This is a genomic window from Streptomyces caatingaensis (genome assembly GCF_001187435.1).
Taxonomy (GTDB): Bacteria; Actinomycetota; Actinomycetes; order Streptomycetales; family Streptomycetaceae; genus Streptomyces; species Streptomyces caatingaensis.
In genome coordinates this window covers 284154-341824 of record NZ_LFXA01000011.1, presented here as the reverse complement: position 1 = coordinate 341824, position 57671 = coordinate 284154, and the positions used below count along the sequence as shown (strand labels likewise).

47 protein-coding genes (2 of these 47 cut by a window edge) are annotated in these 57671 nt (G+C 73.3%); 9 read left to right on the top strand and 38 right to left on the bottom strand.

Annotated features, from left to right (window positions below; translation table 11 throughout):
- The 3 genes from AC230_RS19000 to eccD form a co-directional block, all read right to left on the bottom strand.
- On the bottom strand, positions 1-667 hold the beginning of the coding sequence (locus tag AC230_RS19000) for a polyribonucleotide nucleotidyltransferase (protein WP_049717460.1). 1553 nt of this gene lie to the left of the window's left edge; only the first 667 of its 2220 coding nucleotides appear in the window; its start codon is at positions 665-667; its stop codon lies beyond the left edge, outside the window.
- 290 nt (positions 668-957) lie between these two features.
- Positions 958-1245 carry a 30S ribosomal protein S15 gene (rpsO, locus tag AC230_RS18995; RefSeq protein ID WP_049717459.1) on the bottom strand — a complete coding sequence of 96 codons (288 nt, stop codon included), beginning with the start codon at positions 1243-1245 and terminating at the stop codon, positions 958-960.
- A gap of 178 nt (positions 1246-1423) precedes the next feature.
- Complete coding sequence (gene eccD / locus AC230_RS18990; protein WP_049717458.1) at positions 1424-2890, bottom strand: type VII secretion integral membrane protein EccD; 1467 nt, start codon at positions 2888-2890, stop codon at positions 1424-1426.
- Between the two features lie 205 nt (positions 2891-3095).
- Here eccD and eccCa point away from each other — a divergent pair, with 205 nt between their 5' ends.
- Positions 3096-7055: a type VII secretion protein EccCa gene (gene eccCa / locus AC230_RS18985; RefSeq protein ID WP_049717457.1), complete on the top strand. Its 3960-nt coding sequence runs from the start codon at positions 3096-3098 to the stop codon at positions 7053-7055.
- Here eccCa and AC230_RS18980 read toward each other — a convergent pair.
- The 7 genes from AC230_RS18980 to AC230_RS30380 all read right to left on the bottom strand — a co-directional run bounded on the left by AC230_RS18980 (position 6961) and on the right by AC230_RS30380 (position 12789).
- The gene (locus AC230_RS18980) at positions 6961-7569 is read right to left on the bottom strand and encodes an SUKH-3 domain-containing protein (protein WP_049717456.1); all 609 of its coding nucleotides are present in this window, start codon (positions 7567-7569) and stop codon (positions 6961-6963) included. The genes eccCa and AC230_RS18980 overlap by 95 nt on opposite strands.
- 5 nt (positions 7570-7574) lie before the next feature.
- The gene (locus AC230_RS18975) at positions 7575-8096 is read right to left on the bottom strand and encodes an SUKH-3 domain-containing protein (RefSeq protein WP_049717455.1); all 522 of its coding nucleotides are present in this window, start codon (positions 8094-8096) and stop codon (positions 7575-7577) included.
- A gap of 322 nt (positions 8097-8418) precedes the next feature.
- Positions 8419-8955: an SUKH-3 domain-containing protein gene (locus tag AC230_RS18970; RefSeq protein ID WP_049717454.1), complete on the bottom strand. Its 537-nt coding sequence runs from the start codon at positions 8953-8955 to the stop codon at positions 8419-8421.
- 228 nt (positions 8956-9183) lie between these two features.
- A complete protein-coding gene (locus tag AC230_RS18965) occupies positions 9184-10134 on the bottom strand; it encodes an SUKH-3 domain-containing protein (RefSeq protein WP_053161253.1) in 951 nt (316 codons plus the stop codon).
- Positions 10131-10520 (bottom strand): YwqJ-related putative deaminase, encoded by a 390-nt coding sequence (locus tag AC230_RS18960; RefSeq protein ID WP_049717453.1) that lies wholly within the window; start codon positions 10518-10520, stop codon positions 10131-10133. Before AC230_RS18960 ends, AC230_RS18965 begins: the two co-directional genes overlap by 4 nt.
- Entirely contained in the window at positions 10513-10992 is a 480-nt protein-coding gene (locus AC230_RS18955; protein ID WP_078871369.1) for an SUKH-3 domain-containing protein, read from the bottom strand. The genes AC230_RS18960 and AC230_RS18955 overlap by 8 nt, the downstream gene beginning before the upstream one ends.
- Positions 10993-11025: 33 nt before the next feature.
- The gene (locus AC230_RS30380) at positions 11026-12789 is read right to left on the bottom strand and encodes a WXG100-like domain-containing protein (protein WP_053161251.1); all 1764 of its coding nucleotides are present in this window, start codon (positions 12787-12789) and stop codon (positions 11026-11028) included.
- Positions 12790-13056: 267 nt separating this feature from the next.
- Here AC230_RS30380 and AC230_RS18945 point away from each other — a divergent pair, with 267 nt between their 5' ends.
- Positions 13057-13332, top strand: a complete 276-nt coding sequence (locus AC230_RS18945; protein ID WP_049717451.1) for a DUF397 domain-containing protein — start codon at positions 13057-13059, stop codon at positions 13330-13332.
- A 59-nt stretch (positions 13333-13391) separates the two neighbouring features.
- Here AC230_RS18945 and mycP (AC230_RS18940) read toward each other — a convergent pair whose 3' ends face one another.
- From mycP (AC230_RS18940) to eccB, 7 genes are all read right to left on the bottom strand, one after another.
- Positions 13392-14693: a type VII secretion-associated serine protease mycosin gene (gene mycP / locus AC230_RS18940; RefSeq protein WP_241833276.1), complete on the bottom strand. Its 1302-nt coding sequence runs from the start codon at positions 14691-14693 to the stop codon at positions 13392-13394.
- A gap of 493 nt (positions 14694-15186) precedes the next feature.
- Positions 15187-16251, bottom strand: a complete 1065-nt coding sequence (locus AC230_RS32640; protein WP_157868602.1) for a hypothetical protein — start codon at positions 16249-16251, stop codon at positions 15187-15189.
- An 18-nt stretch (positions 16252-16269) separates the two neighbouring features.
- Positions 16270-16713: a hypothetical protein gene (locus AC230_RS18930; RefSeq protein WP_053161250.1), complete on the bottom strand. Its 444-nt coding sequence runs from the start codon at positions 16711-16713 to the stop codon at positions 16270-16272.
- A gap of 86 nt (positions 16714-16799) precedes the next feature.
- Entirely contained in the window at positions 16800-17081 is a 282-nt protein-coding gene (locus tag AC230_RS18925; protein ID WP_049717449.1) for a WXG100 family type VII secretion target, read from the bottom strand.
- Between the two features lie 45 nt (positions 17082-17126).
- The gene (locus AC230_RS18920) at positions 17127-17468 is read right to left on the bottom strand and encodes a WXG100 family type VII secretion target (protein ID WP_049717448.1); all 342 of its coding nucleotides are present in this window, start codon (positions 17466-17468) and stop codon (positions 17127-17129) included.
- Positions 17469-17654: 186 nt separating this feature from the next.
- Positions 17655-18959, bottom strand: coding sequence for a type VII secretion-associated serine protease mycosin (gene mycP, locus AC230_RS18915; protein WP_049717447.1), 1305 nt, complete (start codon positions 18957-18959; stop codon positions 17655-17657).
- A gap of 10 nt (positions 18960-18969) precedes the next feature.
- The gene (eccB, locus tag AC230_RS18910; RefSeq protein WP_049717446.1) at positions 18970-20511 is read right to left on the bottom strand and encodes a type VII secretion protein EccB; all 1542 of its coding nucleotides are present in this window, start codon (positions 20509-20511) and stop codon (positions 18970-18972) included.
- A gap of 286 nt (positions 20512-20797) precedes the next feature.
- On the opposite strand from eccB, the gene eccE reads away from it, so the two are divergent.
- The 3 genes from eccE to AC230_RS18895 all read left to right on the top strand — a co-directional run bounded on the left by eccE (position 20798) and on the right by AC230_RS18895 (position 25856).
- A complete protein-coding gene (gene eccE / locus AC230_RS18905; protein WP_049717445.1) occupies positions 20798-22051 on the top strand; it encodes a type VII secretion protein EccE in 1254 nt (417 codons plus the stop codon).
- Positions 22051-22803: a hypothetical protein gene (locus tag AC230_RS18900; protein WP_049717444.1), complete on the top strand. Its 753-nt coding sequence runs from the start codon at positions 22051-22053 to the stop codon at positions 22801-22803. Before eccE ends, AC230_RS18900 begins: the two co-directional genes overlap by 1 nt.
- Positions 22804-23150: 347 nt before the next feature.
- A complete protein-coding gene (locus tag AC230_RS18895) occupies positions 23151-25856 on the top strand; it encodes an SCO5717 family growth-regulating ATPase (protein WP_053161248.1) in 2706 nt (901 codons plus the stop codon).
- Between the two features lie 137 nt (positions 25857-25993).
- Here AC230_RS18895 and AC230_RS18890 read toward each other — a convergent pair whose 3' ends face one another.
- The 9 genes from AC230_RS18890 to rimP form a co-directional block, all read right to left on the bottom strand.
- The gene (locus tag AC230_RS18890; protein WP_078871368.1) at positions 25994-26956 is read right to left on the bottom strand and encodes a bifunctional riboflavin kinase/FAD synthetase; all 963 of its coding nucleotides are present in this window, start codon (positions 26954-26956) and stop codon (positions 25994-25996) included.
- Positions 26957-27007: 51 nt separating this feature from the next.
- Entirely contained in the window at positions 27008-30841 is a 3834-nt protein-coding gene (locus AC230_RS18885; RefSeq protein ID WP_241833275.1) for a S1C family serine protease, read from the bottom strand.
- A 361-nt stretch (positions 30842-31202) separates the two neighbouring features.
- Positions 31203-32105, bottom strand: coding sequence for a tRNA pseudouridine(55) synthase TruB (truB, locus tag AC230_RS18880; protein WP_049717442.1), 903 nt, complete (start codon positions 32103-32105; stop codon positions 31203-31205).
- Entirely contained in the window at positions 32105-32545 is a 441-nt protein-coding gene (rbfA, locus tag AC230_RS18875; protein WP_049717441.1) for a 30S ribosome-binding factor RbfA, read from the bottom strand. Before rbfA ends, truB begins: the two co-directional genes overlap by 1 nt.
- A gap of 22 nt (positions 32546-32567) precedes the next feature.
- Complete coding sequence (locus tag AC230_RS18870; protein ID WP_049717440.1) at positions 32568-32864, bottom strand: DUF503 domain-containing protein; 297 nt, start codon at positions 32862-32864, stop codon at positions 32568-32570.
- Between the two features lie 138 nt (positions 32865-33002).
- Complete coding sequence (gene infB, locus AC230_RS18865) at positions 33003-35999, bottom strand: translation initiation factor IF-2 (protein WP_049717439.1); 2997 nt, start codon at positions 35997-35999, stop codon at positions 33003-33005.
- Positions 36000-36171: 172 nt separating this feature from the next.
- The gene (locus AC230_RS18860; protein WP_078871367.1) at positions 36172-36477 is read right to left on the bottom strand and encodes a YlxR family protein; all 306 of its coding nucleotides are present in this window, start codon (positions 36475-36477) and stop codon (positions 36172-36174) included.
- Positions 36478-36634: 157 nt separating this feature from the next.
- Positions 36635-37627: a transcription termination factor NusA gene (gene nusA / locus AC230_RS18855; protein WP_049717437.1), complete on the bottom strand. Its 993-nt coding sequence runs from the start codon at positions 37625-37627 to the stop codon at positions 36635-36637.
- A gap of 2 nt (positions 37628-37629) precedes the next feature.
- Positions 37630-38154, bottom strand: coding sequence for a ribosome maturation factor RimP (gene rimP / locus AC230_RS18850; RefSeq protein WP_049717436.1), 525 nt, complete (start codon positions 38152-38154; stop codon positions 37630-37632).
- 180 nt (positions 38155-38334) lie between these two features.
- Here rimP and AC230_RS18845 point away from each other — a divergent pair, with 180 nt between their 5' ends.
- Genes AC230_RS18845 through AC230_RS18835 form a run of 3 tightly spaced genes read left to right on the top strand, consistent with a single transcriptional unit; the run spans position 38335 to position 40197 of the window.
- Entirely contained in the window at positions 38335-38835 is a 501-nt protein-coding gene (locus AC230_RS18845) for a hypothetical protein (protein ID WP_049717435.1), read from the top strand.
- Positions 38832-39278: a DUF4439 domain-containing protein gene (locus AC230_RS18840; protein ID WP_049717434.1), complete on the top strand. Its 447-nt coding sequence runs from the start codon at positions 38832-38834 to the stop codon at positions 39276-39278. Before AC230_RS18845 ends, AC230_RS18840 begins: the two co-directional genes overlap by 4 nt.
- Positions 39279-39306: 28 nt before the next feature.
- Positions 39307-40197, top strand: a complete 891-nt coding sequence (locus tag AC230_RS18835) for an aminoglycoside phosphotransferase family protein (RefSeq protein ID WP_049717433.1) — start codon at positions 39307-39309, stop codon at positions 40195-40197.
- A 92-nt stretch (positions 40198-40289) separates the two neighbouring features.
- Here the strand turns inward: AC230_RS18835 and AC230_RS18830 are convergent, their stop codons facing one another.
- The 12 genes from AC230_RS18830 to AC230_RS18775 form a co-directional block, all read right to left on the bottom strand.
- Complete coding sequence (locus AC230_RS18830; protein WP_049717432.1) at positions 40290-41987, bottom strand: proline--tRNA ligase; 1698 nt, start codon at positions 41985-41987, stop codon at positions 40290-40292.
- A 42-nt stretch (positions 41988-42029) separates the two neighbouring features.
- Positions 42030-42563 carry a GNAT family N-acetyltransferase gene (locus tag AC230_RS18825; protein WP_049717431.1) on the bottom strand — a complete coding sequence of 178 codons (534 nt, stop codon included), beginning with the start codon at positions 42561-42563 and terminating at the stop codon, positions 42030-42032.
- Positions 42564-42604: 41 nt separating this feature from the next.
- Positions 42605-43450, bottom strand: coding sequence for a GNAT family N-acetyltransferase (locus AC230_RS18820; RefSeq protein WP_049717430.1), 846 nt, complete (start codon positions 43448-43450; stop codon positions 42605-42607).
- A gap of 194 nt (positions 43451-43644) precedes the next feature.
- Positions 43645-44808, bottom strand: a complete 1164-nt coding sequence (gene ispG / locus AC230_RS18815) for a flavodoxin-dependent (E)-4-hydroxy-3-methylbut-2-enyl-diphosphate synthase (RefSeq protein WP_049717429.1) — start codon at positions 44806-44808, stop codon at positions 43645-43647.
- Positions 44809-44982: 174 nt separating this feature from the next.
- Positions 44983-46284, bottom strand: coding sequence for a M50 family metallopeptidase (locus tag AC230_RS18810; protein ID WP_049717428.1), 1302 nt, complete (start codon positions 46282-46284; stop codon positions 44983-44985).
- The gene (gene dxr / locus AC230_RS18805) at positions 46281-47540 is read right to left on the bottom strand and encodes a 1-deoxy-D-xylulose-5-phosphate reductoisomerase (protein ID WP_049717427.1); all 1260 of its coding nucleotides are present in this window, start codon (positions 47538-47540) and stop codon (positions 46281-46283) included. Before dxr ends, AC230_RS18810 begins: the two co-directional genes overlap by 4 nt.
- A gap of 219 nt (positions 47541-47759) precedes the next feature.
- Entirely contained in the window at positions 47760-49694 is a 1935-nt protein-coding gene (locus AC230_RS18800; protein WP_049717426.1) for an acyl-CoA dehydrogenase family protein, read from the bottom strand.
- A 158-nt stretch (positions 49695-49852) separates the two neighbouring features.
- Positions 49853-50644, bottom strand: coding sequence for a response regulator (locus AC230_RS18795; protein WP_241833274.1), 792 nt, complete (start codon positions 50642-50644; stop codon positions 49853-49855).
- 57 nt (positions 50645-50701) lie between these two features.
- Complete coding sequence (locus AC230_RS18790; RefSeq protein ID WP_049717425.1) at positions 50702-51073, bottom strand: sensor histidine kinase; 372 nt, start codon at positions 51071-51073, stop codon at positions 50702-50704.
- 95 nt (positions 51074-51168) lie between these two features.
- Entirely contained in the window at positions 51169-52623 is a 1455-nt protein-coding gene (locus AC230_RS18785; protein ID WP_049717424.1) for an aldehyde dehydrogenase family protein, read from the bottom strand.
- Positions 52624-52759: 136 nt separating this feature from the next.
- Complete coding sequence (locus AC230_RS18780) at positions 52760-54325, bottom strand: PucR family transcriptional regulator (protein ID WP_049717423.1); 1566 nt, start codon at positions 54323-54325, stop codon at positions 52760-52762.
- Positions 54326-54465: 140 nt separating this feature from the next.
- A complete protein-coding gene (locus AC230_RS18775; protein WP_078871380.1) occupies positions 54466-56748 on the bottom strand; it encodes an ATP-binding protein in 2283 nt (760 codons plus the stop codon).
- Positions 56749-57026: 278 nt separating this feature from the next.
- Between AC230_RS18775 and gabT the strand changes: the two genes are divergently transcribed.
- Positions 57027-57671, top strand: partial view of a 4-aminobutyrate--2-oxoglutarate transaminase gene (gabT, locus tag AC230_RS18770; protein WP_049717422.1) — the beginning only. The gene runs 708 nt beyond the window's last position; only the first 645 of its 1353 coding nucleotides appear in the window; it begins with the start codon at positions 57027-57029; its stop codon lies beyond the right edge, outside the window.

The following is a 57671-nucleotide window of genomic DNA, read 5'->3' as shown; positions in this document are numbered from 1 at the left end:
CCTCGGTCGGCGCCTCGGCGCCGTCCTTGACGAGCTGGATGGTCTTCTCGGTGGCCTCGGCCTCGACCATCATGATCGCGACGTCGCCGTCCGGCAGGGCGCGGCCCGCGACGACCATGTCGAAGACGGCGTCCTCGAGCTCGGAGTGCGTCGGGAAGGCCACCCACTGGCCGTTGATCAGCGCGACGCGGACGCCGCCGATCGGGCCGGAGAAGGGCAGGCCGGCCAGCTGCGTGGACGCGGACGCGGCGTTGATCGCCACGACGTCGTACAGGTGGTCGGGGTTGAGCGCCATGACCGTGGCGACGACCTGGATCTCGTTGCGCAGGCCCTTCTTGAAGGACGGGCGCAGCGGGCGGTCGATCAGGCGGCAGGTGAGGATCGCGTCCTCGGAGGGCCGGCCCTCACGGCGGAAGAAGGAGCCGGGGATCTTCCCGGCGGAGTACATCCGCTCCTCGACGTCGACGGTCAGCGGGAAGAAGTCCAGCTGGTCCTTGGGCGTCTTGGAGGCGGTGGTGGCCGACAGCACCATGGTGTCGTCGTCCAGGTACGCGACGGCGGAGCCGGCGGCCTGCTTGGCCAGGCGGCCCGTCTCGAAGCGGATGGTGCGGGTGCCGAAGGCGCCGTTGTCGATGACGGCCTCGGCGTAGTGGGTCTCGTTCTCCACCAGCGTTTTCTCCTCGTCCTCGTCCTCCCCGCCCGTATGGCGGGGGGACGGTGGCGGAGGGCGCCCTGTGCTCTGTGCGGGCCGGTCTTCGATCGAAGCACCCGGAATTCCCCGTTCCGGGGGCCACTACCGAGGACCGGCGGAGAGGCCGGCGCTCCTCCTCGTTCGTGATTCTGTCGTTATGCCGTGCGTTGTGCCGTTGTGGGACCAGACTACAAAGGTTCGGCGTCCCACGAGATACGCGAAGGGAGCGGCTCCCCAAAGGTGGGAACCGCTCCCTTCACCGCGTCTTACTTGGCGCCCGCGGCACCACGGCGGATGCCGAGGCGGTCGACCAGGGCGCGGAAGCGCGTGATGTCCTTCTTGGCCAGGTACTGCAGCAGACGGCGGCGCTGACCGACGAGCAGCAGCAGACCACGGCGGGAGTGGTGGTCGTGCTTGTGCGTCTTGAGGTGCTCGGTCAGGTCCGAGATGCGGCGGGTCAGCAGCGCGACCTGGACCTCGGGGGAGCCGGTGTCGCCCTCCTTGGTGGCGAACTCGGACATGATCTGCTTCTTCGTAGCGGCGTCGAGCGACACGCGATACTCCTTCTGAGTCTCGTTTGGCCACCGAGTGCCCCTGGTCTTGGTCTCAGGGGAGCTTCCGTTACTCGGGAGGCGGGGTCCGCTGGGCGCTGTCCCCAGACGCCGCGGAGGGCGGTCCGGAGGCGCGTACACATACGGCCGTCACACAGAGTACCAGCCGCGCGGCGCGGCCTCACCCACTGGTCATGCTCCGGGCCGCGGAGTACACGTCGAGGACGGCCAGGCACAGCGGGACGAGGGCCAGCAGGAACGCGCTCTCCGCCAGGTCGGACAGCCGGCCCCAGAAGGGCGAGAGCCCCTTCTTCGGGACGATCAGCGCGACGGCGACGACCAGCGCGGCACCGGCGGCGACGGCCGCGGCGAGCCAGACGGTGTGGACGTCGAGCGGGCCGCGGTCGCCCTCCAGCATGGACCGCAGCGCCCCGGCCGGCGGGTTGAGGGACAGCCCGAGCACCAGCAGCGCCAGCGCCGCGAGGCCCGCCCCGAGGACCGCCGCCACCTGGGCGGTGTAGCGGAAGAGGCGGGCGCGCAGCAGCATCGCGACGCCGGCCGCCAGGGCCAGCAGCTGGGCCCACATGTCGTCGGAGAAGCCGAGCACGGCGGCCGCGCCCACCACGACGGCCGAGCTGCCGCCGACCAGGCCGAGCAGCATCTCGTGGCCGCGCCGGGCCTGGGCCGCGACGCGGTCCGCGTCCACCGGCTCGCCGGCCGGGCCGCCCGGCTCCCGCTCCGGGTCGTCCGCCGCGGCGGAGCGCGGGGCGGCGTAGCCGATGGGCAGCCGGGCGACACGGGCCGACAGGCCCGGCAGGAAGGCGATGGCGCCGATGGCGACGACCGCGCAGACGGCCGCGGTGTCGGTGGGACTCGCCCCGGTGAGGATCGCGACGAACGTGGCGACGGTGCCGACGGCCGAGGCGAAGACCGCGGCGACGAACGGCGCGTCCCCGCTCGGCACGACGGCCGCCAGGGCGACCGAGGCGACGAGGACGGTGACGCACCCGAGGAGGAACTGGAGCCGGCCCACGCCCTCGCCGGCCGGCAGGGCGAGCAGCCCGGAGCCCGCGATCATCAGGTGCGGCAGGGCGGCCAGGCCCATGGCGACGGCGGACGCCCGGTCGTCGTAGACCCGGGCGCGCACGCCCGCCAGCGCGGTCAGCAGGACGCCGACCGACGCCGCGATGATGCCCGGCAGGCCGTGCATGTCGTGCCGGACCGGGTCGGCGAACCAGAGGACGAAGCCCAGCAGCACCAGCAGCAGCGCGCCGCCGAAGAGGCCCGAGGCGCGCAGCAGCCGCTCGTTCCACAGGGTGCGGTCGCGGGCGACGGCCGACGCGACGGCGTCGGCCACGTCGTCGTACACGGCGGGCGGCAGCGACTCGGTGAACGGGCGCAGGCGCAGCAGCGCGCCGTCGAGCACGCGCTGGGCGGCGAGCGAACGCGCCGGCTCCAGGACGGTGCCGTCGGTGGCGACGAGGTGGTAGCCGGGCGGGGTGGTGCCCTGTGGGGCGTGGCCGCTCAGCCGCAGGACCTCGGGGAGGAGGTCGGCGACGGCGACGTCGTCGGGGAGGGCCACGTCAATGCGGCTGTCGGGCGCGACGACCGTCACTCGGCAGAAACCGGTCGTTGTGGTCGAACTCACCTAAGGGGCCCCCTCGTTGCCTGCTGTTCGCTCCGTCGCGTCCGGGCCGTCGCGGTCGCGCGGCCCGGTGGCGACGGGACGGCACGATACCCGCCGCCCCCGTTGTCAGTGGCACGTAGGATCATCGTTCGCGCGGAGAGCGGCCACCACTACGGGGGGCGCCGGTCCTCAGCTGCCCAGCCGTACCGAGGGATTGATTACGCCGGTGAGTCAGATCGTCGTCAAACGCCCGCCCCGGGTCGTGCCACCCGAGCCCGAGGCGGAGCAGCTGCAGCTCGAGTCCCCTCCCGAACTGCCCCGCGGGCAGCAGGAGGGCATGGCGATGCAGCTCCTGCCGATGCTCGGCATGGGCTCGTCCGTCGTCTTCTTCTTCATGCCGGGCACCCAGCCCTTCATGAAGATCATGGGCGTGATGATGCTGGCGTCGACGGTCGCGATGGCCGTCGCCCAGCTCGTCCGCTACCGCAAGGGCACGCAGGGCGCGGCCGCCGACGGCCGCCGCGACTACCTCAAGTACCTGGCCCAGACGCGGCGCAAGGTGCGGCGCACGGCCGCGGCCCAGCGTGACGCCCAGTTCTACCTGCACCCCGGTCCGGACCAGTTGTGGGCGCTGGTCGCCGAGCGCAGCCGCCTGTGGGAACGCCGCATATCGGACAAGGACTTCGGGCAGGTCCGCGTGGGCCTCGGTCCGCAGCAGCTGTGGACGCCGCTGGTGGCGCCGACCACGGCGCCGGTGGACGAGCTGGAGCCGCTGGCGGCGGGCGCCATGCAGCAGTTCCTGGCGACGCACGGCTCGCTGGACGGGCTGCCGGTCGCGGTGTCGCTGCGCGCCTTCTACCACGTGGTGATGTCCGGCGAGGCCGACTCCGTGCGCGGCGCGGCCCGTTCGATGGTGGCCGGCCTCGCCGCGCTGCACTCCCCCGACGACCTGGTGATCGCCGTCGTCGCGGCCAAGGACGTGACGCCCGAGTGGGACTGGACCAAGTGGCTGCCGCACACCCAGGCGCCGGGGACGGCCGACGGCGCCGGCACCAAGCGGCTGTTCGGCGACGACCTGCCCGAGGTGGAGGAGCTGCTGGGCAAGCGGCTGGAGGGCCGCCCCCGGTTCGGCCGCGACAGCCAGCCGCTGCTGGACCAGCCGCACGTCGTGGTCGTGCTCGACGGCGGCCTCGTCCCGCCGGATTCGCTGCTGGCCTCCGCCGAGGGGCTCCAGGGCGTGACCGTCCTGGAGATCGCCCCCGGTGAGGAGGACGAGCCGCGCGGCGGCCTGTCCGCCACGGTCCGCCCGGGACGGCTGCGCCTGGAGTCGGCGACCGCCACCTACCTCGGCGTCCCCGACCACCTCTCCGTCCCCGCCGCCGAGGCGCTCGGCCGGCAGCTCGCCCCGCTGTGCCTGGGCGCCGGCACGGACGACGAGGAACCCCTCCTCGCCAACCTGGACTTCACCGACCTGCTGGGGCTGGGCGACGCCGCCTCCGTGGAGACCGCCACCACCTGGCGGCCGCGCTCGCGGGCCGAGCGGCTGCGCGTGCCCATCGGCGTCGGCGAGGACGGCACCCCCGTCATGCTCGACCTCAAGGAGGCGGCGGAGGACGGCATGGGCCCGCACGGCCTGTGCGTCGGCGCGACCGGCTCCGGCAAGTCCGAGCTGCTGCGCACCCTGGTCCTGGGCCTGGCGGTCACGCACTCCTCCGAGAACCTCAACTTCGTCCTCGCGGACTTCAAGGGCGGTGCCACCTTCTCCGGCATGGCCGAACTGCCGCACGTCGCCGCGGTCATCACCAACCTCGCCGACGACCTCACCCTCGTGGACCGCATGCGCGACTCCATCACCGGTGAGCTCCAGCGGCGCCAGGAGCTGCTGCGCGCCGCGGGCAACTACGCCAACCTCAACGACTACGAGAAGGCGCGCGCCGCCGGGGCGCCGCTGGAGCCGCTGGCCTCGCTGGTCCTGGTCATCGACGAGTTCAGCGAACTCCTCACGGCCAAGCCGGACTTCATCGACATGTTCATCCAGATCGGCCGCATCGGCCGGTCGCTCGGCGTCCACCTGCTGCTGGCCTCGCAGCGCCTGGAGGAGGGCCGGCTGCGCGGCCTGGACACCTACCTCTCGTACCGCATCGGTCTGCGCACCTTCTCCGCCGCCGAGTCGCGCACGGCGCTGGGCGTGCCGGACGCGTACCACCTGCCGTCCGTCCCCGGCTCCGGCTACCTGAAGTTCGGCACCGACGAGATGGTGCGCTTCAAGGCCGCCTACGTCTCCGGCACGTACCGGGACGGCGCCGGCACGCTGACCCCCGGCGGTCCGCTGCCCACCGACCGCCGTCCCGTGCTCTTCACCGCGGCCCCGGTGCCGGTGCGGTACCAGGCGCCCGCCCCCGACTACCACTGGACGCCCGCGCGGTCCGACGACGACGCGCTCGCCGACACCGTCCTCGACGTCATCGTGCGGCGGCTGGAGGGCCAGGGGCCCGCCGCCCACCAGGTGTGGCTGCCCCCGCTGACCAAGGCCCCCGCCCTCGACCAGCTCGTCCCCCGGCTCACCGTCTCCCCCGACCGCGGGCTGCACTGCCCGGACCCGGCGGCGAGCGGCGGGCTGCGGGTGCCGCTGGGCCTGCTGGACAAGCCGTTCGAGCAGCGCCGCGACGTCCTCGTCCGCGACTTCTCCGGCGCCGCCGGGCACATGCTGATCGTCGGCGGCCCGCGGTCCGGCAAGTCCACGCTGCTGCGCACCCTCATCGGCGGCTTCGCCCTCACCCACACCCCGCACGAGGTGCAGTTCTACGGGCTGGACTTCGGCGGGGGCGGGCTGAGCGCCATGGAGGGGCTACCGCACGTCGGCGGCGTCGCCTCCCGTCTCGACCCGGAGAAGGTGCGCCGCACGGTCGCCGAGGTGACGGGCATCCTCAACCGGCGCGAGGAGTTCTTCCGCGACCACAACATCGACTCCATCGCCACCTACCGCCGGCTCCGCGCGGCCGGGCGGCTGCCCGACGAGCCCTGGGGCGACGTCTTCCTCGTCATCGACGGCTGGCAGACGTTCAAGACGGACTACGAGATGCTGGAGCCCTACATCGCGGACATCACGACCCGCGGTCTGGGCCTCGGCGTCCACCTGGTGGTGACGGTCTCCCGCTACATGGAGATGCGGGCCGCCCTCAAGGACCAGTTCCTCAGCCGGCTGGAGCTGCGGCTCGGCGACCCGCTCGACTCCGAGCTCGACCGCAAGATCGCGGTCAACGTGCCGGTGGGCGTGCCCGGGCGCGGCATCACCGCGGAGAAGCTGCACTTCCTCGCCGGCCTGCCGCGCGTCGACGGCGGTTCGGGCGGCGGGGACGACCTCTCCGACGCGACCGCCGACTTCGTCAAGGCGGCAAGCGACGCGTGGCCGGGCCCGCACGCCCCGCAGGTCCGCATGCTCCCGCGCCTGCTCTCCGTCCGCGAACTCCCCGACGGCCACGCCCACCCCGAGCGCGGTGTCGCCATCGGCCTCGACGAGATGAACCTCGCGCCGGTCTTCGTCAACTTCGACACCGATCCGTTCTTCGCCGTCTACGGCGAGAGCGAGTCCGGCAAGACGGCGCTGCTGCGTCTGCTCATCAAGCAGCTCACCGAGCGCTACACCCCCCAGGAGGCCCTCTTCTGCGTCGGCGACTACCGGCGCAGCCTGCTGGAGTGCGTCCCCGAGCCGTACCTGGTCGGCTACTCCACCACGCACAACGCGTTCGACCAGTACCTGACGGACATGAACACCCTCATCAGCAGCCGCATCCCCGGCACGGACGTAACGCCGCAGCAGCTCCGCGACCGCAGCTGGTGGAAGGGCCCGCGCGCCTTCATCGTCGTCGACGACTACGACCTCGTCGCCACCTCCTCCGGCAACCCCATGGCCCAGCTCGTGGACAACCTCCCCTACGCCCGCGACGCCGGCGTCAACATCATCATCGCCCGCAACAGCGCCGGCGCCGGCCGCTCCGCCTACGAGCAGTTCATCCAGCGCTTCAAGGAACTCGGCGCCCAGGGCGTCGTGTTGTCCGGCAACCCGAACGAGGGCGAGCTCCTCGGCAACGTCAAGGCCCGCCCGCTGCCGGCGGGGCGGGGCTTGTTCGTGTCCCGGAAGGGCGGGGCTTCACTGGTGCAGACGGGGTGGGTGCCGGCGGAGTAGGCGCCTTCCTGCGGGTCCATGTGGGGCGGCGGCCGACGCGGTAGTACTCCTCCGCGTCGGCCGGCACCTCACTGCCGCACAGCGAGGCGAACGCCTCGGCGACGTCGGCTCCCCGGAAGTACGCGCCGGTGTGGTGCAGCTCGAAAACCCGCCCGAGCGCGTCCATGACGAGGACGCTGCCCTCCTCCGTGATGTATCCCACGGGGAAGACGGCCACCCCGAGATTCTCCGCGAGCTCGCCGATCTCCTCCCCGTCGTGCGGGTAAGCGATCCGCGGGTCCAGGCAGAACAGGACTTCCGGCGCGCCGGGGTGGGGCAGTTCCAGGAGGCCGTAGCTGCGGAGGAAGGGCTCGATGGTGGCGGGCGGTTCGTAAGTGAACGGGTAGACCTGGCCCTCCAGTTGCCGTTTACGGTCTGCGATGGCGTCGGTCGCGGCGCGGCCGATATCGCGGGCGGGGTGCCAGCCGTGGGCGGTGAGCCAGGTGTGGACGTGGGGCGGGAGGGTGTGAGGCATGGGGTTCACGCGGCGTCGGGCCAGCCGATTCCTACGACGTCGGGGATGTCGTCCCGGAGGACGCAGTCGCATACCTTTTCATTCCTGAGAAGACAGGCGAATACCTCGTAGTAGTTCTCCCCCAGGTAGTAATCGCCGCTCCAGTGGGTCATGAAGAACCTTCCGCAAGCGTCCATCAACGCGATCTGGCCTTCGCCGCCCCGGGCAACGGGAAAGAGCGGCTGCTCCAGCCACTCGGACAGTTCGGCGAACGCCTCCGCATCGACTTCGTCGTAGTCGCGGACGTCGAACCAGATCCGACGCTTCTCGTCCGGGCCCTTGCTGAACATTCGCACACTGAGGAAAGCGAATTCACGCACGAAGTCCACGGCCCTCTGGAATGGTTTCACCTCGTAGCCGAAGGAAGCCAGGCGGGTGGCGACGTCGTCGGCGAAAGCGACGGCTTCGTCTCCCTGATCACGCCCCGGGGCCCAACCGGCCGCCCGCAGCCGGGCGTAGACGTCATCCGCGGACATCAGGAACTTCATGGGCTCAGGTCTCGCTTCCTCGGCCGGGCGTTGAGGCAGTGGTGTGCGTCTTCGTGGTCCAGCGTCGTGCACGTGCGATCGGCGGCTCAACCGGTTTACCGTCGGCGCTGCTCCGGGCGGTAGCGCGGGTGGGTGGGCGGTTCGCAGTCCCTGTCGGTACGGCCCATCGGCTCGTATGGGCAGAGAGCCTGTGGGCTCTCGGCAAGGGCGGTGCCGGTGGCAACCATGGGCCGTCACGAGACCCCGTTCTTTGGTCGCCATGCTCGCGCATCGTGACCGACCTCATCACGGAGGGGGCGAAGGGAGTCGCTTCGGCCTTCACTCAGACCAGAACGGCCCGAGGGGAAGGCCGACCCGGCGCGGTGGATACGTCAGGGCTCCAGTCAGACGTAGAAGTCCTCCGCATCCTGCAGGAGGGTGCCCCGTAGCCGCTGGCGAAAGCCGCGAGGTGGTCGTCCCCCAGGAAGTACCGCCCGCTCCAGTGCTGATAGAAACAGCGCCCCAGATCGTCCATCAGCACGACTCCTCCTTCGGACGTCTCGCCGTCAACCGGAAACAAGGGGTGCCCCAGATCTGTCGCGAATTCGGCGAACTCGGCCGCATCGCCCCCGTAACCAAAGGCCGGGTCGACGATCCATCGGATCTCGGGCGCATCAGGATACTGGAGTTCGAGGAGACCGAACGAGCGGACGAAGCGCGTGGCCGACGCCAATGGCCGCAGCGGCCACCCTTGCCGGGCGCGCACAGCCACTCGTTCCCCGATGAGCGCCTGTGCGCGCTTGCCGATGTCCCTACCGGGAACCCATCCCTGCTCTACGAGCCATGCCTCGATGGGCACCTTCGACACTTCCAGCCCCATGGCAAGCTCCACCTTCGGTCTGCTGCAAGGTAGTCCGCCTGAATATCACCCAAGGGCCGGGCCGTCGGACCCAGTCGGGAGACGGCTGCGCTCAGCCAGGTTCTGCAGATGCGGCGTTCTGCTCGCCGATGTCGGGCTTCGTTGCGTCCATCTCTTCACCCACGGCTCACCATCCCTGCCCGCGTGGGAGAGTCCGGTTCAGCTGACGGCTCGGGCATCGTCCTCTCGTCAGCGCAGGCCTTCAGCCAGCGGGCTCGGCAGAGCTGCGCGCCGACTCTCGTAGGACGAGAACTCTGCTGCTGCGGCGGCAAGTTTGTCCTCCGACTCCAGGACGATCCGAGTGTCTGCTGTCAGGCGAATGCCGATCCCTTGGTCGCCCTGACGGCCTGAGGAAATCGAGCAGGTAACGCCCGTAGCGACAGGGCACAGTTCGACAGACGCCTCAGCGGAAACCAAGGGAGTCGGACCCAAGGCCCGGCGGATGTCGTCGATCAGCCTCGCCGCGCCGGCGTCGAGCGAACCCGGGGCAAGGGGGAACTCGTCGTCCAGGCGGACGGAGCCGTGGCCGCGGAGGCCCACGACGCGGAAGCGGACGGAGCGGGCCGTGAGCAGGCCATGGTGGTGCAGGACATAGACGGGAACCATGGCTGTTTTGACCAGGTCCGTCACTGCGTCCTCGTCCGGGTGACGGGGCAGTTGCCAGTGTTGGGTGCGGGGTGCGATGCGCCGGGGTGCTCGGCCCTCCGCAAGCGCTGTCAGCCCTTCCTCGGCGGACGCTCCGAGCAGCCACCAGCCGCCGTGGTCCACGGCGAAGAGCCTGCCCTTTTCATCAATGAAGAGAAGGGCGTCGGCGTCGGTGCGGCCGAAAGGGAAGAGGCGTTGGCCGATGGCTTTCCCGAACGACGTCGCAATGCGTGGAGCGAAGCGGGCCTCTGCGGGATTGACGGTACTGCCTGTCGCGGCGACCTCCGCGCCCGCGGCAGCGGGAGGGACTGTCAGGCCGTGGAATTCGCGCAGGGCGCGTTCGGCGGCGGGGAACGGCTCCCACGGCCTGTCGCCGTTCGGAGCGGCCGTCCCGACGGCGACCAGCATGCCGCGCAGGGCGTCGTCCCCCGTATCCCTGCCGGGCCGCCAGCCCGCCGCACGCAGCGCGCCCCGGCCCGTCGTGCTCACGGTCACGAGTCCGCGATCTCCACTCCCAGCCGGTTGAGGAGGGCCGTGCAGGAACGGCACGGGAGCGTGCTCTCGCCGTGCTCGGGATCGCCCTGCTCACGGATCTTGACGGACATCATCACGGAGCGGGCGAAGTGGGGGGCCGCTTCGTCGAGCGTGGTCCAGCGGCCGTCGGTGCGGCCTTCGTCCAGACCCCACAACTGGTCGGAGACCAGGGCAGATTCGGCGCAATAGCCGAGGAAGGGCTCGCGCAGGTCCGTGGGGAGGGTGTCGAAGAATTCGCGAACTGCCGGGTGGAGGTCGGGAGTTCCCTCACCGGTCAGGTTGGTCATGCTGAAGATCTTGCCCTGGACGAGCAGGCTGGCGGCTACGCCGGGAACGGTGTCAGACATCGACTTCCTCGAGATCGTAATGGCGGCCGGTCATCAGGCAGGCGAGGGCTTCGTACCGCCCCTTACCCAGGTAGTAGTCGCCCGACCAATGAGTCAGGAAATATCTGTCCTGCGGATCCACGAGAGCCAGAGCCCGGTCGTTGTTGACGTAGGCCACGGGGAACAGGGGCTGCTCCACCCAGTCGGCCAGTTCGGAAATCGAGTCCGCGAATGATTCCTCGAAGTATCTGACCGTGAAGGTCACATACTCCTTGTCCGCGTCGTGGCCCGGGAACGGAACCCGCAGCCCGACGAACTCCGTCACGAAATCGACTGCCGCCGGGAAGGGAGTCACCGAACACCCCATCTCGGCAAGCGAGGAGACAGCCTGTTCCATGACTGCGGTCGCCTCATCACCCTTTTCACGCCCAGGTTCCCAACCTGCGGCCGTCAATCGGCGTTCGACTTCCTCACGAGTAAGATAAGGGGGCATATCCCCGACCTCCTTCCTTGATCTAGCGATGGGTCACGATACCCAACTTGGGAAGACGTGCCTGCACGATTTGCACGCCGGTTGATGCTGTCCGTGCTCAATGATCGCCCCCGTATCGGGATCGACCTGTGTGCCGATTGCCCGCGTATCGATCACCGCCCCTGACAAGACCTTCCTGGCGTCTTCGACCGTCCTGATCGACTGCCCTGTCGGATCGAGTTGGTGCAAGCGGTCCGACAGCAGTGCCACTTCGGAGCACTTCCCGTGGCCGGACCCCAATTCGACACCGGAATTCTTCACGTCCTCGTACATCTGCGCCACCACGGGGTGTGCACGCGGAGTCTGGGCCGCTTGGGCTTCGGCTCGTTTCTCGCCGGTGAGCTGCTTGGATATTTTCTTCTGTTGCATACTGGTATGCGAAGTAATCGTTCCGTTGTGCAGCAGTGCGCCCGCGCAGCCGCTCTGCATACGGGACTTGCCTGTTGGCACCTGGCCCTTGGGCCACTCGACCTTCTCCACCGCCTTGTCGGCGAGTCGCCGCGTTTCGCGGCCGAGTTCGTGGCGCTGCCGGTCGGCGCTCAAGTGCGAGACGTCCAAAGCGTCGCCCCGATGATGCCGGGTTTCATTGCCGGTGTAACCGTGCCAGTTCGGCTGGGGATCCAGTGGCTTGGCCTGACCGCCTCCGCCCGACGACCTTCCGCCATGGCCGGACCCTCCGGAACCACTGCCGCCCTTGCCTCCACTGCCACCACCCGACGCATCCGCCGGCCTCTGGTCGGAGCCGTGGTGCTTGACCCCCTTCATCCCGCCTTCGACGTGCTGGTCGTGCTTCTTCTGGCCCTTGCCCGCCTCGGCCAGGCCCTTGCCGACGTCGTCGAGGTGCTTCGTCAGTTCGGTCTGCGCCTTGTCGAGGGACTTCATCGCCTTCTCGGCGACTTCTTCGATCGCCTTGGCGAGGGAACCGCGGCCGCGGGTGCGGTTGAAGTGGTGGCGGGTGGTGTGGAGGTGCTGGCCGCCCTTCTCGTGCAGGTGCTTGCGGTGGTCGTGGACGGCGCCCGTGAAGGTGTTGTGCTCGTGCTCGTCGAAGACGAGGTCGCCGTTGCTGCCGTCTGGGCCGCCGGCGCTCGCCAGGATCAGGCCGCCGTCGCCGCCGGCGCTGGCGATCTTCAGGTTGTCCTTGCCCGCCTGGAGGGTCTGCTTCAGGTCGATGCCGTCCTGGGCGCCGAGCCCGTCGGAGACGACCTGGACGACGAGGTCGGTGGCCATCGAGTCGAGGGCGGCGAAGACCGGGCCCGTGACGACGGAGAGGACTTCCTGAGCGGCGGCCTCGGCGGCCTCCTTGAGGATGCGCTTGACGACGGTGCGGGTGACGGCGACGCCGCCGAGGGCGCCGAGTTCGGAGAGGCCGAGGGTGACGGGGGCGGCGGCCTGTGCCGCCGCCACCTCGCCGGCCAGGATGCCGAGTTGGACGATGGCCGCGCCCTTGGCGCCCGCGACGACGACCGCCGCCGCGTCCAGGCCGCCGGCCAGCAGGCGGCCGCCCTCCGCGAGGTTGTGGAGGTGCTTGCCGTTCAGCTTCTTGACGTGCGCTTCGATCGCGGACGTCATCTCACCGCGGTTGGTGGAGATGAGACGGTTGAGCGCGACGTTGGAGTCGCCGCGGCCGGCGTCGACGTCGTCCGCGAAGCCGCGGAGCGCCGTGGCCATGTCGCGGTAGTCGTCCTCGTCGACGTTCGGCCAGTTGACGCCGATCAGGTCCAGGACGAAGGCCAGTTTGTCCGGAAGGACGACTCCCATCTTCCCCGCTCCCCCTGCTGAGTACGCGTCAGTGTGACGCGAGGTACGACTCTAGGCAGGGGGAAGCCGGTCGCTCAATTCCGTAGCGAAGCGCGGCCGCCTCGTCACGTCCTGGGTCAACAGCTCTCCGAAATAGCCGACATAAGCGACTTGATGGTGGGCTGCGCTCTCGATCGGCTTCTTCTCCCAAGCCGGCCATGGGCGTTCGCGTTCATCGGTAGCCTGGCCGCGGCGATTCCTCATCCGTGCCGAAAGGACATCCCTCATATGGCCACCAAGGAAGAGACGGACGCTCTGTACGCCATGGACATCTCGGGTGTCGAGTGGCTGAGTGCTCCCGACAGCCCTACGAAGGAGCGGGTCGAGATCGCCTATCTGCCCGGCGGGGGCGTGGCGATGCGCAACTCCGAGGAACCGGATGTCGTGCTGCGGTACACGGCCAGTGAGTGGCATGCGTTTGTCTTGGGCGTGCGGGACGGGGAGTTCGACATCGAGGTCGAGCCGGAGGCGGAGTCCGAGTCCGGGTCCGAGGCGGCGCAGTAGGAACGCGTCGGCCCCCGCCGCTCCTCCGTGAGGAATCTGCGGCAGGGGCCGACGGTGGGTCACGGAGCGCCGGCAGGCGGCGGCCCGGGGCTGTACGGCGGGGGCGGCGGCGCGCCGTACGACGCGGCCTTTTTCGCCGCTCTCCTCCTGTTGCTCCGGCGGACGAGCAGGGCTCCCAGGACGGCGCCCGGGATCACGACGGCGGCCGCGCCGCCGATGAACCAGGGGAGGTTGTCGTCCCTGCCGCCGCCCTTCTTGGCGTGGGCGGCCTTCTTCGCCTCGGAGGACGGGTCCGGCTTCGCGGTCGCCGGCTTGCCGTCGGAGGCCTTGGCGCCCTCCGCCAGCGGGTTGACGTCGGGCGGGCCCGGGTCGCCCTTCTTCTCCAGGACGGGGATCCTGGGGCGGATCGTGCCGTAGCCGATGTACTGGCTGGGCACGGGGCTGCCGTCGGCCGGCTTGCCGGCGGTGTCCATCAGGACGCGCAGGACTTGGTTGTTGGTCCACTTGGGGTGCATGGACCAGATGAGGGCGGCGCTGGCGCTGGCGATGGCGGTGGCTTGGCTGGTGCCGCCGCCTCGGCAGTAGCCGGTGCTGCTCTTCCAGCAGGGGGTGGGGACGTTCTCGCCCGGAGCGGCGAGTACGACACGGGTGTTGTGAGTCGAGTACTTGGCCACTCTGTAGTCGGCATCCACCGAGGCAACGCTCACCACGCCCGGAGTGGCTGCCGGATAGGACGCGGAGTTGTCCTTGTCGCCCTCGTTTCCGGCGGCGGCGAAAATCAGCTTCCCCCGCTTCAGCGCGTAATCCACGGCCGTCTGGAGTTGACGCTTCTGCCGGTCATCCATCGCATAGTCCTGGATGCCCATGGAGATGTTGATGATCTGGGCCTTGGTGTCCGCCGCATACCGAATCGCAGCCACCATGATGGGCAGGTTGCCCGCGCCATTTCCTGCCTTCACAGGCAGGATTTCGGCTTCAGGAGCGAGCCCCTTGACGCCCTGCCCTCCCGCGCCGTTCCCTGCGATGAGAGTCGCCATCGCCGTGCCATGGGAGTCGGAGTCCTTCCGCTCCTCTCCAGGTTCCCCCCGGCCGACAAAGCTCTTTCCGGAGCGGACCTTGCCTTGCAACTCGGGCTGTGTTGACCGGACTCCACTGTCGATGACCGCGACGGTGACGCCCTTGCCCTCGGTTACCTGCCAGATGCGATCGGCCTGCATGGTGTCGAGGTACCACTGGCGCTCCCGCATGCTGTCGGCACTGGCGGGCGACGCCATAACGCCACCGGCGGTGAGCAGAGAACAGAGCACTGGCAGGATGGCCAGGAGGCGGCCACGACTGCTTCTGGTTGTCGACTTGTTCACGTGTTCTCTGCTCACCATCCGATGTCGTCTCCGAGGTTTTACTGGATGACCGGCGGTACGTTGTCCGGACCGCCCGCGCTCCAGGTTTCCTCATCCTCCGTCAGGTATCCAGGCCGGTCCGTACGCTTCTGGTTTTCGGACGCACTACGTTGGGTGCCCTGCAACGGGCCCGCCGCAGCATTACGTTCACGCACCAGGCCACTGCCCCCCGGGGTGAATTCACGCCGACTGCCCTGTGACCCCGAAGGCGCATTCACGATGCCGCCGGGTTCCGAAGCGAAACGCCTCGTGGCACCGCCGAAGCCCCGGACCGGAGTTGAGCCCATGGCCCCCGGTGCGCCACCCGGGCCCATCATTCCACGCCCCATCTGCTGGGGCTCACCACCGATGACGGTGCCCCTGGCGCCGGGCTTCCCGGATACGGGCCCCTGCTGACCCGTTGACGGCATGCCGCCGATGACGCCGGTGTCGGCCCGGGGAACCGGCGGAACCTTTACATTCCCTGCCCCACCAATACGTCCGATGCCGCTTTGGCTGCCGGTCCTCCCCCGGTTCCGGGCAGGCCCGGATGAGATTCCACGCCACTGCCCTGGCCGTGGCTGCCGGGAGTCGGCCCGGTCCGTCCGGTGCCGCGAGGTGCCGACGGAAACGACGGCGGCAGTACAGGAGGCAGAGGACTCGGCCCAGTGTGGTGCGAAGGTGCTGGAGACGGCGTCGTGCTGGGGCCCGACGGCGTGGTCGGGGAAGGCGGCTGGGGGTACGTGGTGGTGTGGTCGACCCTTGTACCCGTCGTGGTGTCGTGCGCAGGAGTCGGGTTGGTACCCGTGTTCTCCCCTGAACTGCTGGGGATCGGTACGTGTGCCTGACTCTGGGACATATTCGAATGGCGCACGCCCGAGGGCTGCTGGTCACTGCCGCTTCCGCCTCCGGCCCCCGAAGCGCCGGCGCCTCCCACGGATTGAGCGCCACCGGCCCCGTCCGAGGCGGAGCCGCTCGACGCCTCATCGGGCGTCAGCCAGCCGTCCCGTCCTCCTTGAGCGGCAGCCGCCGGCATAGGCCGGAACTCCGGCGCCTCCAACCCCCCAATGTCATTCGCAGCCACCCGACAAGCAGAAGCCGCCGACCGCAGCTGAGGGAGAACCTTCTCCTTCAACTCGTCCATCGCCTTGATGCGCGCCTTCTCCTTGTCCGCGTCCGCGAAGCACATTCCCAGGGAGCCGGCCGGGGCTTCCTTGCGCATCGTTTCGGCGGCGGCCTTGATCTTGTCGCCGGCCCGGGCCATGTGGTCGCCGGTGACGCCGGCCACATGCGCGAGCTTGATGACCTGCTTGGCGAAGGCGTCGCCCCATTCGCGGAAGGCGTCGCCGCCCTCGCCGACCCAGTGGGTCCGGCCGGCATGGGCCTTGAGAGCGTTACCGATCTTCTCGATTTCACCACTCGCCTTCGTCAGTGCCGCGCCCTTGGCCGCGATGTCGGCGCCGTTGGAGCCGATGATGCTGGCATACATGCTCTCGGCGGACATGCCGTCGAAACTCGTAGGTCCGCCCTCTGCGGACATCTCGCGCTACCCCCCGTCCTACTTCTGACCGACCGTGCCGACCGGCGGCGGGAACGGTCCGTACTTCTGCCCCTCCGGCCGCTTGCTCTTCGCCTCGGCGGCCCACTTCTGCTGCTGTTCCCAGTCCTTGGCGGACTGCTTCTGGATGGCCGCCAGGCGGGCGGCGTGTTCGTGGTCGACGCCCTTGTAGTCGCGGTCGGCCATGTCCACCGCGATGCCCATCGCCTCCAACTGGTCGCCGAGCATGCGCGAGAGCAGTTCCAGCTGCGCGTGCACCTTGTCGTAGGCCTTCGAGAGCTGCTGGGCCTCCTCGAAAGTTCCGTAGGCGGCCTGCGGCACCTTCTGGTCGCTGATGTGCTTGTGCGAGGCGGCGGATGCGTCGAGGTCGTGGAGCAGGCGGTCCACGCGCTTCTTGAAGCCCTGCAGTGAGTCGTCGGGAGCGTCCAGGTCCGCTGAGCCCATGAGTGAGGCACCTCCCCTAAACAAACAAAAAATGTGGGTGCGGCGCGGCCACGCCGCGTCCGCACCCACGGGACGAACGGCGCGGCTCAGCCGCCGAAGCGGCCCGCCTGGCGGCGGTCGTTGGCGCTGTAGCCGGACACGGCCTCGTGCAGCTTGGACGCGATGGTCAGCAGCGTCTGGTGCATGTCCTTGACGTTCGCGTCCCAGCCCTGGTGGCGGGCGTGGAAGGCCTCGCGGGTCTCACCGTCCCAGTGGCTGACGACGTCCTTGACGCGGGCGTCGAGCGACTCCAGCTGGGAGTGGATGGCGTCGGCCGAGGACTTCACCTGGTTGGCGGCCTCGGTCACGCCGGCGTACGTGATCTCCATGTGTGGTCTCTCCTGACGGGTCCTACGGCTGAGGAAAAGGGGCTGTTAGGAGACGTGGAAGGCTCCCAGGGCGCCCGTGACGCCGCCCTCGCCGATGCCCTTGAAGCTGTTGAGGCGGTCGGACTCCTCCTGGGTGAAGCCCTTCTTGCTCGCCTCCATCGCTTCCTTGGTGAAGTTCAGGAGCTGCTTCAGCTTGCGCACGTCCTGGTTCACGCGCTCCTGGAGGCCGTGGTAGGCCTGGGCGGCGTCGCCCTTCCAGACGCCCTGCACCGAGTGCACGACATTGGCAAGGCTGTTGATCTTGGCCTCGAGCGTGTCGTGCATGTGCCCGAGGTCCCGGATCAGGGAATCGAGTTTTTCGTCTTCAAGCCGCAGCTTGCCGCTCATTGTGCACCTACCCCCCATGAATCGGATGCCCTGGGGAAGCCCATTGTCGGGGGCCTCCCCCGGGGTCTTCCCTTTGCATCGGACCGAAGTTGTCGGCTGCCACTCTAGCCACTCGCGGGTTTACGTCCAACCTGTATGCGACCGGGCCGAGTTCGTCTGCGATTGGTCCGGCCATTGGTCTGGACATCAACCGGACGTCCGGCCCGCGAGTCCGCGCCGCCGGCGGTGGTCCCGCAGCGCGACCGCCGTTCCGGCGATCGCCGCGATCAGCACGCCGGCCGTGATCAGGGCGTACGTGCCGAGTCGCGCGTCGCGTTCCTGCGGGGTCTCGCCCAGGGTGAGCGCGGCCGGGCGCGGCACGTCGCGGCCCGCCCAGACGGCGCGGTCGGGGGTGGGACGGTCGATGGGACGCTCGTCCTCGGTGAGGGCCCGCACCGGGTCGGCGACGCCCCAGCCCACGAAGTCGTCGCGGCCCTTGACGGCTCTTTCCGCGGTCTGCTCGATCTGGGCGACGACCTGGTTCTGTTTCCAGTCGGGATGTTTGGCGCGCAACAGGGCCGCGATACCGGCCACATACGGGGCCGAGAAACTCGTACCGCTGTCGACGCACTGCCCGCCTTTCGGCACGGTCGACACCATTTCGACACCGGGGGCGGCGACGCCCACGAAATCGCCTGCCTGGGAAAAAGGCGCGCGTTCGTTGTTGCGGTCGGAGGCGGCCACGGCGAGGACGCCCGGATAGGCGGCCGGATAGGTCTTCTTGACCTTTCCGTCGAGCCCGTCGTTGCCCGCGGAGGCGACCACGACGACGTCCGCCCGCAGGGCCTCCTGGATGGCCAGGCCGAGGTCCGAGTTGGGCGCCAGCGGTTTGGTGGTGTCCTGGGAGATGTTGATGACCTGGGCGTGCTGCCGGATCGCGTGCCGGATGGCGGTGGCCAGGGTGCTCGCCTTGCCGCTGCCCTTCTCGTCGTTCTGCCGGATCGGGATGATCGTCGCCTCCGGGGCGAGGCCGACGAAGCCCGTCCCCTCGCGCGGCCGGGCCGCGATGATCCCGGCGACCTTGGTGCCGTGACCGACGGGGTCGGTGGTGCCGTCGGTGCGCTCGCCCTTCTCCCGGGGCGCGTTCTTGTCCCTGGGCAGCAGGTCGAGTCCGGCGGACCGGTCGACCGCCCTCGTCAGCTGCGGGTTGTCGACGTCGACCCCGGTGTCGATGACGGCGACGCGGACGCCCTTGCCCTTGGTGTCCTGCCAGAGCCGGTCGAAGACGACCCGTTGCAGGGCCCATGGCATGCCCGATATCTGCTGCTTCATCGGGAAGGTGCATTCGCCGCTGCCGGTGAGGGCCATGCCCGGGGACGGTTCCGCGTACACCGACGTGTACGCGGACGTGTACTCCGACGCGTACGCCGAAGCGTCCCCCGCCGCGTACGCCGTGCCCGGCAGCATGGCGCATGCCGCGAGGAGCGCCGCGGCGGCCTTGCGTACAGTCATCTGCGGCCCCTCACGAACTCTGCGGCTGGCTGGCGCTGTTGGCGTCGAGCCGCGGTCCCTTGGGCAGGAACGCGGACCAGTTGTCCGGCACCGGCACGGGCTTGACGTCCTTGTAACCGAGGCGGATCTGGGCCTCGTTGACCTGGGCGGCCCGCTCCTGCGGGTCCTTCTCCCCGCCGTCGTCCCCGATGCCCGAGCGCCCGGCGCTGCTGTCGTTGTTGGTCTGCACCGCGTAGCGCAGCCCGGTGTCGGTGACCAGGAAGAGCGAGCCGACGCTGGTCGAGGAGCCGTTGATCTGCCGGTAGAGCAGGCCGCTGCCGGGGGTGACGTACGCGCTGGTGGCGCCGTCCACGATCTGGGCGGGGTAGCCGGTCCCGGCCCAGGTGGTGAGCTGGGTGACGCCCTTGTCGTCCACACCGCGCAGCACGTTGCACACCGTACGGACGCCGGTGGACGCCTCGTTGACCTGGGTGGGGACGAGCCGGGGCCAGCCCTGGTCGGCGTAGAACCACTCCGGGGAGGAGGTGAAGGACTGCGGACCGACCTCGGCGGCCCGCGCGTTCTGGCCGAGCGCCACCGCGTCGGGGCTGGTGAGCAGCAGCCGGGCGACCAGGTCGGAGACGGGGGCGACGCGGCCGGGCAGGACGACGTACTGCTGCATGCCCTTGCCGGCGACGGCGGTGAGGACGGTGCCGACCCTGTCGAGCCGCGGGTCGAGGCTGCGGACCCCGGCCGGGGCGCCGATCTTCCCGGGGAGCCGGGGGAAGGTGATGGGGCGGCCCTCGTGGAGGGTGCCGAGCCACTCCTTGCTGACCTTCTGCGGCTGGGCGCCCTCGCTGAACAGCGAGCGGCGGAGCACCTGGTCGCGCGCGGAGGGCGCGACGCCGCCGGGCGGGCCGATGAGGTGCCGGGTGCCGCCGGGGTCGACGAGGTAGCGCTCGCCGGTGGGGCCCTCGACGTAGAGGGCCTGTCCGTCGTGGAGTTGGCGGCGGCCGCCGACCTTGGCGGTCTCGCGGTCGGCGAGGACGAAGACGGCCTTCTGCACCGTCCTGCCGCCGCTGCCGGGCTGTTCGCACACGGCCCAGCTCTTCTGCCGGCCCGCTTCCTTGCCGTCCGGCAGCCGGTCGGGGGCGTAGGGGATGCCCAGGGTGGGACCGCGCTGGATCCGCCCGCTGTCGAGCTCGGACTCCTCGACCTTGATGACCGAGGACTTCTCGGCCTTGAGGAGGAGCTTCGCGGAGGAGAAGTTGAGGACGGGGTGCAGGCGCTTGGTGCCCTTGGTCTCCAGGACGACGTAGCGCGTCGTGGACCTGCTGCCCACGATCACGTGCGCCCCCGGCTCCGACCAGCCCGCGGGGGCCTTGGGCTTGAAGATGCCCCAGGCGCCGAAGCCGGCCAGCACGAGGGCGCCGACGACCACGCCGGGCAGCACGGCGCGCAGGGGGCGCGGCGCGCCCTCGTCGGTGGCCGCCGCCGTGGGCCGCAGGAACGCGGCGACCATGCGTCTCCGCGCGAAGGTGTAGGCGTTGAGCTCGTCCCGCCGTGTTGCCATGTGCCGAAGTACTCCCCCTGTCGCCGGGCTCCTGGCGGACCCGGTCACCGGAACCGGCCGCAGGACCGCCGGCGCCACCGGTCGGATCGTGCCCACGGTCCGTGTTGTCAGACCGGCCCCCTACTATGCCTGTTGACCGTCCGGTCCCGCTGTCCGGGTGTGCCATCGGCCGGTGGCGGGCCTCCGGCGGGGGGATTCGACGGTTTGTCACGGGTTTTCACGAGGTTTCGGCTTTCAAGGGGTTTCGGCGGTGCCGCCGTTCCGATTTCGAGGGGGGCTTGCGGGTATGGCGTCCGCGACGCGATCGGTCCAGGGCACGGCCCTGCGCCGGCAGTCCGGTCCGGGCAACCTGGGCCCGGTGCGGCTCCAGCAGGTGGTGCTGCTGGAGGTCGCGGCGGCGCTGGTGCTCGTCGGCTACGTCGTCGACCCGCTGCTGGCCGCGCCCGCCGGCGGGATCGCCCTGGTGCTGGCGGTGCTGGCGCTGGCCCGGCGCCGGCAGCGGCCGGTGCCGGAGTGGCTCGGTGCCGTCCTCGCGCTGCGCCGGCGCGCCCGCCGCGCGGGCGCCGTCCCGGCGGGCACCGCGCCGGCCCTGGCCCCCGTGGTGGAGTGCGATCCGGCGCTGCGCACCGAGTCGTTCACCGACCGTGAGGGCCGTTCCGTCGGCGTCGTCGGGGACGGCACGTTCGTGACGGCGGTCCTCCAGGTGGAGGCGGTGGACGCCCCGTTGCGCCCGCGGCGGGTCGACAAGGCGCTGCCGCTCGGCCTGCTGCGGGAGGCGATGGACGTGGCGGACGTCCGCCTGGAGTCCGTGCAGGTGGTGCAGAGCGCCCTGCCCTCGCCCGCCCCGCACCTGCCCGCTCAGGCGCTGGCCGCGCGCAACTACGCGCCGTTGCAGGCGCTGACGGGTTCGCCGGCGGTGCGGATGACCTGGATCGCGCTCAAGCTCGACCCCGAGCTGTGCCCGGAGGCCGTGGCGGCCCGGGGCGGCGGCGCGGAGGGCGCGCGGCGCTGTGTGCTGCGCGCGGCGGGCCAGTTGACGAGCCGGCTGCAGGGCGCGGGGTTCCGCGCGACGCTGCTGTCCGAGGACGAGCTGACGACGGCCCTGTCCATCGCCGCCAGCGTCAACCCCGCCGCGACGGCGCAGGCCGGCCGCAACGGCGCCGGGGCCCGGCGCACCGCCGAGACCTCCCGCACCTGGCGCTGCGACGACCGCTGGCACACCACGTACTGGGTGAGCCGCTGGCCCCAGCTCGGCCCCGGCGCCACGTCGTTGCCGCAGCTCGCCGCGCTGCTCACCTCGCTGCCCGCGCTCTCGTCGACGCTGAGCCTGACGCTGGGACGGGGCCGGGCGCGCGGCGGTGCGCAGGCGCCGACGGTGACCGGTCACGTCCGGGTGTGCGGCCGCAGCGCGGACGAGCTGGGCGACGTGCGGCGCGAGCTGGAGCGGGCGGCGCGCGGGGTGAAGGTCGGTCTGGTCCGGCTGGACCACGAGCAGATACCGGGCGTGCTCGCCACACTGCCCCTGGGAGGGACGCGCTGATGGCCCGGCTGACGAACAGGGTGCCGGCGGCCCCGAGGCGGTCCGCCGCCGCTCCCCGCGCGGGGTTCGGGCTCATCGGCCCCCGCCGCGAGCGGCACGAGCTGACCGCCGACCAGTTCGAGGACCTCGCCCTGCCCGTGGGCGACGACGGCGTGGTCGTCGGCACCGACGCCCAGGGCGCGCCCGCCGTGCTCGGCCTGGTGCGGCCGGTCCCGTTCGACGTGGTCCTGGTCGGCGGTGCGTGGACGGCCCAGGTCATCGCGTTGCGCACGGTGGGCACGGGCGGGCGGGTCGCCGTGGAGAGCGGCCGGCAGCAGCTGTGGACGGCCCTGGCCCAGGCGGCCAACACCGGCCAGCAGTCGATCACTCTGCACGACGTGGGCCGGGTGCCGCCGCAGGGCCCGTCCGTCCACAGCCCCGTGCTCGTCGTCCGCGACTGCGGCGTACGCCCCCCGCTGGGCCGCGTCCGCTCCGCCCCCTGGCAGTCGGTGCTGACGCTGCTCCCCTACCCCGGCCCCACGACCGCCCGGCTGATGGAGCGGGCGGATCTGGTCGGCGTCCAGCGGGTCGCTCCGGAGGAGGCCGTCCAGATCGGCCGGACGATGAATCTCCCCCAGGAGGACGTGGAGGCGCTGTCCTCCCTGCCGGACGGGGTGACGCTCTGGTGCACGCGCACGTCCCGCACGTATGTGACGACGGGGCCGACGGATCCTGAGGCGGGGCTGCTGGGGGCGGCGCGGCGGATGGACTGAGGGGGCGGCGGGCGACCGCCGTCCGTTCCGCCCCCCGGGCTCCGGGGTCGCCGCGGCCCGGCGGTTCCCTCGGCGTCAACTCCCGTGCCCCTGCGAGCCGGCGGCCGGGCGTCAACCCCTGCCCGGCAGAGTCCGGGGGCGGGCCGTCCGGGGCGGGTGCGCTTCCGGGCGAGCGGGCCTGCCGCGGTGCTACGGATGACGATTAGTCTTGATGACCGTACGCATGGAGAAGCCGACGCCGGATGCCCGCAGCGTGACGCATGGGGGCTCCGGGCGGTGGGACCAGGAACGGTCCGCGGCCGACGGGCGATTCCGCCGGGCACCGGACCACACCAGCAGGAGGCATTGTGAGCAGCGATCGGGACGAGATCCGCGCGGCCGGGACCACAGCCGGCGAGAACCGGTCCGACGCCGACCACGAGCAGGACCAGGAACAGGAGCACACGGGCGAGTTCACGATCGACTACACGCCGCCCGCCTGGTACGTCCAGACGACGCCGCCTCCTTCCTCCGCCTCCCCGGAGCCGGCCCCGGCTCCCGCCCCGGCTGCGGCCCCGGCCGGGCCGGCGGCCGACGAGCCCGCCGACGCGCCTCCCGCCGCCGGGCCGGCCGGATCGGACCCCGCCGAGGAACCGGCTTCCGCCGCGGGCGCGACGACGCCCGCCACGATGAAGTTCTCCGCGGCCGCGCTGCGGGACGAGATCACGGCTCGCGCACCGGAGACATCGGAGACCGCGGAGCCGGCGAAGGCACCGGAGACACCGGAGACCGGCGAAAGCGACAAGTCGCCCGAAAAGGCCGGGGTTTTCCTCGGGGACGCCGAGGAGGACGGCGGCCCCGGCAGCCTGCGCAGCGAGGGGACGATGCGGTTCTCGCCGGCGTCCCTGCGGAGCCGCGCCGGCACGGCGGACGTCCCTGCCGCAGCCGAGGCGCCGGAGGCCGCCGACTCGGCGGACGCGCCCAGCGCCTCCACGGAGTCGTGGACGCCGCCGTCGGTCCCGCCCGCGTCGCTCCCGCCCCTGCCGCCCAGCTTCCAGCCGGCCGCACCGCCGGAGGCGAACGCGTCGGCCGCGCCGTGGCAGCCGGGGGCCGACCCGGCCGCCGCCGCGCAGAACGGCTACGGCACCCCGCCCGCGGGCGCGCCCGCCGTCCCGCCCGCGCCCCCGGCGTACGGCCCCGGCCCCGCCGCGCCCGCCGCCCAGGGCGACTTCGCCCTGCCTCCCGCCGCGCCGGCCCCCCAGGGGGCGTACGGTGTCCCGTCGCCCTCCGGTGAGGGCGCGCCCGGTGGCGTGCCGAACGCCCCCGCGCCGCACGGGGGTTACGGCGCGCCCGGCGCCCCCCAGGGCGCGTACGGTTCCCCGCGGCCCATGGGCGCCCCGGGCGGTCCCGGCACACCCGGCTTCCCGCCCCCGGCGGGCGACACCCCGAACCCGCCCGCCCCGCAGGGCGGTCGCGACACCGCCGCCCCGGCCCCGGGCGGCTACGGTTTCCCGCGGCCCACCGGGGAGACCCCCGGTGCCGCGCCCGGCGGACCGTCCATGCCGAACGCTCCCGTCCCGCAGGCTCCGCCGGCCGCGCCCGCCGGGAGCGGGTATCCCCGGCCGGCCGGGGAAGCCGCCGGTGCCCTGCCCGGCGCTGCGGCCGCGCCGAACTCGCCGGTCCCGCAGGGCCCGTCGGCCGACGGCGGTGCGGCCACGCCGCAGAGCGGCTACGGGTTCCCCCGACCCACCGGGGAAACCAGCGGCGCCGCACCCGGCGGGCAGCCCGCACCGAACTCCCCCGCGCCGCAGAGCGGCTACGGATTCCCGCGGCCCGTCGCGGACGGCGCGCCGTCCGCGACGCCCGCGCCCCCCGGTCCGTACGCCCCGCAGCAGGCGCCGGGGGCGCTGCCTCCGGCCGAGGCGCCGGCGGCCGGGCCGGTGGATCCGCGGGCCGGGGGCTGGCCGACCGTGACGCCCGAGCAGCGGCAGCGTTCGGTGCACGGGGCGCCGCTGGGGTACACCGCGGCGGTGGAGCTGTCGTCGGAGCGGCTGCTCAAGAGCAAGCCGAAGGTGCGGAAGCAGAGTTCGGGCCGGTTCAAGTTCGGCGGCAAGAAGGAGGAGGCGGAGCGGCAGCGCAAGCTGGAGACGATCCGCACGCCCGTCCTGTCCTGCTACCGCATCGCGGTCATCAGCCTCAAGGGCGGCGTCGGCAAGACGACGACCACCACCGCCCTCGGCGCGACGCTCGCCAGCGAGCGGCAGGACAAGATCCTCGCGATCGACGCCAACCCGGACGCGGGCACGCTCGGACGCCGCGTGCGGCGCGAGACCGGCGCGACCATCCGTGACCTGGTGCAGGCCATCCCCGGCCTCAACAGCTACATGGACATCCGGCGTTACACGTCGCAGGCGCCCTCCGGTCTGGAGATCATCGCCAACGACGTGGACCCGGCGGTCTCGACGACGTTCAACGACGAGGACTACCGGCGGGCCATAGACGTCCTCGGACGGCAGTACCCGATCATCCTCACCGACTCGGGCACGGGTCTGCTCTACAGCGCGATGCGCGGAGTCCTGGACCTGGCCGACCAGTTGATCATCGTCTCCACCCCGTCGGTGGACGGCGCGAGCAGTGCGAGCACGACGCTGGACTGGCTGTCGGCGCACGGCTACGCCGAGTTGGTGGGACGCAGCCTCACCGTGATCTCCGGAGTCCGCGAGACCGGCAAGATGATCAAGGTGGAGGACATCGTCTCCCACTTCGAGACCCGGTGCCGGGGCGTGGTCGTCGTGCCGTTCGACGAGCACCTGGCGGCGGGGGCCGAGCTGGATCTGGAGATGATGCGGCCGAAGACGCGGGAGGCGTACTTCCAGCTGGCGGCGATGGTGGCGGAGGACTTCGTCCGGGCCCAGCAGCAGCAGGGGTTGTGGGGGGCGCAGTCCGTTCCGCAGCCGCAGCCCGGGGGTTACGGGCAGCAGCCGCAGCCCCAGCCGCAGCAGCCCCAGCCGCCGGCCGGCGGATACAACCCGTACGGGGCCTGGCAGCAACAGCAGCCGCCGCAGCAGCCGTGAGGTGAGGTGTGGGGGCGGGCGCCGGGGGTTTTCGCCGCGGCCCCCGCCCCTCTCCCGGAAGGGGCACCCGGAAGGGGCACCCCCAGGTCACCGTTCGTCGTCCGGCGCCGTCCCCGAAGCGCTCGCGAGGAGCGGTCTCAGCGCGCTTCGCGCGCGGAGACCAGCTCCCGCGCCCGCTTCACGTCGTCGGCCATCCGCTCCAGCAGCGCCTCGATGGAGTCGAACTTCTCCATGCCGCGCAGGTAGGCGAGGAAGTCGACGGCGGCGTGCAGGCCGTACAGATCCAGGTCGACGCGGTCGATCGCGTACGCCTCGACCGTCCGCTCGGTGGCGTCGAACTGCACGTTCGTACCGACGGAGATCGCGGCGGGCATGGACTCCCCGCCGACGACCAGCCAGCCGGCGTAGACGCCGTCCGCGGGGATCGCCGTGTGCGGCAGGGTCTCCAGGTTGGCCGTGGGGAAGCCCAGTTCGCGGCCGCGCTGGGCGCCGCGGACCACGACGCCCTCGACGCGGTGCGGGTGGCCGAGGATCTCCATGGCGCCCTCGACGTCGCCCTCGGCGACGAGGCGGCGGGTGAGGGTGGAGGAGAAGGGGAGGGCGTCGCCGTCCTCGCCGGTGGCGGCGGCCAGCTCCAGCTCGACGACCTCGACGTCGTAGTCGTACGTTCCGCCGAGCTCCTCCAGCAGGGCCACGTCACCGGCGGCCCGGTGGCCGAAGCGGAAGTTGGGGCCCTCCACGACGAGCTTGGCGTGCAGCTTGTCGACCAGCACCTTGACCACGAAGTCGGCCGCGGGGAGCTTGGAGAACTCCGCCGTGAAGGGCAGGACGAGCACCGCGTCCACGCCCAGCTCCGCCATCAGCTCGGCGCGCCGGTGGTGCGGGGCGAGCAGCGGCGGGTGGCTGCCCGGGCGCACGACCTCCATGGGGTGCGGGTCGAAGGTCACCACGACCGAGGGCACGCCGAGCTCGCGCGCCCGCTCCACCGCACGACCGATGATCACCTGGTGTCCGCGGTGGACCCCGTCGTACGAGCCGATGGTGACGACGCTGCGCCCCCAGTCCTGGGGGATGTCCTCCAAGCCACGCCAGCGCTGCACTGTGCCCGCTCCTCGCCCGAACCCGAACTCTTGTCTGTCGATTACGCAGGTCTAAGAGTGCCATGCCGGTTGGCGGCGGTCCTCATCGGCCGGGGTTCGGGGGCTCCCGAGCAGGCGGTCCGCGCCGTCGTCCGCGCCCCCGGCGGTCAGCCGGAGCCGCGCGCCGGTGCCGACCAGCGGCGTCCACTCCCCCGGCGCGGTCGCCAGCCACCTGCGCAGCCGGGCGCCGAAGACCGGGATCTCGCGGGCGAGCTGGACGAGCCGCCGGTCGAGGTGGGCGGCGCCCTCGGTGGTGCGGACCATCAGCAGCCCGGTCCGGATCACCAGCTCCCGGGTGCGGATGTCGGCCCGCTCGGCCACGCCCTCGGCGAGGGCGCGCAGCAGGGCGTCGGCGACGGTGAGGTCCTGTTCGTCCGTCTCCTGCTCCTCCCGCTCCAGGAGGACCTCCAGCAGCTCGCGCCGCAGGGCGCGGGAGACCGGGCTGCCGGGCGCGGCGAGGACCGGGGCGAGCGCCCTGCGGACCTGTGCGGGACGGGTGCGCAGCATGTGGCTGACGAGCGGGAAGAGGACGGCGCGGGCGGCGGAGCCCTCCTCCAGCCGCCGGTCGATGAAGGCGGCGACGTGCGGGGCGCTGTCGGGCCGGTGCTCGATGTGCTCGCGGACGAGCGAGGCGGCCCGGCGGGCGAGGGCGGGGCGGGTGATCTGGGCGAGGGCGCGCAGCACGGGCGCCGGGGCGTCGCCGGGCTGGAAGAGGCGGGCGCGGAAGGCGGCGAGGACGGGCTCGGGGTGGGTGCCGAGGGCGGCGGCGAGCGCGCTGGCCGGCACGTTCGGGTCGCCGGCGGTGAAGCGGCCGATGGCCTCGGCCAGGTGCTTGGCCCGGGTCTGCCGGTCGCGGACGAGCACGGCCAGGGCGGTGCCGTGCAGGGCGCCCTCGGCGGGGCGGGAGAGAAGGGCGAGCGCGGAGTAGCGCAGCAGCTCGCGGTCGGCGTCGGAGGTGACGTGCGGCACGGCCTTGAGCCCGTACGCGGCGGCGGCGACGTGCAGTTCGACGCGGTCGTCGTGGGCCCAGCGGTCGACCGCCCGGCACAGCGCGGAGGGCTCGTCCTCGGCGAGGGCGGCCAGCAGCTCGTCGGCGCGCGGGTGCGCGGCGCCGACCAGGGCGTCGGTGAGGTCGTCGACGGCCCGGCGGCGGTGGGTGTGGAGCAGGGCCTGGGCGGCGGTGGCGACGGTGGGCGCGGCGAACTCGCCGTCCGCGTCCGGCGCGGTGAGCAGTGGCCGGTCGTCGGCGAACCAGCGGCAGATGAGGGGCTGGGCGGTGCAGGGGTTGTCGCCGAGGAGGGCGGCCGCGGCGGGCAGGAAGCGGTCGGTGGGGGCCGGCTGGGGCGCGGTGCCGGCCGCGCCGGGCGGCGGTCCGTCGGCGGGGACGAGCAGCCGCAGCAGGTCGAGGCGGTCGGCCAGGCCGAGCGGGAGCTGGAGCCAGAAGGCCGGGCCGAAGCGGGTGAGGCCGCCGAGGGCGCCGGTCGCGGCGCTGTCGAAGCCGCCGGCGGCGCGGGCGCGTTCGGTGACGCGCCCGGCGAGCAGGCGCAGGACGGCGAGGTAGGGGGCGGCGTCGGGGACGCGGAGCAGCGTCTCGCGTAGCAGGTGGGCGGCCCACCAGGCGGGGTCGGGGAGGGCGCCGGGGGCGCCCTGCGGGGCCGGGAGGGTGTCGACGGCGTGGACGAGGGCGGTCAGGCGGCGGGAGAGCTCGACGGGGCCCGAGCGGCGGCCGAGCAGCAGGAGGGCCTGGAGGACGGGGCCGACGCGGTGCCGGGGCACGGGCAGCGGGGTCGGGTGCGCGTCCCGGCCGCCGCCGCGCCTGCCGCGGCGCCTGGGGGGTGTGCGGGAGCCGGGCGGGGGCGGGACGTGGCCCTCGGGCGCGGGGGCGGGCTCGCCGCCCCGCCGGGAGGGCAGCCGGACGACGGCCTCGGCGGGCGGCCCCTCGGGCTCGTACCAGCGGTGGACCAGGGCGTGCAGCGCGGCGTCGAGGTCGAGGTGGGTGCCGTGCAGCCAGTCGGCGAACTCCTCGTGGGCGAAGCGGTAGCCGCCGCCGGCCGGCACGAGCAGGCCCTCGGTGAGGACGGCGGAGGCCCAGCCGGTGCGCCATGGGAAGAGCTGCTCGAACGTTTCCCGTTCCAGCTCGCCCTGGCCCGGCCCGAGGCACTGCCGGGCCGCCTCGTGGACCTGGCCGGCGACCTTGGCGGCCAGCCGGCGCACCGCGGTGCCGCGCAGCGGGGGCCGGCGCCCGGCGGCCAGCCGGACGGCGATCCGCAGGCAGACGAGGTCGAGGTGGGCGGCGAAGACGTCCCACCGGTCGGGGGCGTCGTCCCCGGTCGCGCCCACCGCGCCGTCCGGGAGCGCCGCGCGCACCTCGGCGAGCAGCCGCAGGGCCAGCGGGTGGCCGGCGTCGGCGGGGGCGAGGGCGTCGGCGGGGATGCCGTAGGAGGCGCGGACCTCGCCGGCGAGGTCCGGCGAGAGGCCGGTGAGCCGGACGCAGGGCGGGAGGGCCGCCGGGGGCGCCGCGGTGATCGCGGGGCCGCCGGTGCCCAGGACGGTGACCGGGGAGCGCAGCGCCCCGGGCGGGAAGAGGGCGCCGGCCGTCTCCCAGTGCTCGGGGCGGCAGGCGACGACCATGCGGGTGCCGGTCCGCTCCAGCCAGCGGGCGGACGCCTCGGTCCAGGCGGGCAGCGCGTGGGCGAGCAGCGGGGGCATCTCCTCGGGGCCGTCGAGGAGGATCAGCAGCGGCCGTCCCGCCCGGTGGCCGAGCGCGGCGACGGCCTCGGGGGTGGCGGTCGAGGTGTCGCCGACGGCGTTGCCGGGCCCGGCCGAGGCGGTGACGATGCGGCCCGCGGCCTTCAGCGCCCGCTCGACGGCGTCGCGCACGCTCTCGTCGTCGGCGCGCAGGTCGGCGCCGCGCAGCCAGAGCGTGGGCGCGGGCTCGGCGCCGCGCGAGCGCCGGGCGGCCAGCGCCCCGAGCTCGGTCGTCCGGCCGGTGCCCGGCTCGCCGACCAGGGCGAGGACGTAGGGCGGGGCGGCGCCGTCACTCTCCCCCGCGCGGGTCAGCACCCGCCCGTCCGGCTCCTCGGACCCGGCCAGGAAGTGGGCGAACTCCCGCACGGTCTCGGGGCGTTCGACAGGCTCGCGCCAGGTGCGGGGGGTGACCACCGAGCCGAGCGAGGTGCCGGTGAGCTGGAGCACGGCGGCGAGGTTGAGATCCCGGCCCCAGGCGGGCACGGTCGCCGCGTTCCGCTCCAGGAGCGCGGCGAGCGGGCCGCCCGGCTCGGCGGCGGCCGCGGAGCGCAGCGGGATCGCGAAGCCGCCGGCCCGCCGCTCGGCGTGCAGCGCGGTACCGAGGACGCCGACCACCGCTCCGGTGCGGGTGTCCAGGACGGGCCCGCCGGTGGCCTCCTCGCCGAGCCGCAGCGGTGTGCGCTCCGGCAGGGAGAGCTCCAGGGCGGCGCCGAGCAGGTGGAAGCGGTCGGTAGCGGTGTAGGTGGCCAGGGGGGCGCCGACGACGCGGGCGTCGTGCCAGCGGCCGGCCCGCAGCCGCACCGCGGTGCCGGGCTCGACCTCGGCGGCGGCCGCGACGGCCAGCGGCGGCACGCCCAGCCCCTCGGTGCGGACGATCGCGAGGTCGCAGCCGGGCAGCGAGGTGACCGCGTCGGCCCCGACGATCACGGTGCGGTCCCCGGCGGCGTGCAGGACCAGGCAGGCCAGGCCGTCCACCGCCTCGTGGCTGGTGAGCAGCGTGGAGCGGTCGTCGACGGCGAAGCCCGTGCCGCGCCGCCGTCCGGCCAGGTCCCTGATGCGTACCAAGGACTCGTCAGCATCGGCCCGCCGACCGCTCATCCGCCGAACCTCCCCGCCGTACGCCCACTCGCGCACGCCCGTTCACGCCGTGCCGGGGCCGGCCGCGCGCCGCCGGTCCGGCGCGCCCGCGGGCCGGTGGCTCCGGCCGGGGCTCCGGGGGTGTCCCCGGGGGAGCGCGGTGCGACGGCAGCCGGACGCCCGTACGTTCCGACGGTAGGCAGGTGGTGATCGGCGGGACAGATCGCGGGCCGAACGCGCCCCCTTCCACCCCCGTGGTTCACTCCGAGCGCCTGCCCGTTGGGGTGAATCCGGCGTATCAGATGGATAGGGAGGAAGAGGGGGCGTGGAGCGGGGAGCGGGGTGCGCGCGCCCCGCCCCACGGAGCCGGCGGACGGGCGGGTCAGCCGAAGACGGCGAGGCTCTTGGCCCGGCCGCCCTGGTTCTCGACCAGCGCGAGGAAGCGGCCGTCGGGCCCGAAGGCGGCGATCGGCCCGCTGCCCTCGAAGAGCGGCAGCCGGACGCGGACGCCGTTGCCCAGCAGCCTGGCCTGCTCCGCGGTCACGTCCCAGCGGCGGAACGCGGCCGCGGCGGCCTCGGCCACGGGCATCACGGTCAGCTCCTCCTGGAGCTTGTCGAGGGTGTGCGCGTCGGAGATCCGGTAGGGGCCGACGCGGGTGCGGCGCAGCGCCGTGAGGTGGCCCCCGACGCCGGTGTCCGCGCCCAGGTCGCGGGCGAGCGCGCGGACGTAGGTGCCGGAGGAGCAGACGACGGAGACCAGCAGGTCCTGCACCGGGGTGCCGTCCCCGGCCTCGGCCGGGTGGACGGCGTGCACGGTGAAGGAGGAGACCGTCACCGGGCGGGCGGGGATCTCGAAGTCCTCGCCCTCCCGCGCCCGCTTGTAGGAGCGCTTGCCGTCGATCTTGATGGCGCTGACCTTGGACGGGACCTGCATGATGTCCCCGGTCAGCTTGGCGACGCCGGCGTCGATCGCCTCGCGGGTGACCGCGGAGGCGTCGGCGGACGAGGTGACCTCGCCCTCGGCGTCGTCCGTCACGGTGTTCTGCCCGAGACGGATGGTGGCCACGTACTCCTTCTCGGTCAGCGCGAGGTGACCGAGGAGCTTGGTGGCCCGCTCGACGCCGAGGACGAGCACACCGGTCGCCATCGGGTCGAGCGTCCCCGCGTGGCCGACGCGGCGGGTCCTCGCGATGCCGCGCATCTTGGCGACCACGTCGTGCGAGGTGAAACCGGCCGGCTTGTCGACGATGACCAGGCCGTCCGGGGTGCTGGGGGTGCGGTTCATCAGGCGGTCGTGTCCTCGTCGCCCGGCTTGCGGTAGGGGTCGGCCTCGCCCGCGTAGTCCTTGCCGGAGGACGCCTGGCGCACCTGCGCGTCCGAGGCGCGGGCGCGGTCGAGGAGGTCCTCGATGGTCCGGGCGTTCTCCGGCAGGGCGTCCGCCACGAAGGTCAGGGTCGGCGTGAACTTGGTGCCGGCCGCCTTCCCGACCGCCGAGCGCAGCAGGCCCTTGGCGCTCTCCAGCCCGGCGGCCGCGCTGGCCCGGTCCTCGTCGTCGCCGTAGACCGTGTAGAAGACCGTCGCCTCCCGCAGGTCGCCGGTGACCCGGGTGTCCGTGATGGTCACGTGCGTACCGAGGCGCGGGTCCTTGATTCCGCGCTGCAGCTTCTGGGCGACCACCTCCCGGATGAGGTCCGCCAGCTTCTTCGCCCGAGCGTTGTCGGCCACTGGTCCGTCTCCTTCTTGATGTTCAGTCGTCGTGCTCGCCGTGGAACCGCCGCCGCGCGGACAGCAGGTCCACTTCCGGACGTGCGGCGACCCAGCGCTCGCAGCGGTCCAACAGGTCCGTGAGGTGCGCCATGTCGCCGGAGACCGCCGCGAGGCCGATGACGGCCCTGCGGTAGAGGTCCTGGTCGCCGACCTCCGCCACGCTCACCGCGTACTTGCGGTGCAGCTCGGCGACGATCGGGCGGACGACGGAGCGCTTCTCCTTCAGCGACCGGACGTCGCCGAGGAGGAGGTCGAAGGACAGTGTCCCTACGTACATGTGGTGCGGGTTTTCATGCCACCCGTGGGGCCGTGGGGATCCGTGATGCGTACGGCTCATTCGAAACCGTACACGCAACGGCCGGGGCCGATCGACGGGATATCGCACCCGCCGACCGGCCCCGGGAAGCTGCGGTGATCAGCCTCGCGGCTTCTCGCGCATCTCGTACGTCGCGATGACGTCGTCGACCTTGATGTCGTTGAAGTTTCCGAGGTTGATACCGCCCTCGAAGCCCTCGCGGATCTCGGTGACGTCGTCCTTGAAGCGACGCAGACCGACGATGGTGAGGTCCTCGGCCACGACCTTGCCGTCGCGGATGAGGCGCGCCTTGGTGTTGCGCTTGACCTCGCCGGAGCGGATGAGGACACCCGCGATGTTGCCCAGCTTGGACGAGCGGAAGATCTCGCGGATCTCCGCCGTACCGAGTTCGACCTCTTCGTACTCCGGCTTCAGCATGCCCTTGAGGGCCGCCTCGATCTCCTCGATCGCCTGGTAGATGACCGAGTAGTACCGGACGTCGACGCCCTCGCGCTCGGCCATCTGCGTGGCACGGCCCTCGGCGCGGACGTTGAAGCCGATGACGATCGCGTCGGAGCCGGACGCCAGGTTGATGTCCGTCTCGGTGACCGCACCCACGCCGCGGTGCAGCACGCGGATGTCGACCTCCTCGCCCACGTCGAGCTGGAGCAGCGAGGACTCCAGGGCCTCGACCGAACCGGACGCGTCGCCCTTGATGATGAGGTTGAGCTGCTGGACCTCGCCGGCCTTGAGCACCTTGTCGAGGTCCTCGAGGGACACCCGGCGGGTGCGCTTGGCGAAGGTGGCGTTGCGCTCGCGCGCCGCGCGCTTCTCGGCGATCTGGCGGGCCGTGCGGTCCTCGTCGACGACGAGGAAGTTGTCGCCGGCGCCCGGGACGTTGGTCAGACCCATGACGAGGACCGGGGTCGAGGGACCCGCCTCCTCGACGTTCTGGCCCTTGTCGTCGAGCATGGCGCGGACGCGGCCGTACGCGTCACCGGCGACCATCGTGTCGCCGACGCGGAGGGTACCGCGCTGGACGAGGACGGTGGCGACGGCGCCGCGGCCGCGGTCGAGGTGGGCCTCGATCGCGATGCCCTGCGCGTCCTGCTCCGGGTTGGCCCGCAGGTCGAGGGCGGCGTCCGCGGTGAGGACGACGGCCTCGAGCAGCTTGTCGATGTTCAGACCCTGCTTGGCGGAGATGTCGACGAACATCGTGTCGCCGCCGTACTCCTCGGCCACCAGGCCGTACTCGGTCAGCTGACCGCGCACCTTGGTCGGGTCGGCACCCTCGACGTCGATCTTGTTGACCGCGACCACGATCGGCACGTCGGCCGCCTTGGCGTGGTTCAGGGCCTCGACCGTCTGCGGCATGACGCCGTCGTTGGCGGCCACCACGAGGATCGCGATGTCGGTCGACTTCGCACCGCGGGCACGCATGGCGGTGAACGCCTCGTGACCCGGGGTGTCGATGAAGGTGATCCGGCGCTCTTCCTCGTTGACCTCGGTCGCGACCTGGTAGGCACCGATGTGCTGGGTGATGCCGCCGGCCTCGCCCGCGACCACGTTGGTCTTGCGGATCGCGTCCAGCAGTCGCGTCTTTCCGTGGTCGACGTGACCCATGACGGTGACCACCGGCGGACGCGGGGCCAGGAACTCCTCGCCGCCCTCGTCCTCGCCGAACTCGATGTCGAAGGACTCGAGCAGCTCGCGGTCCTCCTCCTCGGGGCTGACGATCTGAACGGTGTAGTTCATCTCGTCGCCGAGGAGCTGCAGCGTCTCGTCGGAGACGGACTGGGTGGCCGTCACCATCTCGCCGAGGTTCATCATCACGGCGACGAGCGACGCCGGGTTGGCGTTGATCTTCTCCGCGAAGTCGGTGAGGGAGGCGCCGCGGGAGAGACGGATGGTCTCGCCGTTGCCGCGCGGGAGCATCACGCCGCCCACGGACGGGGCCTGCATGGCCTCGTACTCCTGGCGACGCTGACGCTTGGACTTGCGGCCGCGACGGGCCGGACCGCCGGGACGGCCGAAGGCGCCCTGCGTGCCGCCACGGGCACCCGGGCCGCCGGGACGGCCGCCGAAGCCCGGACGGCCGCCGCCGAAGCCGCCGCCACCGGGACCGCCGCCACCGGGACGGCCGGCGAAGCCGCCGCCGCCCGGACGACCGCCGCCGCCCGGACCGGCCGGACGGCCGGCGAAGCCGGGACGACCGCCGCCGGGACGGCCGGCGCCACCGGGACGGCCGGCACCGCCGGGGCCCGGACGCGGGCCGGCGGCCGGACGCTGCGGCATCATGCCGGGGTTCGGACGGTTGCCCGCCGGGCCGGGACGCGGGGCGCCGCCGGGAGCCTGCGGACGGGGCATGCCGCCGGGCGTCGGGCGCGGGCCCTGGCCCTGCGGACGCGGACCGCCGGCGGGACCGCCCTGCGGACGCGGGGCGCCCGGGCCGGCCTGGCCGCCGGGACGCGGGCCGCCGGGACGCGGGGCCTGCGGGCGGGCCATGCCGGTGGAGCCACCGGAGGTGAAGGGGTTGTTGCCCGGACGGGGGCCGGCCGGACGGGCGCCGGGACGCGGGCCCTGGCCCTGCGGGCGCGGGGCGCCGGGGCGGCCGCCGTCACGCTGCTGGCCGGCCGGACCCGGACGGGGGCCGGACGGACGCGGGCCGGGGGTCGCGCCGGGGCGCGGCGCGGGCTGGCTCGGGGCCGGGGCGGAGAACTCCGCGGCGGGCACCGGGGCGGCCGGGCCGGGCTTGGCCGGGGCGGCCGGACCGGGCTTGGGGCCGGGGCGCGGGCCCGGGGTGGGCGCGGCGCCGGAGGACTTGGGGGTGGGGGCCGCGGCCGGCTTGGGGGCCGGGGCGGCGGGCCGGGGGGCGCCCGGAGTGGGCGCGGCCGGCTTCGCGGGGGCCGCCTTGCGCGGCGCCGCGGGCTTGGCAGCGGACTTGCCGGCGTTGCCGCCGGGCCCCTGCAGCGCGTCAGTCAACTTACGGACGACCGGCGCCTCGATCGTCGAGGACGCCGAACGGACGAATTCACCAAGTTCTTGGAGCTTGGCCATGACGACCTTGCTCTCCACTCCGAACTCCTTGGCGAGTTCGTATACCCGGACCTTAGCCACTTCGCTCCTTCTAGGTCCGGGTTGTCAACCGGACCGTCGCTACTTCATGGGCGTACTCATCGCGTACTCATCGAGTGCTCATCGCAATCTCGACCTACTTCCGACTCGCGAGGTACCTGACAGCACGGATACCCGTGCCTGGGACATCCCCGCTGACGCGGGGTCTAACTCTTCACCGGCCGATCTGCCCGATCCGCCCGTTCTGCTCGGCCCGCTCGACATATCGCCGCAGCTCCGCGGTGTCGAGCGGCCCCGGGACCCGGAAGGCCCGGGGGAACGCCCGGCGGCGGACCGCCAGGTCGAGACAGACCAGTGTGGGGTGCACGGAGGCACCCCGGCCGGGCAGCGTACCGCGAGGATCGGGGACGCAGGCGCCCTCGGTCATCACGATCCGCAGCAGATCGCCCTTGGCCGCTCGCTCCCGGCACCCCACACAGGTGCGTTCAGGGCATGCGCGGGCATGCGTCCGGCCAGACACTGATTAAGTCTACCTCCCCGAGCCGACCGCACCCCTTGGGGGGACGGATCGGCGATGTCCACTTCTTGACCACGCCGGGAGCGGCCAGGGGCGCGGAACCGCGGAACCCTCCGGCTCCGCTCCCGTGCGCCCCCGGCCGCTCCCGTGCGCCGCCGGATTACTCCGGCTTGTCCTGCTGCTCGGTGTCCGGCCGGATGTCGATCCGCCAGCCGGTGAGCCGCGCGGCGAGCCGGGCGTTCTGCCCCTCCTTGCCGATGGCGAGGGAGAGCTGGTAGTCGGGCACGGTCACCCGGGCCGAGCGGGCGGCGAGGTCCACGATCTCGACCTTGCTGACCCGCGCCGGGGACAGCGCGTGCGCCACGAGCTCGGCGGGGTCGTCCGACCAGTCGACGATGTCGATCTTCTCGCCGTTGAGCTCGGCCATGACGTTGCGGACGCGGCCGCCCATCGGGCCGATGCAGGCGCCCTTGGCGTTCAGCCCGGAACGGGTCGACCGGACGGCGATCTTGGTGCGGTGGCCGGCCTCGCGGGCGATGGCGGCGATCTCCACCGAGCCGTCGGCGATCTCCGGCACCTCCAGGGCGAAGAGCTTCTTCACCAGGTTCGGGTGGGTGCGCGAGAGGGTCACGGACGGGCCGCGGACACCCTTGGCCACCCGCACGACATAGGTGCGCAGCCGGGTGCCGTGGGTGTACTCCTCGCCGGGCACCTGCTCCTGCACCGGCAGGATGGCCTCCAGCTTGCCGATGTCCACCAGGACGTTCTTGGGGTCCTTGCCCTGCTGGACGACGCCCGCGACGACGTCGCCCTCGCGGCCGGCGAACTCACCGAAAGTGATCTCGTCCTCGGCGTCGCGCAGACGCTGGAGGATGACCTGCTTCGCGGTGGTCGCGGCGATCCGGCCGAAGCCGGAGGGGGTGTCGTCGAACTCCTTGGGCTCCTCGCCCTCGGCGAGGTCCTGCGGGTCCTCCTTGGCCCACACCGTCACATGACCGGTCTCCCGGTCGAGCACCACACGGGCCCGGCGGCGGCTTCCCTCGGTGCGGTGGTAGGCGATGAGGAGGGCCGACTCGATCGCCTCGACCAGCAGGTCGAAGGAGATCTCCTTCTCTCGCACCAGACCCCGCAGGGCACTCATGTCGATGTCCACGGCTACGCCTCCTCTTGGCTCTCGTCGGTCCCGGCTGCGGCCGTCGCGGCCCCCGGGCGGTTGAACTCGATCTCCACTCGGGCCTTCGCGATGTCCGCGAACGCCAGGCGGCGCGCTGTGGGCCTGCGGCCCTTGACGCCGGGGACCTCCAGGTCGAGCCCCTCGTCGTCCACGGCCACGATCCGCGCGACCAGCTCACCGCCCTCGGTGAGCTGCGCCTTGATCAGCCGGCCGGTGGCACGCACATAGTGCCGGTGCTGCGTCAGAGGGCGGTCGGCGCCGGGCGAGGTGACCTCCAGGACGTAGGGGGCACCGCCCATCACGTCCGTCTCGTCGAGCTTCTGGGAGATCTCGCGGCTCAGCTCCGCGCACGCGTCCAGCTGGACGCCCTCGTCGGAATCCACCACGACCCGCAGCACACGGCGCTTGCCGGCCGGTGTCACTTCGACCTCTTCCAGATCCAGCTCCCGTGCGCTGACGAGAGGGGCGAGCAGCTCGCGCAGCCGCTCGCTCTGGGTGGTGCTCATCCGGGTGACTCCTCGGCCGCGTGTGCTGTTGTGGGAAAGTCGCGTGTCAGGTCAAAGCCTATCTGTTCCGGCAGCCGACTGACGATTCGGTGCCTCGTCCGTGCCGCCCCGCGCCACGCCGGTACGCTCGCGTCCGGTGATCATGCCGTGGTCACCAGGGGAGACGGCGGAAAGAGGAACGTGGCGCTCACGAGGACGGCGCGGGCCGGCGACGGTCCGCGCAGACGGACGCTGCTGGCGGGGGGCGCGGCGGCACTGCTCGCCACCGGGTGCTCCGGCGGACACGACCGCGCGGCGGACGACCGCGCCCGCGCCGGCGAACGGCTGCGCGCCCGCGCGGCCCACGACTCGGCGGCGCTGCTGGCCGCCTACGACGCGACGCTCGCCGCGCACGCCGGCCTCGCCGGGCGGCTGCGTCCGCTGCGGGCGGAAGTGGCCCGGCACGCCGAGGCGTTCGGCTCCGCGACGCCGGCCGCGTCCCCGTCCGCGGCCCCCGCGCCGGCCCCGTCCGTCCCCCGGGACGAGCGGTCCGCGCTCGCCGCGCTCGCCGACGCCGAGCGCCGCACCGCCGACGGCCGGGCCGCGGCCCTCGCCTCCGCGCCTCCCGAACTCGCCCGCCTGCTCGCCTCGGTGGCCGCCGCGGGCGCCGCGCACGCCTACCTGCTGGGGGTGGCGGCGTGACGGACCGCTCCCCCGCGCTGACCGCCGCCCAGGCCGCGCTGGCCGCCGAGCACGCCGCCGTGTACGGGTACGGGGTCGTCGGCGCCCGTGTCGACGAGGACCGCGCCAAGGAGGCCCGCGAGGCGTACGAGGCGCACCGCGCCCGCCGGGACGCCATGCGGCGCGCCGTCCACGACCTGGGCGGCACCCCGGCGGCGGCCGCCCCCGCGTACGCCCTGCCGTTCCCCGTGCCGGACGCGGCCGCGGCCGTCCGGCTGGCCGCCGAGCTGGAGAGCCGGGTGGCGGCCGTCTACGCCGACCTCGTCCCGGCGGCCCGGGGCGGCCTGCGCACCGAGGCGGCGGCCGCGCTGCGCGAGGCGGCGGTGCGGGCGGTCCGTTGGCGCGGCGCTGGCGTAGCCTTCCCTGGGCTCACCGAGCGGACTTCCCCCACGGCGCGGCCCTGACCAGCAAGAACGAAAGGGCAGCACAGGGATGGGCCACGCGGACGACCGCCTCGGACCGCCGGCGCGGCTGATGCGCGCGGCAGGAGCGACGGGGGGCGCGCGGCAGTGGCTCGCCCGCCTCCCGATGACCGCTCAGGAGTACCTGGACCGCTGGGAGTTGACACCCGAACGGGTGCAGACGCCGGGGGGACGCTCCAGCATGGCCGTCCTCGTCCACCAGGCCGACGGCACCCCGGCCGTGCTCAAGCTCGCCCTCCCCGACGGCCGGGCCGCGGCCGAACTCACCGCGCTGGAGCACTGGAACGGCCTGGGCGCCGTGCGGGTCCTGCGGGCCGAGCCGGAGGCGGGGGCGCTGCTGCTGGAGCGGCTGCACGGGGACGTGAGCCTGCGCTCCCTGCCGGAGCAGAAGGCGCTGCTGGAGGCGTCGGCGACGCTCCAGCGGCTCTGGGTCGCGCCGCCGCCGTCCGCCCTGCCGTCCGTCGCGGACCGCACCGCGGCCCAGGCCGACGGCCTGCGGGCCTCGGCCTGGGCCGCGGAGACGGCCGGGCCGCTCGTGGCCGAGGCGCTGGAGCTGCGCGACGCCCTCGCCCCCGGCCCCGGCGAACCGGCGGTCCTCCTCCACGGCGACTACCGCCAGGGCAAGGTCCTCGCCGGCGACCGCACGCCCTGGCTGGCGATCTCGCCCCGCCCCCTCGTCGGGGAGCGGGCGTACGACCTGGCCTGGCTGGTCCGCGACCGCGCGGACACCCTCCTCGCCTCCCCGGGCGCGGCCGCCATCCTCCGCCGCCGCATCGCCAAGCTGGCGGATTCGCTGGAGGTGGAGCGGGAGCGCCTGCGGGGGTGGGCGCTCTTCCGGGCGGTGGAGGCGGGCGTCCGCGAGCGGAGCGAGCCGCTGCTGGAGTTCGCGGCGCTGCTGTAGCGCGCCACGAGGGTTGCTCTCCCCGCCCCGCCCCTTCCCGTTTCCGCAGCAGCACGCTGCGCGCGCTGTCCTGGATCGGGCGCGTCGGGGGCTCAACCCGCCGTAAGGCGCGCCACCGCCTCCTCCACCGTCAGCTCCTCCCCCGCCCCCGACCGACGGTCCCGCAGCTCGACGCGCCCCCGGGCCGCCCCGCGCCCGACGATCAACAACGTCGGCACCCCCATGAGCTCCGCATCCGCGAACTTCACCCCGGCCGAAACCCCACCCCGGTCGTCGACCAGCACCCGAACCCCCGCATCCGCGAGCAACGCCGCCACGTCCAGGGCGAGTTCGAGAACCTCCCCACCCTTCCCCGCCGCGACGACATGGACATCCGCCGGAGCGACCTCGCGCGGCCAGCACAGCCCGCGCTCGTCGTGCGTCTGCTCGGCGAGCGCGGCGACGGCGCGCGAGACGCCGATGCCGTAGGAGCCCATGGTGACGCGCACCGGCCTGCCCTCCGGCCCGAGGACGTCCAGCCCGAACGCGTCCGCGTACTTGCGGCCCAGCCGGAAGATGTGGCCGACCTCGATGGCCCGGCCGAGCTCCAGCCCGGCACCACAGGCCGGGCAGGGATCGCCGGGCTCGACGACGACCACGTCCACGTACCGGTCGACCGTGAAGTCGCGCCCGCAGACGACGTCCCGCACGTGCGTGTCCGGCTTGTTGGCACCGGTGATCCAGGCGGTGCCCGGGGCCACCCGCGGGTCGGCGTAGTAGGGCACGTCCAGCCCCTGCGGGCCGACGTAGCCGCGTACCAGCTCCGGGCGGCCGGCGAAGTCGTCCGCGGTCACCAGCTCCACCTCCGCGGGGGCGAGGTGCGCGGCGAGCCGGCCGAGGTCCACCTCGCGGTCGCCGGGGACGCCGACGGCCGCGATCTCGCCGTCGATCCTGACGAGGACGTTCTTGAGGATGGCCGAGGCGGGCACGTCCAGGTGCGCGGCGAGCGTCTCGATGGTGGGCGTCGCGGGGGTGTCCAGTTCGCACGGCGCCGGGTGGACGGCCTGCGCGGGCGGCTCGACGGCCGCGGTCACCGCCTCCGTGTTGGCCGCGTACGCGCACCGCGGGCAGTCCGCGAAGGTGTCCTCCCCGGCCGCCGCCGGGGCGAGGAACTCCTCGGAGGCCGAGCCGCCCATCGCGCCCGAGACGGCCGAGACGATCCGGTGGTCCAGGCCGAGCCGCTCGAAGATCCGTACGTACGCCTCCCGGTGGAGGCGGTACGACTCGGCCAGCCCCTCGTCGGTGACGTCGAAGGAGTACGCGTCCTTCATCAGGAACTCGCGGCCGCGCAGCACGCCGGAGCGGGGCCGCGCCTCGTCGCGGTACTTGTTCTGGACCTGGTAGAGGATGACCGGCAGGTCCTTGTACGAGGTGCACTGGTCCTTGACGGTGAGGGTGAAGATCTCCTCGTGCGTGGGACCGAGCAGGTACTCGGCGCCCTTGCGGTCCCGGAGGCGGAAGAGGAGGTCGCCGTAGTCCTTCCAGCGCCCGCTGGCCTCGTAGGGCTCCCTGGGCAGCAGCGCGGGCAGCAGGACCTCCTGCCCGCCGATGGCGTCCATCTCCTCGCGCACCACCCGCGCGACGTTGTCCAGCAAGCGCTTGCCCAGGGGCAGCCACGTCCAGACGCCGGCGGCGGTCCGGCGGACGTAGCCGGCGCGGACCAGCAGCCGGTGGCTGGCGGTCTCGGCGTCGGCCGGGTCGTCGCGGAGGGTCTTGAGGAGGAGGGTGGACAGGCGCTGGACACGGGTCATGCGCGGAGGTTAGCGGCGGCCCCGGCCGCTCCTCATCCCATTTCAGCCCGACAACGGCAGCTCCGCCCCCATCACCACGTACGGGCTGGCCGCGCTCGGGAAGACCACCTGCCGCGCCAGGTCCCGGTACCCCAGCTTCCGGTACAGCGCGCGGGCCGGGCTCTCCGCGTCGATCGCGGAGAGGATGGAGCGGGGTTCGGCGGCTCCGGCGGTGAGGGCGGTGATGAGGGAGCGGCCGATGCGGCGGTTCTGGAAGGCGGGGTGGACGTGGAGTTCGGTGATCACGAAGGCGTCGTCGAGCCAGTCCTCGTGCCCGGTCGCCCTCAGGTACGGCTCGACGACGGTGGACCACCAGTGGCGGCGGTCGTTGGGCATGCCGTAGACGAAGCCGACGAGCCGTCCGCTGTCCGTCGTCGCCCCGAGGGCCCGGGCGCCGGGGCTGGTGAGGTGGCGGAGCACGATGTGGCGCCGGACGCCGACCTCCTCGGCGCTGAGGCCGAAGGCCAGTGCCTGTACGGCCAGCGCGTCGTCCACGCGCGCGGCGAGGTCGAGCGGCCCGACCACGATGTCATCCATGACCGGAGGCTACCCGGCCGGCAGGCTCCGGCGGACCCGGGTCAGAACAGCACGCTCATGAACGCGCCGTCCTCCACGAAGCCCACCCGCCGGTACGCCGCCCGGGCCGCGGTGTTGTAGTCGTTGACGTAGAGGCTGGCGACGGGGGCGACGTCGCGCAGGGCGTAGCGCAGGACGGCGGCCATGCCGGTGACGGAGAGACCGCGGCCGCGGTGCTCGGGGGCGACCCAGACGCCCTGGATCTGGCAGGCGCGGTCGGTGGCGGCGCCGATCTCGGCCTTGAAGACGACGCGGCCGTCCTCGATGCGGGCGAACGAGCGGCCGGAGCCGACGAGTTCGGCGACGCGCGCCTGGTACAGGAGGCCGCCGTCGCCGGCGAGCGGGGAGATGCCGACCTCTTCGGTGAACATGGCGACGCAGGCCGGAAGAATCGTTTCCATCTCGTCCTTGCGGACGCGGCGGACATACGGGTCGGGCTCGACGTCCGCCGGGAGGGTCCGGGTGACCATCAGCGGCTGGTGGGAGCGGACCTCGCGGGCCGGGCCCCAGTGCGGTTCCAGGAGCGACCAGAGGTCGGCGGTGGGGCCGGCGGGGCCGACGATGGAGGAGCAGCGGCGTCCGGCACGGCGGGCGCGGTCGGCGAAGGCGCGGACGGCATCGGGGCCGGCGCAGATGGGGACGAGGTTGGCGCCGGCGTAGCAGAGCGATTCGAGGCGGCCGTCCGCGTACCAGCCCCACATCTCGCCGCCGAGCCGCCAGGGGTCGAGCCCGGCGACCTGGACGCGGGCGGCGACGAAGGCGTTGGCCACCGGCTCGCGGTCGAGGACGGCGAGGGCGGCGTCGAGTTCGCCGGGCTCGAGGACCTTGGTGGTGGTCGTCGTCAGCACGTGTGGAGTTGCCTCACCGTCGCGGCCGGAGGCCGGGGAATGGGGGTTCTGGCGGGGGGCGGTGGTCCCCCGGGGCAGACACAGTACCTCTCCGCTCCCGCGGCGGGCCCCTCCGTGGCGGGGACATGACGCTGTCCCCGCCGGGGGTGGCGTGATTGCCGCGTGGGGCCCGCCCCTGGCCCGGGCCCGTTCCGTTACTTGTCGCCGGTGGCGACGACGGTCGGCGTGCCGGAGGGGACGCCGTCCTTCTCCATCTGCGCGGCGATCTTGCGGGCTTCCTCGATGAGGGTCTCGACGATCTTCGATTCGGGGACGGTCTTGATGACCTCGCCCTTCACGAAGATCTGCCCCTTGCCGTTGCCCGAGGCCACGCCGAGGTCCGCCTCGCGCGCCTCGCCCGGGCCGTTGACGACGCAGCCCATGACGGCCACGCGCAGCGGCACCTCCATGCCCTCCAGCCCGGCGGTGACCTCGTCGGCCAGCTTGTAGACGTCCACCTGGGCGCGGCCGCAGGACGGGCAGGAGACGATCTCCAGGCGGCGCTGGCGGAGGTTGAGCGACTCCAGGATCTGGATGCCGACCTTGACCTCCTCCGCCGGCGGGGCGGAGAGGGAGACGCGGATGGTGTCGCCGATGCCCTCGGAGAGCAGGGCGCCGAAGGCGACGGCGGACTTGATGGTGCCCTGGAAGGCGGGTCCGGCCTCGGTGACGCCCAGGTGCAGCGGGTAGTCGCACCGGGCGGCGAGCTGGCGGTAGGCGTTGACCATCACGACCGGGTCGTTGTGCTTGACCGAGATCTTGATGTCGCGGAAGCCGTGCTCCTCGAAGAGCGACGCCTCCCACAGCGCGGACTCGACGAGGGCCTCCGGGGTGGCCTTGCCGTACTTCTGGAGCAGGCGCTTGTCGAGGGAGCCGGCGTTCACGCCGATGCGGATCGGGGTGCCGGCCTCGGAGGCCGCCTTCGCGATCTCCTTGACCTTGTCGTCGAACTGCTTGATGTTCCCCGGGTTCACCCGGACCGCCGCGCAGCCCGCGTCGATCGCCGCGAACACGTACTTCGGCTGGAAGTGGATGTCCGCGATCACCGGGATCTGCGACTTCGCCGCGATCACCTTCAGCGCGTCCGCGTCGTCCTGCGTCGGACACGCCACCCGCACGATCTGGCAGCCCGACGCCGTCAGCTCCGCGATCTGCTGCAGCGTCGCGCCGATGTCCGACGTCCGCGTCGTCGTCATGGACTGCACGGACACGGGGGCGTCGCCTCCGACGGCCACGGAACCGACCTGGATCTTGCGGCTGACCCTGCGGTCGGCGAGCTTGGTCGGAACGGACGGCATTCCCAGCGAAATCGCAGTCATCTGGCGAGCAACCCCAAGGTCTGAATCATGGTCCCGAGATCGGCGGGCCCCGAGCATCCGAGGTTACGGCAAGCGATCCCCCCTGAGCACATCACGCCTCGAACACCACACGAACGTGAGGCGGCCGGACACGGAACGTGTCCGGCCGCCCCCGCCCGCGTCCCGGCCCGCCGGTCAGGTCAGACGCACGGGGTTGACCACGTCGGCGACGAGCACCAGCAGCGTGAAGCAGATGAAGACGCCCGCCACGACATAGGCGACCGGCATCAGCTTGGCCACGTCGAAGGGGCCCGGGTCGGGCCGGCGGAAGACCTTGGCGACGCCCCGCCGCAGCGACTCCCACAGCGCCCCCGCGATGTGCCCGCCGTCCAGCGGCAGCAGCGGCAGCATGTTGAAGAGGAACAGCGACAGGTTGAAGCCCGCCAGCAGCAGCAGCATCGTCGCGACCTGCTGGGACGGCGGGATGTCGAGGTTGAACACCTCTCCGCCGACCCGGGCGGCGCCGACGACGCCCATCGGGGAGTCGGCCTTGCGCTCGCCGCCGTCGAAGGCCGCGTTCCACAGGTCGGGGATCTTGGCCGGCAGGCTGACCAGCGACTCCACGCCGGACTGGACCATGTCCCCCATGCGGTCCACGGACTGCCCGAAGGACTGCGGGACGACGCCGCGGGCGGGCGCGAAGCCCAGGAAGCCGGCCGTGACGTACTCGCCGCGGACCGGGTTGCCCTTGCCGTCGTACTTCTGGACCTGGTTCTCGATCAGGTTCGCGTGCAGGTCGATGCGCCTGCCGTCGCGCTCGACGGTGATCGTCGCCGGGCCGGTGGTCCTGCGGATGTCCCGCTGGATCGCCTTCCAGTCCGGCGTGGGCTCGCCGTTGAAGGCGACGATCTTGTCCTTGGGCTTGAGGCCCGCCGCGTTGGCCGGCGACTTCGGGGCGTCCTTGGGGCAGGTGTCCGTGGGGGACGACGCCTTGACCACGCAGTCCTGGACGGAGCTGACCTGGGTGGTCTCGGTGCTGATGCCGAAGGTCATCAGGATGCCGAAGAACAGCGCCACGGCCAGCACCAGGTTCATGAACGGCCCGGCGAACATCACGATCACGCGCTTCCAGGGCTTGCGCGTGTAGAACAGCCGCGACTCGTCGCCGGGCTGCAGCTCCTCGAACGCCGCCGACCGGGCGTCCTCGATCATGCCGCGCCAGGGGGAGGTGGAGCGCGCCGCGATCTTCCCGTCCTCGCCGGGCGGGAACATGCCGATCATGCGGATGTAGCCGCCGAGCGGGACGGCCTTGATGCCGTACTCGGTGTCGCCCTTCTTCCGCGAGAACAGCGTCGGCCCGAAGCCGACCATGTACTGCGGGACCCGGATGCCGAACAGCTTGGCGGTGGAGAGGTGGCCCAGCTCGTGCCAGGCGATGGAGAAGAGCAGGCCCACCACGAAGACGACTATCCCGAGGACCGTCATCAGTGTCGTCATGCGCGGGCCTCCGAGGTCGTTCCGGCCGTGCGGGCCGCCAGTTCGCGGGCGCGGGTGCGGGCCCAGGTCTCCGCCTCCAGGACGTCCGGGAGCGTCAGGGAGGTTCCCGCGGCGGGGCTCCCGTGCTCGGCGACGACCTCGGCGACCGTGTCCACGATCCCATTGAACGGCAGCTTGCCGGCGAGGAACGCGTCCACGCACTCCTCGTTGGCGGCGTTGAAGACCGCCGGTGCCGTGCCGCCGAGGGTGCCGACGTGCCGGGCCAGGGCGACCGAGGGGAACGCCTCCTCGTCCAGCGGGAAGAACTCCCAGGTGGACGCCTTCGACCAGTCGAACGCCGGGGCCGCGTCCGGCACCCGCTCCGGCCAGCCGAGGCCGATCGCGATCGGGCCGCGCATGTCCGGCGGCGTCGCCTGGGCCAGCGTGGAGCCGTCCGTGAACTCCACCATCGAGTGCACATAGGACTGCGGGTGGACGACGACCTCGATCCGGTCGAAGGGGATGTCGTAGAGCAGGTGCGCCTCGATGACCTCCAGGCCCTTGTTGACCAGCGTCGCCGAGTTGACGGTGATCACCGGGCCCATGGACCAGGTCGGGTGCGCCAGGGCGTCCGCCGGGGTCACCGCCGCCAGCTCGGCCTTCGTCCGGCCGCGGAACGGGCCGCCGGACGCGGTCACCACCAGCTTGCGGACCTCGGACCGGGCACCGCCCAGCAGCGCCTGGAACAGCGCGGCGTGCTCGGAGTCGACCGGGACGATCTGCCCCGGCTTGGCGACGGCCTTCACCAGCGGGCCGCCGACGATCAGCGACTCCTTGTTGGCCAGCGCCAGCGACCGGCCCGCCTCCAGGGCGGCGAGGGTCGGGGCGAGGCCGATCGAGCCCGTGATGCCGTTGAGGACGGTGTGGCACGGGCCGGCCGCCAGCTCCGTCGCCGCGTCCGGCCCGGCGAGGATCTCGGGGAGCGGCTCGCTCCCGTACCGCTGCCGCAGCGCGTCGCGCAGGGCCCCGGCCTTCTCCCGCCGCGCGATGCCGACCCTGGCCACCCGCAGCCGGTGCGCCTGCTCCGCGAGCAGCTCCACGCGGCCGCCGGCGGCGGACAGGGCCGTCACCGTGAAGCGGTCCGGGTTCCGCAGGACGAGATCGATGGCCTGGGTGCCGATCGAGCCGGTGGAGCCGAGGATGACGATCTCGCGCGGGGTGCCCGGGGGGAGGGGGGCGGCGTAGCGCAGATGGGGGTCAGCGAGGGAGTCGGTCATCCCCCTATTGTTGCCGCACGGCCGGCGGCGCCGGGCGGGCGCCCGGGATTCTCGCCCCGGCGCGGGTGTCCTCAAGCGCCGGACGGGCTGATTCAGCCCGTCCGGCGCTTGAGGACACCCGCGCGGCAGCGCGCGGGAAACCGGGGGTGCCCCCTCTGGGGGAGAAAGGGCGGGGAGGGGCACAGCCGCCCGCGGGGCGAGCCGCACCCGCCCTCCGTCTCAGCCGATCGGCCGGTGGACGTTGTCCGCCTTCGACGGGCCCGGCGTCGCGTCCGCGATCCACGGTCCGTCCCCGCTCGGGTCGAGGATGCCCGCCTCCAGCCACTCGTACGACCCGGACATCACCCGCCCCACCACCTTGCGGTCGACCCCGTCCGTGTTCGTCCACAGGCGCGCGAACAACTCGTCAGCCCGCACCCGCGCCTGCCGGCAGAACGCGTCCGCGAGCTCGTACGCCTCCGCCCCGTGCGCGCCCTGCGAGCGCAGCCGCTCGGCGCGTACACAGGCCGCGCTCATGGCGAAGAGCTCGGCCCCGATGTCCACCACGCGCCCCAGGAAGCCCTGCTTCGTCTCCAGCCGGCCCTGCCACCGCGACATGGCGTAGAACGTGGAGCGCGCGAGCCGGCGCGAGGAGCGTTCGACGTAGCGCAGGTGCCCGGAGAGGTCGCGGCACCCGGTCGGGTGGAACTCGGTGTAGCTGGTGGGCAGTTGGCCGGGGCCGGCGACCAGCTTCGGCAGCCAGCGGGCGTAGAAGCCGCCGGCCCGGGCGCCCGCCCTGGCCTTGTCGCCGAGGGACTTGTCGGGGTCGATGAGGTCGCCGGCGACGGACAGGTGGGCGTCCACCGCCTCCCGCGCGATGAGCAGGTGCATGATCTCGGTCGAGCCCTCGAAGATCCGGTTGATGCGCGCGTCGCGCAGCATCTGCTCGGCGGGGACGGCCCGTTCGCCGCGGGCGGCCAGCGAGGCCGCGCTCTCGTAGCCGCGCCCGCCGCGGATCTGGACGAGTTCGTCGGTCATCAGCCAGGCCATCTCGCTGCCGTAGAGCTTGGCGAGGGCCGCCTCGATGCGGATGTCGTTGCGGTCCTCGTCGGCCATCTGGCTGGAGAGGTCGAGGATGGCCTCCAGCGCGAAGGTCGTGGCGGCGATGAAGGAGATCTTCGAGCCGACGGCCTCGTGCTCGGCGATGGACTTGCCCCACTGCTCCCGGGCCGCGGACCACTCGCGGGAGATCTTCAGACACCACTTCCCGGCGGCGACGCACATCGCGGGGATGGACAGCCGTCCGGTGTTCAGGGTGGTCAGCGCGATCTTCAGGCCGGCGCCCTCGGGGCCGATGCGGTGGGAGGCGGGCACCCGGACCTGGTGGAAGCGGGTGACGCCGTTCTCGATGCCGCGCAGGCCCATGAACGCGTTGCGGTTCTCGACGGTGACGCCCTCGGCGGTGGCCTCGACGACGAAGGCCGTGATGCCGCCCTTGTGCCCCTCGCTCCTCGGCACGCGGGCCATGACGACGAGGAGGTCGGCGACGACGCCGTTGGTCGTCCAGAGCTTGACGCCGTCGAGGACGTAGTCGTCGCCGTCGGGCACGGCCGAGGTGGCCAGCCGCGCCGGGTCGGAGCCGACGTCCGGCTCGGTGAGGAGGAAGGCCGAGATGTCGGTGCGGGCGCAGCGCGGCAGGAAGAGGTCCTTCTGCTCCTCGGTGCCGAAGAGCTTGACCGGCTGGGGGACGCCGATGGACTGGTGGGCGGAGAGCAGCGCGCCGACGACGGGGCTGACGGAGCCCACCAGGGTCAGGGCCTTGTTGTAGTAGACCTGGGTGAGGCCGAGGCCGCCGTACTTGACGTCGATCTTCATGCCGAGGGCGCCGAGCTCCTTGAGCCCGCGCACGGTCTCGTCGGGGATGCGGGCCTCCCGCTCGATGCGGGCGCTGTCGATCCGGGTCTCGCAGAAGTCGCGGAGCCGGGCGAGGAACTCCTCGCCGCGCCGCACGTCGTCGGGCGCGGGCGTCGGGTACGGGTGGATGAGGTCGAGCCGGAACCGGCCGAGGAAGAGCTCCTTGGCGAAGCTGGGCTTCTTCCAGCCCTGCTCGCGGGCCGCCTCGGCGACCTGGCGGGCTTCTCGCTCGGAGACCGGCCGTACGGATGGTGCGGACATGTGGCACCTCGCCGCTCGAGTCGTGGCGGTTGTCCCGGTCTACCGACCGGTGCTACTCGTCCGTATGTACCCGATGCGTGGGGGTGTCTACCAGACCCCGCGCAAGGTTCCGGCCCCCGGCGCCCGGTGCGCGGCAGGGGGCGCGGCGCGGGTGCGGCTCAGCGCCCCGCGCCCGGGGTGACGAGTCCGCTCTCGTAGGCGACGACCACGGCCTGGGCGCGGCTGCACAGGCCGAGCTTGGCCATGGCGCGGTTGAGATGGGTCTTGACGGTGGCCTCGCTGATGAGGAGTTCGCCGGCGATCTCGACGTTCGACAGGCCGCGCCCGGTGTGGAGCAGCACCTCCCGCTCGCGGCCGGTGAGCGCGTCGAGGGCGCCGTCCCGGGCGGGCGCGGGCCCGGCCGGCCGTCCGGCGCGGGTGGTGAACGCCTCGACCAGGCGGCGGGTGACGCTGGGCGAGAAGAGCGTGTCGCCGCCGGCCACGGCCGTGACGGCGGCCGGCAGCCGCTGCGGCCCGGCGTCCTTGAGCAGGAAGCCGGCGGCTCCGGCGCGCAGCGCGGCGTAGACGTACTCGTCGAGGTCGAAGGTGGTGAGGACGAGGACCCGGGGTGCCGGGTCGAGTCCGGCGGCGAGGATGCGCTCGGTGGCGGTGACGCCGCTGAGGCCGGGCATGCGGATGTCCATGAGGACGACGTCCGGGCGGTGGGCGACGGCGAGGTCGACGGCCTCCCGTCCGTCCGCGGCCTCGGCCACGACGGTCATCCCGGGGGCGGCGCGCAGCAGGGCGGCCACGCCGGCGCGGATGAGGACCTGGTCGTCGACGACGAGGACGCGTATCGCGCGCGTCCCGCGGGTGCCGTTCGCCGCCGCCCCGCTTCCCGCCGCGCCGTCCCCCGCCGTACCGCGCTCCTCCGTGCCGTCGTCCTCCGCGCCGTCGTGCCCGCCGGTCATGGTCCGCCCCGTTCCGCGCCGTCCGCGCCGGTTCACCGGTTCACTGGAGGGGGAGGGTCAGCCGGACCTCGAAGCCGCCGTCGGCGCGCGGGCCGGCCACGACCTTTCCCCGTAGATCCTGGCGCGCTCGCGCATGCCCGGCAATCCGTGTCCGCCGGGGGCCGGCGGGTTGACCGGATCGTTTCCCCGCCGTGCGGCCGCGGTCCGGCCGTCGTCGGTGACGCTCAACTCCAGCTCGTACGGCCGGTATTCGACGCGGACGGTGGCACGGGCGGTGCCGGAGTGCTTGATGACGTTCGTCAGCGCCTCCTGGACGACGCGGTACGCGCACAGGTCGGGGCCCGCCGGGAGGGGCCGCCGCTCCCCCGTGACCTCCAGGTCCACGCGGACGCCGGCCGCCCGGACCCGCTCGTCGGTCGGTGTCGGCACCCCGGAACGGTCCACGGGGGGACACAGGGGAGGGACGTGCCGACGGCATGGGGGAGGCAGTGCGCTCCGGGGGCACCGGAGCGCACTGCCGCGCGTCACAGCGCCAGGCCCGTGAGGACGAGCACGCGCTCGTAGGTGTAGTCGTCCATGGCGTAGCGGACGCCCTCGCGGCCGACGCCGGACTGCTTGGCGCCGCCGTACGGCATCTGGTCGGCGCGGTACGACGGGACGTCGCCGATGACGACGCCGCCGGTCTCCAGCGCGCGGTGGGCGCGGAAGGCGGTCTGGAGGTCGTGGGTGAACACGCCCGCCTGGAGCCCGTACGGCGAGTCGTTGACGGCGGCGAAGGCGGCCTCCTCGCCGTCGGCCTTCGACAGGGTGAGGACCGGGCCGAAGACCTCCTCGCGGGCGAGGGTGGTGCCGGCGGGGACGTCGGCCAGGACGGTCGGGGCGTAGGTCGCGCCGTCGCGCTTGCCGCCGGTGAGCAGCGTGGCGCCGGCGGCGACGGCCTCGTCCACCCAGGACTCGACGCGCTTGGCGGCGTCCTCGCTGACCAGCGGGCCGACGTCGGTGGCGGCGTCGGACGGGTCGCCGGTCACCTGGGCCTCGACGGCCGCGACGACCTTGGGCACCAGGCGCTCGTAGAGCGACGCGTCGGCGATGACGCGCTGCACGGAGATGCAGGACTGGCCGCCCTGGTAGTTGGAGAACGTCGCGATGCGCCGGGCGGCCCAGTCGAGGTCCGCCTCGGAGGACCAGTCGGCGAGGACGACGGCCGCGCCGTTGCCGCCGAGCTCCAGGGTGACGTGCTTGCGCGGGGCGGAGTCGAGGATCGACCAGCCGACGGGGCCGGAGCCGGTGAAGGAGATGACCGGCAGCCGCTCGTCCTGAACGAGCCCGGGCATGCGGTCGTTGGGGACGGTCAGCACGCTCCACGAACCGGCGGGCAGCTCGGTCTCGGCCAGCAGCTCGCCGAGGACGAGGGACGAGAGCGGGGTGGCCGGGGCCGGCTTGAGGATGATCGGGGCGCCGACGGCGACGGCGGGCGCGACCTTGTGCGCGGCCAGGTTGAGCGGGAAGTTGAAGGGCGCGATGCCCAGGACGACGCCGCGCGGGAAGCGGCGGGTGAGGGCGAGGCGGCCGGTGGAGCCGGGGTCGGTGTCCAGGCGCTGGGCGTCACCGGCGTTGAACCGGCGGGCCTCCTCGGCGGCCCAGCGGAACACGGAGACCGCGCGGCCGACCTCGCCGCGGGCCCACTTGATCGGCTTGCCGTTCTCGGCGGAGATGAGCCGGGCGATCTCCTCGGTGCGCTCCGTCAGGCGCTTCGCGACGTGGTCGAGGGCGGCGGTGCGGACGTGGGCGGGGGTCGCGGCGAACTCCTCGCGCACGGCGTACGCGGCGGCGACGGCCTCCTCGACCTGCGCCTCGGTCGGCACGGCGACCGTGCCGACGAGGCGGCCGTCCCAGGAGTTGTGGACGTCGAAGGTCTCCTCGCCGGTGGCCTGGCGGCCGGCCAGCCAGAAGGCGTGCGGAGCGGTTGAGGAGGTCATGGGCCGCCCTTCTTCCAGTGCGGGGTGGATGCGTGGCCCCCTCACCGTAGGGGGCGGAAGGGCGCGCGGCGTTTGTCCGCAGTGGAGCGGTGGGGGGCGGGGGCGCGCCGGATCGGCGCGTGGGAGGGGCGGGGGCTCACTCCCCCGCGGACCCCGCCGACGTCGCCTTCAACGCCAGCCACAACTCCATCCGCACATCCGGATCGTCGAGCGACCGCCCCAGAATCTCCTCCACCCGCCGCATCCGGTAGCGCAGGGTGTGCCGGTGCACGCCCAGGTCGGCCGCCGCCGCGTCCCACTGGCCGTGGCGCGAGAGCCACGCCCGCAGCGAGGCGACCAGGTCGCCGCGCCCGGTGGCGTCGTGGGCGCGGAGAGCCCGCAGCAGGCCGTCCGCGAACGCCCGCACCGCGTCGTCCGCGAGGAGCGGCAGGACGGACCCGGCCGCGACGTCCTCGTGCTCGACGAGCACGCGCCCGCGCCGCCGCGCGACGGCGAGCGCCTGCTCGGCCTGCCGGAGGGCGGCCCCGGCGGCGGACGGCGCGGCCGGGGCGGACAGCCCGAGCACGACCCCGCCCGCCTCGGCGAACTCGGCGCAGGCGGCCACCGCCGCGCCCCCGTCCGGGGCGAGCACGACGAGGCGCGCCCCTTCCGGGACGGCCAGCACCGCCTCTCCCGCCCGGCTCGCCGCCGTCTCCGCCGCGTCCGCCAGCCCGCCCAGCGGATCGCGCGGGGGCGCCTCCGCGTCCGCCGGCACGGGGGCCTCCTCGGCCACCAGCACGCGGAACGGCGCGTCGAGCAGCGCCCCGTAGAGCTCGCCGGCGACGTCCCGCGCGTGCTCCGCCTGGCCGGAGAGCAGCATCCGCAGGACCGCCGCGCCCAGCCGCTGCTCGGCCCGGTGCAGCGCGCGGGAGCGCTCGGTGGCGAGGGTCAGCAGGGCGACCGCGGAGTTGACGGCGTAGCGCTCGGAGGTGCCCAGCGGCGCGCCGGTGCCGACGGCGAGGACGCCGCGGGCGCGCCGGCCGGTGCCCAGGGACTGGAGCTCGACGCGGTCCTCGCCCTCCTCGGGGGCGACGACGGCGCTCGCGGGGGCGGAGCGCTCGCGCAGCCGCTCGACCTGGGCACCGAGGCGGGAGGCGCGGCGGGTGGCCCACTCGGGGGCGGCGGCCACGACCGCCCCCGAGGCGTCGTACAGCGCGGCCCACCCGTCGAGGTACGCGGCGAGGCGGGCGAGCACCCCGGCGGGCCCGTCCGCCCCGAGGGCGGCCCGGGTCAGTTCGCGCTGGGCCTCGAAGCCCGCGGTGACGGCCCGGTACTGCTCGGCGGCCATGGCCGCGGAGACGGCCTTGCTGATGGCGAGGAAGGGGGTGCGGCGGGGCACCTCCAGCAGCGGAAGACCCGCTTCCGCCGCGGCGTCGACGAGCGCGGCCGGCGTCCGCTCGTAGTTGACGCCCACCGCGAAGCCGAGGCCGACCACCCCGGCCCGCACCAGCCGCCGGACGTACGGCCGCACCGTGCCCGGATCCGCCGCGTCGATCTTCATCGCGGTGGTCAGCAGCAGTTCGCCGCCCTCCATCCACGGCACGGGGTCCGCGAGTTCGCTGACGTGGGCCCAGCGGACGGGGGTGTCCAGCCGGTCCCCGCCCGCGAGCACGGTCAGCTTGAGCGCGGAGTGGTGGGCGAGCGAGGCGAGCGTGGGAGGCATGGATCCTTGGGTTCACGACACTGCCGTCCCGTACGAACGGCTGCCTCCAATTCTGCCTCAGCGGCGTAAACGTGGGTAAGGCGCCACCGGCTGCCCGCTTTCCCCTCTCCATCCGTGCACGTCGACTCGCTGTCCGTTCTCTATCCGTGCAGGTCCACCAGCACCGGCGGCGCGGCCGCCCCGCCGACGGACGTCACGGAGAGCACCGCGTGCCCCGGCGGCACGGCGTGCGCCAGTTCGGAGGCGGACCAGCGCTCGCGCTCGACGGTGCGCACGGTGACGGACTGGGCCGTGACCGCGCGGCCGCTGATCAGCCGGCGCAGGGCGTGCATGCCGCGGGAGAACGGGTCGTGGGCGACGACCTGCCGGTCCGTGACGTCCCGGGTCTCGACCCACTCCTTGCCCCAGACCTCGGCGAACCGGGCCCCGTCCCAGGTCGTCACCCCGGACAGGGCCATCCGGCAGCCGACCGAGCCGAGCAGCGGCCCGCGCAGGGCCTCGGGGACGTCGTCGAGCGTCCGCAGGGTGAGGAGGGCGCCCGCGTGGGCGGAGCGCAGCCGCTGAAGGCCGCGGACGGACTCGGCGGTGACGGCCGAGGTGGCGTCGTCGAGGACGAGGCAGGCGAACAGCGACCGGTCGGCGCGGCTCGCCGCGCACTCGGTGAACTGGGCGAGGACCAGCCGGGCGAGCATCCGGGACGCCTCGGCGTGGCCGCGCTCGGGCAGGTCGACCCGGACGCGCAGCGGGTGTTCGAGGGTCCGCAGGGAGAAGGTGCGCCCCGGGTGGGCGGTGTCGAAGAAGCCCGCGAAGGCGGGCCGGTCGAGCAGCGCGATCCGGTCGGCGAGCAGCGGGGCCACGTCGCCGGGCCGGCCGGCCTGCCGCTCGCGGGCGTCGAGTTCGCGCAGCAGCGCCTCGTGGCCGCCGGCGGTCAGCGCGGCGCGCAGCGCGCCGAGCGCGCCGGGGGCGCCGTCGAGGAGTTCGCGCAGCTCGGGGACGGCGGGGAAGCGGCCGTGGGCCGCCCGGTAGGGGCCGAGGAGCTGGGCGAGGGCGGTGGCGGCCCGGCGGCCGTCGGCCTCGGGCCGCGCCCCGACGAGGTCGCCGACGAGGCCCTCGGCGAGGACTCCGGCGGCCTCGTCCGGGTCGTCGGTGCCGCCGTAGAGGTCGAGGTCGTACTCCGAGTCCGGGCGGCCGATCCGTACGACGACGTCGAAGGCGTCGTCCGGCGCCAGGCCGGCGCCCGTCGCGCCGACCGCGACCACGGCCGCCCGCCCGGCCAGCGCCTGGAGGCACAGCGATTCGAGGACGGGCCGCACCAGGCGGTCCGTCTTGCCGCTGCCCGGCGGGCCGACGGCCAGCAGGGACGTGCCCAGCAGGCCCGGGTCCAGGGCGCAGCCCGTGCCGCGGTGGGCGTACGGGTTGCGGCGGTCGTCGGCGGCCGTGCCGATCCGTACCTGCCGGGCGACCAGGTCGTGCGGCGCGGTGCGGACGGCCAGGTCGCGGGCGCCCGAGGGGTGCGGGCAGGCGGCGGCGCCGTGCCGCAGGACGGTGTCGGTGAAGGCGGCGAGCAGGCCGGGGCGGGCGGTGGCGGCCTGCCAGGCACGCTCGATGCGCGCGTGGTCCACGTCGTTCATGAGCCCGGCGCGCGCGTCGGCCGCGAGCCGGTCGGCGGCGTCGTGCGCCCCCGCAGCGCGCAGCCGCGGCCACTCGGCGGGGTCCTCGCGGGGGGCGGGCGCGGGGGGCGGCGGCTCGCCCCCGTCGTCCCAGAGGCGGCGCACCAGCGGCGCGCCCCAGCGGCGCCAGACCTCGGGCCAGCGCCCGAGGCGGCCGAAGAAGAACAGCAGGACGGCGGCGGTCAGCGCGTAGTAGCCGTAGGAGAGGACGACGAACGTCATCCCGCTGCGCCAGGAGTCGGCCGTGAAGTTGAACAGCGGCCACATCCAGAGGCCGCCCAGGAAGCTGTTCCACAGCAGCGACCACAGCAGCCAGCACGACAGCAGCGCGATCAGCGCGCCGCCGAGCAGCTGCCGGGCCGGCACCCGGACGGGCTCCTCGGCCGGCCGCGGCCGGTGCCCGAACGCCCACACCCCGGGCGCCGCCTGCGGTCGCGGGGTGCGCAGCCAGGCGAGGAACGGTGCCCCGGGCGGGGCGTCCTCCCGCGCGGGGGCGGCGGCCGGCGCCGGGGGCGCGGCCGGCGGGGGCGGGGCGGCGGCCGGACGGGGAGGAGCGGCCCGGTGCGGCGGCGCGGCCTGCCCGGCGGGCTCGGTCCGGCGCGGCGGGGGCGCGGCCCGGCGCGGCGGCCGGCCGCCGCGGGGCGCGTCCGCGTCGCCGGGCGCCGCCGGCCGCGCCTGCGGTGCCGCGGGCACGCCGGACGTACCGGCGGCGCGCGCAGCGGACCCCCCACGCGCCGCGGAACCCTCCCGCATCGCGGATCCGTCGCGCCTGCGCTCGAAGTCCATCGCTGCCCTCGCCCCCTCGCCGGCCCTCTGCCACGCGCGCGTCCGAAGTGTCCCCGGGCCAATCTAGTGGCCCGGCGCGGGGAGTTCAGCGTGTCCGGCACGCCCGGCGCGACCGCCGCGCGGCCGTGCCATGTCCGGTACGGACAACGGACCCCGGCGACTTCTCCCGAACGGAACATGCCGGGGCCACCCGCGCCGCCCTAGCCTGCGACCACAAGTCCGTGTTCTTCCCCCGGGAGCCCCTCATGACCGAACTGACCGGAGGCCCGTCCCTCCCCCAGGAGCGCCGCGTCGTCACCGCGATCCCCGGCCCCAAGTCGCTGGAGCTCCAGGCCCGCCGCACCGCCGCCGTGGCCGCCGGCGTCGGCTCGACGCTCCCGGTGTTCACCACCCGCGCGGGCGGCGGCGTCATCGAGGACGTGGACGGCAACTCGCTGATCGACTTCGGTTCCGGCATCGCCGTGACCTCGGTCGGCAACAGCGCCGAGGCCGTGGTGCGCCGGGCGACCGCGCAGCTCGCGGACTTCACCCACACCTGTTTCATGGTCACGCCCTACGAGGGCTACGTGGCGGTCTGCGAGCAGCTCGCCGAGCTCACCCCCGGTGACCACGCCAAGAAGTCGGCGCTGTTCAACTCGGGCGCCGAGGCCGTCGAGAACGCGGTGAAGATCGCCCGCGCGTACACCAGGCGCCAGGCCGTCGTCGTCTTCGACCACGGCTACCACGGCCGCACCAACCTGACGATGGCGCTCACGGCCAAGAACATGCCGTACAAGCACGGCTTCGGCCCGTTCGCGCCCGAGGTCTACCGGGTGCCGGTGGCCTACGGCTACCGCTGGCCCACCGGTCCGGAGAACTGCGGCCCCGAGGCCGCGGCCCAGGCCATCGAC

Coding starts and splice junctions, on each gene's coding strand:
- AC230_RS18980 (WP_049717456.1), bottom strand. CDS start 7,569: ATGCCTCACACCCTCCCGCCCCACGTCCACACCTGGCTCACCGCCCAC.
- AC230_RS18975 (WP_049717455.1), bottom strand. CDS start 8,096: ATGAAGTTCCTGATGTCCGCGGATGACGTCTACGCCCGGCTGCGGGCG.
- AC230_RS18970 (WP_049717454.1), bottom strand. CDS start 8,955: ATGGGGCTGGAAGTGTCGAAGGTGCCCATCGAGGCATGGCTCGTAGAG.
- AC230_RS18960 (WP_049717453.1), bottom strand. CDS start 10,520: ATGTCTGACACCGTTCCCGGCGTAGCCGCCAGCCTGCTCGTCCAGGGC.
- AC230_RS18955 (WP_078871369.1), bottom strand. CDS start 10,992: ATGCCCCCTTATCTTACTCGTGAGGAAGTCGAACGCCGATTGACGGCC.
- AC230_RS30380 (WP_053161251.1), bottom strand. CDS start 12,789: ATGGGAGTCGTCCTTCCGGACAAACTGGCCTTCGTCCTGGACCTGATC.
- AC230_RS18945 (WP_049717451.1), top strand. CDS start 13,057: ATGGCCACCAAGGAAGAGACGGACGCTCTGTACGCCATGGACATCTCG.
- AC230_RS32640 (WP_157868602.1), bottom strand. CDS start 16,251: ATGTCCGCAGAGGGCGGACCTACGAGTTTCGACGGCATGTCCGCCGAG.
- AC230_RS18930 (WP_053161250.1), bottom strand. CDS start 16,713: ATGGGCTCAGCGGACCTGGACGCTCCCGACGACTCACTGCAGGGCTTC.
- AC230_RS18925 (WP_049717449.1), bottom strand. CDS start 17,081: ATGGAGATCACGTACGCCGGCGTGACCGAGGCCGCCAACCAGGTGAAG.
- AC230_RS18920 (WP_049717448.1), bottom strand. CDS start 17,468: ATGAGCGGCAAGCTGCGGCTTGAAGACGAAAAACTCGATTCCCTGATC.
- mycP (WP_049717447.1), bottom strand. CDS start 18,959: ATGACTGTACGCAAGGCCGCCGCGGCGCTCCTCGCGGCATGCGCCATG.
- eccB (WP_049717446.1), bottom strand. CDS start 20,511: ATGGCAACACGGCGGGACGAGCTCAACGCCTACACCTTCGCGCGGAGA.
- eccE (WP_049717445.1), top strand. CDS start 20,798: ATGGCGTCCGCGACGCGATCGGTCCAGGGCACGGCCCTGCGCCGGCAG.
- AC230_RS18900 (WP_049717444.1), top strand. CDS start 22,051: ATGGCCCGGCTGACGAACAGGGTGCCGGCGGCCCCGAGGCGGTCCGCC.
- AC230_RS18885 (WP_241833275.1), bottom strand. CDS start 30,841: ATGAGCGGTCGGCGGGCCGATGCTGACGAGTCCTTGGTACGCATCAGG.
- truB (WP_049717442.1), bottom strand. CDS start 32,105: ATGAACCGCACCCCCAGCACCCCGGACGGCCTGGTCATCGTCGACAAG.
- AC230_RS18870 (WP_049717440.1), bottom strand. CDS start 32,864: ATGTACGTAGGGACACTGTCCTTCGACCTCCTCCTCGGCGACGTCCGG.
- rimP (WP_049717436.1), bottom strand. CDS start 38,154: ATGAGCACCACCCAGAGCGAGCGGCTGCGCGAGCTGCTCGCCCCTCTC.
- AC230_RS18835 (WP_049717433.1), top strand. CDS start 39,307: ATGGGCCACGCGGACGACCGCCTCGGACCGCCGGCGCGGCTGATGCGC.
- AC230_RS18830 (WP_049717432.1), bottom strand. CDS start 41,987: ATGACCCGTGTCCAGCGCCTGTCCACCCTCCTCCTCAAGACCCTCCGC.
- AC230_RS18825 (WP_049717431.1), bottom strand. CDS start 42,563: ATGGATGACATCGTGGTCGGGCCGCTCGACCTCGCCGCGCGCGTGGAC.
- ispG (WP_049717429.1), bottom strand. CDS start 44,808: ATGACTGCGATTTCGCTGGGAATGCCGTCCGTTCCGACCAAGCTCGCC.
- AC230_RS18810 (WP_049717428.1), bottom strand. CDS start 46,284: ATGACGACACTGATGACGGTCCTCGGGATAGTCGTCTTCGTGGTGGGC.
- dxr (WP_049717427.1), bottom strand. CDS start 47,540: ATGACCGACTCCCTCGCTGACCCCCATCTGCGCTACGCCGCCCCCCTC.
- AC230_RS18800 (WP_049717426.1), bottom strand. CDS start 49,694: ATGTCCGCACCATCCGTACGGCCGGTCTCCGAGCGAGAAGCCCGCCAG.
- AC230_RS18795 (WP_241833274.1), bottom strand. CDS start 50,644: ATGACCGGCGGGCACGACGGCGCGGAGGACGACGGCACGGAGGAGCGC.
- AC230_RS18785 (WP_049717424.1), bottom strand. CDS start 52,623: ATGACCTCCTCAACCGCTCCGCACGCCTTCTGGCTGGCCGGCCGCCAG.
- AC230_RS18780 (WP_049717423.1), bottom strand. CDS start 54,325: ATGCCTCCCACGCTCGCCTCGCTCGCCCACCACTCCGCGCTCAAGCTG.
- AC230_RS18775 (WP_078871380.1), bottom strand. CDS start 56,748: ATGCGGGAGGGTTCCGCGGCGCGTGGGGGGTCCGCTGCGCGCGCCGCC.